Source organism: Achromobacter sp. 1012554356 (genome assembly GCF_059760815.1).
Genome location: NZ_JCBANC010000034.1, coordinates 1 through 56741, shown reverse-complemented (window position 1 = coordinate 56741; position 56741 = coordinate 1). Strand labels below are relative to the sequence as shown.

At 66.3% G+C, this 56741-nt stretch carries 50 protein-coding genes and 1 riboswitch (1 of these 51 running past the window's edge); of the genes, 29 read left to right on the top strand and 21 right to left on the bottom strand.

The features are described 5' to 3' along the window. The 5 genes in view from xerC to AC6LJW_RS18000 are tightly spaced (at most 39 nt apart) and all read right to left on the bottom strand, a layout consistent with a single transcriptional unit that may run on beyond the window. Positions 1-32 carry the beginning of a tyrosine recombinase XerC gene (gene xerC / locus AC6LJW_RS18020; protein ID WP_056571233.1) on the bottom strand. 952 nt of this gene lie to the left of the window's left edge, so the window shows 32 of its 984 coding nt (coding positions 1-32); it begins with the start codon at positions 30-32; the stop codon falls past the left edge of the window. Between the two features lie 28 nt (positions 33-60). Next, positions 61-738, bottom strand: coding sequence for a DUF484 family protein (locus AC6LJW_RS18015; RefSeq protein ID WP_056571235.1), 678 nt, complete (start codon positions 736-738; stop codon positions 61-63). 4 nt (positions 739-742) lie between these two features. Next, positions 743-1654: a diaminopimelate epimerase gene (gene dapF / locus AC6LJW_RS18010; protein ID WP_498087903.1), complete on the bottom strand. Its 912-nt coding sequence runs from the start codon at positions 1652-1654 to the stop codon at positions 743-745. 30 nt (positions 1655-1684) lie between these two features. Further along, the gene (locus AC6LJW_RS18005) at positions 1685-2575 is read right to left on the bottom strand and encodes a lysophospholipid acyltransferase family protein (protein WP_056571239.1); all 891 of its coding nucleotides are present in this window, start codon (positions 2573-2575) and stop codon (positions 1685-1687) included. A 39-nt stretch (positions 2576-2614) separates the two neighbouring features. Beyond that, entirely contained in the window at positions 2615-3481 is an 867-nt protein-coding gene (locus AC6LJW_RS18000; RefSeq protein ID WP_498087902.1) for a lysophospholipid acyltransferase family protein, read from the bottom strand. A gap of 275 nt (positions 3482-3756) precedes the next feature. On the opposite strand from AC6LJW_RS18000, the gene metK reads away from it, so the two are divergent. Beyond that, on the top strand, positions 3757-4920 hold the full coding sequence (metK, locus tag AC6LJW_RS17995) for a methionine adenosyltransferase (protein WP_056571243.1): 1164 nt from the start codon (positions 3757-3759) through the stop codon (positions 4918-4920). A gap of 82 nt (positions 4921-5002) precedes the next feature. Here the strand turns inward: metK and AC6LJW_RS17990 are convergent, their stop codons facing one another. Both AC6LJW_RS17990 and AC6LJW_RS17985 read right to left on the bottom strand, forming a co-directional pair. Next, positions 5003-6430 (bottom strand): amidase, encoded by a 1428-nt coding sequence (locus AC6LJW_RS17990; protein WP_498087901.1) that lies wholly within the window; start codon positions 6428-6430, stop codon positions 5003-5005. A 96-nt stretch (positions 6431-6526) separates the two neighbouring features. Beyond that, positions 6527-7831 carry an MFS transporter gene (locus tag AC6LJW_RS17985; protein ID WP_056571246.1) on the bottom strand — a complete coding sequence of 435 codons (1305 nt, stop codon included), beginning with the start codon at positions 7829-7831 and terminating at the stop codon, positions 6527-6529. Positions 7832-7913: 82 nt separating this feature from the next. Between AC6LJW_RS17985 and AC6LJW_RS17980 the strand changes: the two genes are divergently transcribed. After that, positions 7914-8918 (top strand): Lrp/AsnC family transcriptional regulator, encoded by a 1005-nt coding sequence (locus AC6LJW_RS17980; RefSeq protein ID WP_056571248.1) that lies wholly within the window; start codon positions 7914-7916, stop codon positions 8916-8918. A 19-nt stretch (positions 8919-8937) separates the two neighbouring features. Here the strand turns inward: AC6LJW_RS17980 and AC6LJW_RS17975 are convergent, their stop codons facing one another. The 3 genes from AC6LJW_RS17975 to AC6LJW_RS17965 are packed head-to-tail and all read right to left on the bottom strand — an operon-like array spanning position 8938 to position 13523. Next, the gene (locus AC6LJW_RS17975; RefSeq protein ID WP_498087900.1) at positions 8938-11427 is read right to left on the bottom strand and encodes a branched-chain amino acid ABC transporter ATP-binding protein/permease; all 2490 of its coding nucleotides are present in this window, start codon (positions 11425-11427) and stop codon (positions 8938-8940) included. After that, complete coding sequence (locus AC6LJW_RS17970) at positions 11427-12305, bottom strand: branched-chain amino acid ABC transporter permease (RefSeq protein WP_056571252.1); 879 nt, start codon at positions 12303-12305, stop codon at positions 11427-11429. Before AC6LJW_RS17970 ends, AC6LJW_RS17975 begins: the two co-directional genes overlap by 1 nt. Before the next feature lie 27 nt (positions 12306-12332). Continuing rightward, on the bottom strand, positions 12333-13523 hold the full coding sequence (locus tag AC6LJW_RS17965) for an ABC transporter substrate-binding protein (protein ID WP_056571254.1): 1191 nt from the start codon (positions 13521-13523) through the stop codon (positions 12333-12335). A 230-nt stretch (positions 13524-13753) separates the two neighbouring features. Here AC6LJW_RS17965 and AC6LJW_RS17960 point away from each other — a divergent pair, with 230 nt between their 5' ends. Genes AC6LJW_RS17960 through AC6LJW_RS17950 form a run of 3 tightly spaced genes read left to right on the top strand, consistent with a single transcriptional unit; the run spans position 13754 to position 16213 of the window. Continuing rightward, positions 13754-14710: a polysaccharide deacetylase family protein gene (locus tag AC6LJW_RS17960; RefSeq protein ID WP_498087899.1), complete on the top strand. Its 957-nt coding sequence runs from the start codon at positions 13754-13756 to the stop codon at positions 14708-14710. 59 nt (positions 14711-14769) lie between these two features. After that, entirely contained in the window at positions 14770-15579 is an 810-nt protein-coding gene (locus AC6LJW_RS17955; RefSeq protein ID WP_056571259.1) for a GntR family transcriptional regulator, read from the top strand. Position 15580: 1 nt separating this feature from the next. Then, a complete protein-coding gene (locus AC6LJW_RS17950) occupies positions 15581-16213 on the top strand; it encodes a flavin reductase family protein (protein ID WP_056571261.1) in 633 nt (210 codons plus the stop codon). Positions 16214-16217: 4 nt separating this feature from the next. Here the strand turns inward: AC6LJW_RS17950 and AC6LJW_RS17945 are convergent, their stop codons facing one another. Beyond that, positions 16218-17141 carry a LysR family transcriptional regulator gene (locus AC6LJW_RS17945; protein WP_056571263.1) on the bottom strand — a complete coding sequence of 308 codons (924 nt, stop codon included), beginning with the start codon at positions 17139-17141 and terminating at the stop codon, positions 16218-16220. Positions 17142-17265: 124 nt separating this feature from the next. Between AC6LJW_RS17945 and AC6LJW_RS17940 the strand changes: the two genes are divergently transcribed. The 12 genes from AC6LJW_RS17940 (at position 17266) to AC6LJW_RS17885 (ending at position 30991) form a co-directional block, all read left to right on the top strand. Further along, positions 17266-18246, top strand: a complete 981-nt coding sequence (locus tag AC6LJW_RS17940) for a tripartite tricarboxylate transporter substrate binding protein (RefSeq protein ID WP_056571265.1) — start codon at positions 17266-17268, stop codon at positions 18244-18246. Between the two features lie 122 nt (positions 18247-18368). Then, complete coding sequence (gene leuC / locus AC6LJW_RS17935; protein WP_498087898.1) at positions 18369-19790, top strand: 3-isopropylmalate dehydratase large subunit; 1422 nt, start codon at positions 18369-18371, stop codon at positions 19788-19790. Further along, positions 19787-20452 (top strand): 3-isopropylmalate dehydratase small subunit, encoded by a 666-nt coding sequence (gene leuD, locus AC6LJW_RS17930; RefSeq protein ID WP_427987370.1) that lies wholly within the window; start codon positions 19787-19789, stop codon positions 20450-20452. The genes leuC and leuD overlap by 4 nt, the downstream gene beginning before the upstream one ends. Positions 20453-20457: 5 nt before the next feature. Next, the gene (locus AC6LJW_RS17925; RefSeq protein WP_498087897.1) at positions 20458-21345 is read left to right on the top strand and encodes an alpha/beta fold hydrolase; all 888 of its coding nucleotides are present in this window, start codon (positions 20458-20460) and stop codon (positions 21343-21345) included. A 90-nt stretch (positions 21346-21435) separates the two neighbouring features. Beyond that, positions 21436-21672 carry a DUF1289 domain-containing protein gene (locus AC6LJW_RS17920; RefSeq protein ID WP_056571272.1) on the top strand — a complete coding sequence of 79 codons (237 nt, stop codon included), beginning with the start codon at positions 21436-21438 and terminating at the stop codon, positions 21670-21672. A 91-nt stretch (positions 21673-21763) separates the two neighbouring features. Continuing rightward, entirely contained in the window at positions 21764-22810 is a 1047-nt protein-coding gene (locus AC6LJW_RS17915; RefSeq protein WP_498087896.1) for a glycosyltransferase family 4 protein, read from the top strand. 61 nt (positions 22811-22871) lie between these two features. After that, positions 22872-23006, top strand: a riboswitch (S-adenosyl-L-homocysteine riboswitch). Positions 23007-23106: 100 nt separating this feature from the next. Continuing rightward, on the top strand, positions 23107-24525 hold the full coding sequence (ahcY, locus tag AC6LJW_RS17910; RefSeq protein WP_498087895.1) for an adenosylhomocysteinase: 1419 nt from the start codon (positions 23107-23109) through the stop codon (positions 24523-24525). 123 nt (positions 24526-24648) lie between these two features. Continuing rightward, positions 24649-24984 (top strand): phage holin family protein, encoded by a 336-nt coding sequence (locus AC6LJW_RS17905; protein WP_056327402.1) that lies wholly within the window; start codon positions 24649-24651, stop codon positions 24982-24984. Between the two features lie 143 nt (positions 24985-25127). Then, positions 25128-25970, top strand: a complete 843-nt coding sequence (gene metF, locus AC6LJW_RS17900) for a methylenetetrahydrofolate reductase [NAD(P)H] (RefSeq protein WP_498087894.1) — start codon at positions 25128-25130, stop codon at positions 25968-25970. 322 nt (positions 25971-26292) lie between these two features. Continuing rightward, positions 26293-27207, top strand: a complete 915-nt coding sequence (locus tag AC6LJW_RS17895) for a DUF4123 domain-containing protein (RefSeq protein ID WP_498087893.1) — start codon at positions 26293-26295, stop codon at positions 27205-27207. Positions 27208-27221: 14 nt separating this feature from the next. Continuing rightward, positions 27222-30047, top strand: coding sequence for a toxin VasX (locus AC6LJW_RS17890; RefSeq protein ID WP_498087892.1), 2826 nt, complete (start codon positions 27222-27224; stop codon positions 30045-30047). Further along, on the top strand, positions 30044-30991 hold the full coding sequence (locus tag AC6LJW_RS17885; RefSeq protein WP_498087891.1) for a DUF6708 domain-containing protein: 948 nt from the start codon (positions 30044-30046) through the stop codon (positions 30989-30991). The genes AC6LJW_RS17890 and AC6LJW_RS17885 overlap by 4 nt, the downstream gene beginning before the upstream one ends. Positions 30992-31205: 214 nt before the next feature. Here AC6LJW_RS17885 and AC6LJW_RS17880 read toward each other — a convergent pair whose 3' ends face one another. Continuing rightward, positions 31206-32204, bottom strand: a complete 999-nt coding sequence (locus tag AC6LJW_RS17880; RefSeq protein ID WP_056560474.1) for a tripartite tricarboxylate transporter substrate-binding protein — start codon at positions 32202-32204, stop codon at positions 31206-31208. 181 nt (positions 32205-32385) lie between these two features. After that, a complete protein-coding gene (locus tag AC6LJW_RS17875; RefSeq protein ID WP_498087890.1) occupies positions 32386-33438 on the bottom strand; it encodes a LacI family DNA-binding transcriptional regulator in 1053 nt (350 codons plus the stop codon). A gap of 223 nt (positions 33439-33661) precedes the next feature. Between AC6LJW_RS17875 and AC6LJW_RS17870 the strand changes: the two genes are divergently transcribed. The 7 genes from AC6LJW_RS17870 (at position 33662) to AC6LJW_RS17840 (ending at position 40916) form a co-directional block, all read left to right on the top strand. Continuing rightward, positions 33662-34753 (top strand): Gfo/Idh/MocA family protein, encoded by a 1092-nt coding sequence (locus AC6LJW_RS17870; protein ID WP_056560468.1) that lies wholly within the window; start codon positions 33662-33664, stop codon positions 34751-34753. A gap of 32 nt (positions 34754-34785) precedes the next feature. After that, on the top strand, positions 34786-35700 hold the full coding sequence (locus AC6LJW_RS17865; RefSeq protein ID WP_056560466.1) for a sugar phosphate isomerase/epimerase family protein: 915 nt from the start codon (positions 34786-34788) through the stop codon (positions 35698-35700). Positions 35701-35830: 130 nt separating this feature from the next. Beyond that, positions 35831-37009, top strand: a complete 1179-nt coding sequence (locus tag AC6LJW_RS17860; protein ID WP_056560463.1) for an aldose 1-epimerase family protein — start codon at positions 35831-35833, stop codon at positions 37007-37009. Continuing rightward, positions 37006-37767 carry an SDR family NAD(P)-dependent oxidoreductase gene (locus AC6LJW_RS17855; RefSeq protein WP_056560460.1) on the top strand — a complete coding sequence of 254 codons (762 nt, stop codon included), beginning with the start codon at positions 37006-37008 and terminating at the stop codon, positions 37765-37767. Before AC6LJW_RS17860 ends, AC6LJW_RS17855 begins: the two co-directional genes overlap by 4 nt. A 32-nt stretch (positions 37768-37799) precedes the next feature. Further along, the gene (locus tag AC6LJW_RS17850) at positions 37800-38993 is read left to right on the top strand and encodes a CaiB/BaiF CoA transferase family protein (RefSeq protein WP_498087889.1); all 1194 of its coding nucleotides are present in this window, start codon (positions 37800-37802) and stop codon (positions 38991-38993) included. Continuing rightward, complete coding sequence (locus tag AC6LJW_RS17845; RefSeq protein ID WP_056560454.1) at positions 38990-40135, top strand: type 2 periplasmic-binding domain-containing protein; 1146 nt, start codon at positions 38990-38992, stop codon at positions 40133-40135. The genes AC6LJW_RS17850 and AC6LJW_RS17845 overlap by 4 nt, the downstream gene beginning before the upstream one ends. A gap of 10 nt (positions 40136-40145) precedes the next feature. Further along, positions 40146-40916 (top strand): enoyl-CoA hydratase/isomerase family protein, encoded by a 771-nt coding sequence (locus AC6LJW_RS17840; protein ID WP_498087888.1) that lies wholly within the window; start codon positions 40146-40148, stop codon positions 40914-40916. A gap of 61 nt (positions 40917-40977) precedes the next feature. Here AC6LJW_RS17840 and AC6LJW_RS17835 read toward each other — a convergent pair whose 3' ends face one another. After that, entirely contained in the window at positions 40978-42534 is a 1557-nt protein-coding gene (locus tag AC6LJW_RS17835; protein WP_498087887.1) for an AMP-binding protein, read from the bottom strand. A gap of 268 nt (positions 42535-42802) precedes the next feature. On the opposite strand from AC6LJW_RS17835, the gene AC6LJW_RS17830 reads away from it, so the two are divergent. Beyond that, positions 42803-43771, top strand: a complete 969-nt coding sequence (locus AC6LJW_RS17830) for a Bug family tripartite tricarboxylate transporter substrate binding protein (RefSeq protein ID WP_427985410.1) — start codon at positions 42803-42805, stop codon at positions 43769-43771. A 25-nt stretch (positions 43772-43796) separates the two neighbouring features. Here AC6LJW_RS17830 and AC6LJW_RS17825 read toward each other — a convergent pair whose 3' ends face one another. Then, positions 43797-44708 (bottom strand): LysR family transcriptional regulator, encoded by a 912-nt coding sequence (locus tag AC6LJW_RS17825; RefSeq protein ID WP_498087886.1) that lies wholly within the window; start codon positions 44706-44708, stop codon positions 43797-43799. Between the two features lie 89 nt (positions 44709-44797). Here AC6LJW_RS17825 and AC6LJW_RS17820 point away from each other — a divergent pair, with 89 nt between their 5' ends. Together AC6LJW_RS17820 and AC6LJW_RS17815 are read left to right on the top strand one after the other, a co-directional pair. After that, the gene (locus AC6LJW_RS17820) at positions 44798-45958 is read left to right on the top strand and encodes an acyl-CoA dehydrogenase family protein (protein ID WP_427985414.1); all 1161 of its coding nucleotides are present in this window, start codon (positions 44798-44800) and stop codon (positions 45956-45958) included. Then, a complete protein-coding gene (locus tag AC6LJW_RS17815) occupies positions 45955-47082 on the top strand; it encodes a CaiB/BaiF CoA transferase family protein (RefSeq protein WP_498087885.1) in 1128 nt (375 codons plus the stop codon). The genes AC6LJW_RS17820 and AC6LJW_RS17815 overlap by 4 nt, the downstream gene beginning before the upstream one ends. A 42-nt stretch (positions 47083-47124) precedes the next feature. Here the strand turns inward: AC6LJW_RS17815 and AC6LJW_RS17810 are convergent, their stop codons facing one another. The 5 genes from AC6LJW_RS17810 to AC6LJW_RS17790 all read right to left on the bottom strand — a co-directional run bounded on the left by AC6LJW_RS17810 (position 47125) and on the right by AC6LJW_RS17790 (position 52163). Further along, on the bottom strand, positions 47125-47988 hold the full coding sequence (locus AC6LJW_RS17810) for a proteasome-type protease (RefSeq protein ID WP_056560432.1): 864 nt from the start codon (positions 47986-47988) through the stop codon (positions 47125-47127). A 63-nt stretch (positions 47989-48051) separates the two neighbouring features. Next, positions 48052-48855, bottom strand: coding sequence for a transglutaminase family protein (locus AC6LJW_RS17805; RefSeq protein ID WP_056560427.1), 804 nt, complete (start codon positions 48853-48855; stop codon positions 48052-48054). Positions 48856-48868: 13 nt separating this feature from the next. Continuing rightward, complete coding sequence (locus AC6LJW_RS17800) at positions 48869-49843, bottom strand: alpha-E domain-containing protein (protein ID WP_498087884.1); 975 nt, start codon at positions 49841-49843, stop codon at positions 48869-48871. A gap of 2 nt (positions 49844-49845) precedes the next feature. Next, on the bottom strand, positions 49846-51276 hold the full coding sequence (locus AC6LJW_RS17795; RefSeq protein ID WP_056560422.1) for a circularly permuted type 2 ATP-grasp protein: 1431 nt from the start codon (positions 51274-51276) through the stop codon (positions 49846-49848). A 212-nt stretch (positions 51277-51488) separates the two neighbouring features. Beyond that, complete coding sequence (locus AC6LJW_RS17790) at positions 51489-52163, bottom strand: 5-formyltetrahydrofolate cyclo-ligase (RefSeq protein WP_498087883.1); 675 nt, start codon at positions 52161-52163, stop codon at positions 51489-51491. Positions 52164-52316: 153 nt separating this feature from the next. Here AC6LJW_RS17790 and AC6LJW_RS17785 point away from each other — a divergent pair, with 153 nt between their 5' ends. After that, the gene (locus AC6LJW_RS17785; RefSeq protein ID WP_427987288.1) at positions 52317-54359 is read left to right on the top strand and encodes a lytic transglycosylase domain-containing protein; all 2043 of its coding nucleotides are present in this window, start codon (positions 52317-52319) and stop codon (positions 54357-54359) included. Next, positions 54356-55474 (top strand): tRNA nucleotidyltransferase/poly(A) polymerase-related protein, encoded by a 1119-nt coding sequence (locus AC6LJW_RS17780; RefSeq protein WP_498087882.1) that lies wholly within the window; start codon positions 54356-54358, stop codon positions 55472-55474. The genes AC6LJW_RS17785 and AC6LJW_RS17780 overlap by 4 nt, the downstream gene beginning before the upstream one ends. 98 nt (positions 55475-55572) lie before the next feature. On the opposite strand, the gene AC6LJW_RS17775 is transcribed toward AC6LJW_RS17780, so the two are convergent. Then, the coding region (locus AC6LJW_RS17775; RefSeq protein WP_498087881.1) for a class I SAM-dependent methyltransferase at positions 55573-56741 on the bottom strand (1169 nt) is incomplete at its 5' end.

Here is a 56741-nt window from a genome sequence, read left to right as displayed (position 1 = left end):
GGCGGATTGGCGTCTTGCTCGGCGTTGCGCATCGCGTTGTCCTTGTCCGCCCCGGCAGGCTTACGCCTTGGGCGAGGCCGGATTCAGCCGGTGCAGGGCTGCCGACGCAAGCTGGCCGACGGATTCCAGGAACGTCGTGCCCATTTCGGGCGTGAAACGCTCGGGGTCGTCGGAACCCAGCACCAGCAGGCCAACGGCGGCGCCGTCGGCTTCCAGGCGCAGCGGCACCAGCGCCAGCGACTTGGGCTTGGCGTCCAGCCAGTTCACCGCTTCGAAGGCGGTGTCGGCGCCGACATACGGCGTCTTCAGGCTGTCGGTGAAGGTGCGCACGTCGTCCGACACGGGCTCGCCGTAGCCGTGATCGGGCAGTTCAGACAGGTTCCAGAGCCGCAGCGCCACGTGGTTCAGTTCGAATTGCTCGGCCAGGCCCAGTGCGATTTCGCCGGGCACCAGTTGCGGATCGCATTCGGACAAGAGGCGGCAGCACCACTTGGCCACGTGCGAACCGATGGTCTCGTTGGCGGTGGCGTTGCGCACCAGTTCGTTCAGGCGCCATTCGAGTTCGCGGGTGCGCTCGCGCAGCGTGAGGATCTGGCGTTCGCCCAGCGAGATGGCGCGCGAACCGTGCGGATGCGGGATCTGCAGGGTGGAGAAGACTTCGGCGTGTTCGTCGAAGAAGCCGGGGTTATCTTGCAGGAAGGCGGCGATGTCCTGGGCGGTGAAAGCGGTATCAGTCATAGAGTTATCGGTTCAGCGCCATGGAGAAAACGAGCTTGTCGATGTCGACCTGGCCCGTGAAGACGGATTCGGCCGGGCCGGTCATGCGGAGTTGTTCGCCGTTCCAGGCGACGGTCAGCACGCCGCCGCGCGTTTGCACGCGCACGGGCGAATCGAGCCGGCCGCGGCGGATGCCGGCCGCGACCGCGGCGCAGGCGCCCGTGCCGCAGGCCAGGGTCTCGCCAGCGCCGCGCTCGAAGACGCGCAGGCGGATGTTGTGGCGGTCGACGACTTGCATGAAGCCGGCGTTGACGCGGCGCGCAAAGCGCGGATGGGTTTCGATCAGCGGGCCCAGCACGGCGACGGGCGCGGTGTCGACGTTGTCGACGACCTGCACGGCGTGCGGATTGCTGATCGCGACAGCCGACAGGACGACCGTGCGGGGCAGCCCGGCGGGGGCGTCGAGGTCCAGCTCCCAGAGGGTGTCCTGGCCTTGCGTGACGGCAGGCAGGCCGGCGGTGTCGAAGGGCAGCGCGGCCGGGTCGAAACGGGTGCTACCCATTTCCACGGTGACCTGTTCGTCGTCGCCTTCGTCCAGGACCAGGATGCCCGTGGCGATTTCGGCGCGCAGCGGATTGCGGTCGGACAGGCCTTGCTCGTGCACGAACCGCACGAAGCAGCGGGCGCCGTTGCCGCAGTGTTCGACCTCGGAGCCGTCGGAATTGAAAATGCGATAGCGGAAGTCGGCGTCCGGCCGGGTGGCGCGTTCGACCAGCAGGATCTGGTCGGCGCCGATGCCGAAGTGGCGGTCGCCGAGGGCGCGCGCGCGCTCGGGCGTCATCTCGATGGTCTGACGGACGCCGTCGAGCACAACGAAGTCGTTGCCCGCGCCGTGCATTTTGGTGAAGTTCCAGTTCATCTGCGGATTATCGCCCATTCTCGCGGTGCGGCGAGCGCGCGCCGCGGATCAGTACAGCTTGGGTTCGCCTTCGGGACGCGTCTTGAAGCGGCGATGGACCCAGTAATACTGGCTGGGGCAGCGGCGCACCCAGGATTCGAGTTCGCGGTTCAGGCGGGCGGTGGCCGCTTCCAGCGTGTCGTCGCCCGGAAAGTCTTCGAGCGGCGGCAGCACGTCGACGTGGTATTTGCCGGTGTCCGGATTCCAGAATCCCACGATCGGCAGGACAGCGGCGTTCCATTTCTGGGCCAGCTGGGCCGTGGCGACGAGCGTGGCGGCCGGCACGCCGAAGAACGGCACGAAGACCGAGCCCACGCGGCCGAAGTCCATGTCGGGCAGGTAGTAGACGGGGCGCGGGGCCCGAAGGTGCCGGATCAGGTCGCGCACCCCATCCTTGCGGCTGACCAGGAAGACTTCGTTGAAGCGCGCCCGGCCGGCGGCCACGACGGCGTCGATGTGCGGGTCGCTCTGCGGCGTGTACATGGTGGCCGCGCTGGGGATGACCAAGGTCAAGCTGGTGGCCGCGGCGTCCAGCGCAATGAAGTGCGGCGCAAGCAGGATCACGGGCCGCCCCTCGGCCGTCAGCGCATTGATCCGGTCGGCGCCCTGCAGCGTGACCATGTCCTTGATCGCTTCGGGCGTGCCGTACCAGAGCACGCCGCGGTCGACGATGGACTGCGCCAGCGCGCGGAAGTGGTCGGCCACCCATTGTTCGCGCACGGCCGCGGGCTGGTCGGGAAAGCACAGTTCGAGATTGCGGCGCACGATGTGCGCGCGCGACTTGGCCAGGCGGGGCGCAAGCCAGCCCAGGCAAGCGCCGATGCGCAGGCGCGTCGACGGCTTGATGCGGCTGAACCATTTCAGCAGGGAAACCAGCGTGCGCGTTTTTCTATCGATCATGGACGTGGAATGAGACCGGGCGGCGGGAGCGGCAAGGGATCAAGCGGCCGGCGGCGCCGGTTCTGCGCCGGGCGCCGGGGCGGCGCCGCGCGGAGTCTTGTAGCGGTTGTAGCTCCAGAGGTACTGGTCGGGGCAGCGGCGGATCAGCGTTTCCATCGCGGCGTTGATGAGGGCGGCCTGGGCCTCGGGCTCGGCGGGCAGCGGTTCGGGCACGCGCACGTAGTGGATGCGCCAGCCGCGGCCCTTGGGCAGGCGCTCGCCGGCCGTGAGGATGATGGGAACGTTGGTCTGCGACGCGAGCTTGCCGGGCAGCGTCATGGTGTAGGCCAGACGCCCGAAGAACGGCACCCATACGCCGTCGCCCACGCTGGGCGCCTGGTCGGGCAGCATGCCGACGGATTCACCGCGGCGCAGCGCCCGCACGAATTCCCGCACGCCCTGCATGTTGGCGGGCACCGCATTGACGGCCGAACTGTTGCGCGCCGTTTCCAGCAGGGGCGCCAGCGCTTCCTTGCGTGGGGGGCGGAACATCACCGTCATGGGCATCTGGCGGGCCAGATAGCGGGCGGTGATCTCGAAGCAGCCCAGGTGCGGGGTCAGAAACAGGATGCCGCGGTTTTCCGCGCGGGCGGCGGCGACCACGTCGTCATCGTCGGAGACCACCTGCGCCAGGCTTTCCTGGTTGCGGAACCAGACGCGCGGGTTCTCAAGAATCATTGCGCCGGCTTCGGCCGCCGCCCGCCGGGCGAACGCCGCGCCGGGGTAGCCGGCCTGCGCTGCATTGGCCTGCAGGCGCCGCCGGTATTTGCCCGGCAAGGCGTAGATGGCGCGTCCCGCGAACCGCCCGATCGCATGCGCGACGGGGAGCGGCAGGGCGGCAAAAAGTCGGAACAGGGGCAGCAGCATTCGTCAAAAGGATGAAAACGGGCAGGGTATTACCGCTGCTCGGGGTATATGGATACACCCCGGGCGCAAGCATAAGAACGGCATTTTCGCTTAAAATGCGCCCAGTCGCCGAGTTAACCGACAACTTGCGGGGCGACGGCAAGGGTACTGCGCTTTGCGCGGCCCATGCCAAATCCGCTAAAGCGTCGCGCCCAGTTGGCATTGCAGTGCAGACCGGGGTGCTACGCGTCTCAAGAACCTATGCGCCGGCAAGACCGGACACTAAGGACGCATCTGTGGCCAACAACGATTTTCTCTTCACTTCCGAATCCGTCTCCGAAGGGCACCCCGACAAGGTTGCCGATCAGATCTCCGATTCGATCCTCGACGCCATCTTCACGCAAGACCCGAACGCGCGTGTCGCAGCCGAAACGCTGTGCAACACCGGCCTGGTCGTGCTGGCTGGCGAAATCACCACCACCGCCAACGTCGACTACATCCAGGTCGCGCGCGACACGATCCGCCGCATCGGCTATGACAATACCGAATACGGCATCGACTACAAGGGTTGCGCGGTGCTCGTCGCCTACGACAAGCAGTCGCCCGACATCGCGCAGGGCGTGGACCGCAGCTCGGAAGACTACCTGAACCAGGGCGCCGGCGACCAAGGCCTGATGTTCGGCTACGCCTGCGACGAAACCCCCGACCTGATGCCCGCCCCGATCTGGTACGCGCACCGCCTGGTGCAGCGCCAGAGCGAACTGCGCAAGGACGGCCGCCTGGGCTGGCTGCGTCCGGACGCCAAGTCGCAGGTCACGTTCCGCTACGTCGACGGCCGTCCCGCCGAAGTCGACACCGTGGTGCTGTCGACCCAGCACGCGCCGGAAGTCTCGCAAGAGACCATCCGCGAAGCGGTCATCGAAGACATCATCAAGCCCAGCTTCCCCGAAGGCCTGATCACGCCCCAGACCAAGTTCCTGGTCAACCCGACCGGCCGCTTCGTCATCGGCGGTCCGCAAGGCGATTGCGGCCTGACCGGCCGCAAGATCATCGTCGACACCTACGGCGGCGCTTGCCCGCACGGCGGCGGCGCGTTCTCGGGCAAGGACCCGTCCAAGGTCGACCGTTCGGCCGCCTACGCCGCCCGCTACGTGGCCAAGAACATCGTGGCCGCCGGGCTGGCGCGCCAGTGCCAGGTGCAGGTCAGCTACGCCATCGGTGTGGCCGAACCCATCAACATCACCGTCTACACGGAAGGCACGGGCGTCATCCCCGATGACCAGATCGCCAAGCTGGTGCGCGAGCACTTCGACCTGCGTCCGAAGGGCATCGTGAACATGCTGGACCTGCTGCGCCCGATCTACACCAAGACCGCCGCCTACGGCCACTTCGGCCGCTCTGAGCCGGAGTTCTCGTGGGAAGCGACGGACAAGGTTCAGGAACTGAAGAAGTCCGTCTGACCCGATCCGCCATGCGGTTCATGGAAAAGCGCCCGTTGGGGCGCTTTTCTTTTTGTCGGGTCCGATCGCGGCAGGCGCGGCGTCAAAGCCCCCAGGCCGACAGATCCGGATGCAGCGGCGTCGGAGACAGCACGGTTTCCAAGGCCGCCGCGCAGTCCAGCAGTGCGGCGTCGCCGCCCGCGGGCGCCAGCAGTTGCACGGCGCAGGGCATGCCGTCCGCGTCCAGGCCGGCCGGCAGCGTGATCGCCGCCGCGCCCAGGAAGTTGGCCGGGCGCAGCAGCTTGCCCAGCCCGGCGTGCCGCGTGTCCTGCGGGTCCAGCGCCTGTGCGGCCTGATCGCTGGCGGGCATGAGCAGGGCATCCACGCCCTGCATGGCTTTTTCGAAAGCCGCCATGTCGGCCTGGCGGCGCAGCAGCGCGGCCTCGTAGCTGGACTGCGTGATCCGGCCGCCTGCAGCGATGCGCGCGCGCACGACATCCCACAAGGGCTGCGCAGGGTCTTCGGCTAGCGCGCCGAAGTAGCGGAAGGCTTCAAACGCCAGCACCAGCGAATTGTCATCCGCCATGCGGGCAAACGACAGCGACGCGGGCGGATGCCAGGCGGTGGGCGTGTAGCCGGCCGCTGCCAGGCGTCCCTGCGCCGCGCGCCAGGTTTGCAGCGCCTCGTCAGTCAGCGGGGCCGGCCAGGCTTGCGGCGCCAGCACGGCGACGGCGCCCGGCTGGCGCGCGGTGGCGTGACGCAGGCCGGTGAAGCGGGCGGCCGGCAGCGTCAGCGTGGCGGCGTCATCGACGTCCGGTGCGGCCAGCAGTTGCGTCAAGAGGCGCGCGTCGCCGACGCTGCGCGCGATCGGGCCCAGCACGTCCAGCGTGTCGGACAGCGGCAGGCAGCCGGCGCGGCTGATGAGGCCCGACGATGGCTTGAAGCCGACCACGCCGTTCAGTGCTGCGGGCGCGCGCACCGAGCCGCCGGTGTCGCCGCCCAGCGCCAGCGGCGCCAGACCCGCCGCGACCGCGACGCCCGCGCCGCTGGACGAGCCGCCCGGCGCGCGCGGGACCTTCGCGTCCCACGGATTGCGGGCGGTGCCCTGCGTGGGGTTCTGTCCCGACAGGCCGAACGCGAATTCCGTCATGCGCGTTTTGCCCAGGAGCACCATGCCTTGCGCCGCCAGCGCGCGCGCGGCGGTGGCGGTTTCCGTGCTGACGACGCCGGCGCGCGCCTGCGAGCCGCCGCTGCACGGTGTGCCTTCCCACTGCACGCTGTCCTTCACCGCGACCGGCACGCCATGCAGCGGGCCCAGATTGATGCCGGCTTCCAGCAACCGGTCCGCCGCCTCGGCCTGCGCGAGGGCGCGCTCGGCCGTGACCACGCTATACGCGGAGAGCGCCGCGCCGCGCTCGATGCGGTCAAGGAAATGCAGGGTGAGGTCGCGCGAACGGATCTTGCGCTCGCGGATGGCGCGGGCAAGCTGGTGTGCGTCCTGGAAATGCAGGGCAGTATCTTGGGCGGGCATGAGTCTCGTCGAAATGGAAAAAGCCTTCCGGTCCGCGGCGGGACCGGAAAGCGATCTGATCGGAAGGGCTGCGAAGGGGGGCCTACCGGGGCTGGCCTACTTCAGGACCTGGCCTTTGGTTTCGGGCATGCGGATGAAGGTGATCAGCGTGATCACGGCTCCGGCCAGCACGTAGTAGAAGAACCAGCGCTCCATGCCCTTGCTCTGCAGCCAGGTCAGCAGGTAGGGCGTGGTGCCGCCCAGCAGCGCGACGACCAGGTTGTACGGCGTGCCGATGCCGACGGCGCGCACGCTGGTGGGAAACTGCTCGGACATGATGGCCGGCGCAATCGCGGTGTACATGGCGTACAGCACCAGGCCGAACAGCTCCACCGCCAGGATCGAGCCGAACGACGGCCCCAGCGTGGTCATGATCGGATAAAAGAAGATCAGGTAGCCCGCGGCAAAGAAGATCAGCTGCGGCTTGCGGCCGATGCGGTCGGACAGCATGCCGAACAGCGGCTGCACCAGCATGAACACGATCAGCGCGACGGTGTTGGCCGCGAATGCGGTTTTGGGGTCGGCGCCGACCTGCCGGATGGCGTAGGTGGGCACGTAGGCCACGAAGATGTAGAACGCGAACGTGGTCAGGACCGAGAAGCCGACGATGCGCAGCACTTCTCGCGGATGGTCGCGCAGCAGCGTGCGCAGCGGCTGCTTTTCAACGCCGGCCTTCTTGGCGTGCGAGAAGGCTTCGGTTTCCGGGATGGCGCGGCGGATCCACATGCCGGCCAGGCCGCCCAGGGCGCCCAGCAGGAACGGAATGCGCCAGCCCCAGGCGGCCATGTCGGCCTTGGTGAGGACGGTGGTGAGGATCCAGCCCACGGCCGAGGCGGCCAGGATGCCGACGGCGGCGCTGAAGAAGACGAAGCTGGAATAGAACCCGCGCTTGTTGGGCGGCGCCATTTCCGCCAGGAAGGTCGTGGCCGAGGCATACTCTCCGCCCAGCGACAGGCCTTGCAGGAGGCGCGCGGCGGTCAGGAGCAGCGGCGCGGCGATGCCGATGGTGGCGTAGGTGGGCGTGATGGCGATGATGAGCGAGCCGCCCGCCATCATCAGGATCGTCAGACCCAAAGCGGCCTTGCGGCCATAGCGGTCGGAGAAGATGCCCAGCACCCATCCGCCCACGGGACGCATGAAAAACCCGACTGCGAAGATGCCGAACGTCGCGAGCAGGGCGGTGGTTTCGTTGCCGGGCGGGAAGAACTGGCTGGAAAAGAAGATGGCGAACGACGCGTAGATGGTCCAATCGAACCATTCCACCGCATTGCCTACACTACCGGCCAGAATCGTGCGGCCGCGCGAAACGGGCGGGGCGCTTGCGCCTTGCGCCGCGCGCAAGGTTGCGGATGTGCTGCTCATGACGTCCTCAAATTGTGTTTTGTTTTTTGGTCAAATAGACCAATAAATTTTGTGTTTTTATCAATGCGCGAACGTTAGATTAATGAATATGGTCACGTCAAGTAAGGGTAATTCCCTAATCGCCGCGTTGGACGACACGGATCTCGCGTGCCTCGTCGCGCTGCAGGCGCAGCCTCGCGCGTCCTGGCGCGAGCTGGGCGCGGCGACCGGCATCGCCGAGAGAACTGTCGCGCGGCGCATCAAGCGCCTGATGGACGCGGACGCGCTGCGCGTCATCGCGGAACCGGATCCGCTGGCCACCGGCCGCGGCGTGGTGCTGCACGCCTGGGTGCGCTGCCGGTCGGGCCGGGTGCCGGACGTGGCCGACCAACTTGCGCGGCTGGACATCAGCCAGCTCGTCGTGACGCTGGCCGGTTCCGCCGACCTGATGGCCGAGCTGACCCTGGCCGACGCGGCCGACATGCCGGACGTGGTGACCCACGTCCTGCCGTCCATCGACGGGGTGGAACACGTGGAGGCGCGCCTGGTGTTGCGGCCGTTCCGGCGCGCGGGCCAGTGGCGGATCCAGCCGGAGTCTGGTGGCGACGCGGACGCGCCGCTGCTGTCGCCACCGGCGGCGCTGACCGACCCCGAGCAGCGCATGGTGTCGCACCTGATGCGCGATGGCCGCGCCAGTCTGGCGGAATTGGCCGAACGATCCGGCGTCAGCGAACCGACCGCGAATCGCCTGCTGCAGAATCTGGTGGAGCGCCGCGCGCTGAGCTTTCGCGTGGAAGTCGAGCCGGCGCTGGTCGGCTTTCCGGTGGAAGCGGTGATTTCGGTGCAGGTACGCCCGCAAACGGTGGACGCGCTGGCCGCGCATCTGGCGTTGGACCCCAACACCCGCTGCCTGTTCGGCACCAGTGGCGCCTCGCAGCTCTTCTGGCACGTGCTGTGCCGCGACAGCCTGCATCTGTGGGACGTGGTGACGCGGCGGCTGGGCGAGCTGGACGGCGTGCTGAACAGCGAGGTCGGCGTGGTGATGCGCGCGCACAAGCGTTGCGGCATTGTGCGCGCGGGTGCGCGGCTGGGGACGGACGCCGCGTGATGGCGTCGCTACCCGCCCGTTAAGCCCCCAGGTAAGCGCGCGCCAGCGCACCGTCCTTCGCGATGTCTTCCGCGGCGCCGTGCGCGGCGACCCGGCCGGATTCCAGCACGTACGCGCGGTCGGCCAGCGACAGCGCCAGCGCCGCCATCTGGTCCACCAGCAGGATGGTCATCGACTCCTTGCGCAGCTGGTCCAGTGCGTCGAACAGCTCGTCGATGATCTTGGGCGCCAGGCCCAGCGAGGGCTCGTCCAGCAGCAGGATCACGGGCTTGGCCATCAGGCCGCGCGCGATCGCCAGCATCTGCTGTTCGCCGCCCGACAATAGCCCCGCGCGCTGGTGCAGCCGTTCGCGCAACCGCGGAAAGCGCGTCAGCATTTCCTCGACGCGCGCCTCGCGGTCCTGCGGATGCAGGAAGGCGCCCAGGCGGATGTTGTCCAGCACGCTCAGCCCCGGAAACACCTGACGGCCTTCGGGCACCAGCACCAGGCCGCGCGCCACGATGCGATCGGCGGGGAGATTGTGCAGCTCCTGCCCCTGCAGGTGCATGCCGCCCTGCGCTGGCCGGTGCAGCCCGGCCAGCGTGCGCATCAGCGTGGACTTGCCCGCGCCGTTTGCGCCCAGCAGCGCCACCATTTCGCCTTGCCTGACCTGCAGGTCGATGCCGTGCAGCACGGGATTGGCGCCATAGCCGGTCGTCAGGTTGCCCACGCCCAGCACCTCGGGCGGCAGCGCCTCGCCCGCCGGCCTGCGCCGCGTGGCCGGCGCCCGGCGTGCGGCCTCGTCGCCCAGATAAGCCTGCCGCACTTCCGGCGATTGCTGGATCTCGGCGACGCTACCCTGCGCCAGCTCGCGTCCGGCGTCGATCGCCACGATGTGGTCGGACACGCCCATCACCAGCGTCATGTCGTGCTCGACCAGCAGCACGCCGGCGCCCGCGTCGGCAATGCGCCTCAGCAGCCCGGCAAGCCGCGTCTTGTCTTCGCGCGACAGCCCGGCTGCGGGCTCGTCCATCAACAGCACGTCGGCGTCCGTGGCCAGCGCGCGCGCAATCTCCACCAGCCGCCGGTCCACGTGCGGCAGGTCGGCCGCGGGAATGTCGAGCGCGCCTTCGTAGCCGCAGAACGCCAGCAGGGCGCGCGCACGTTCGCGCACATCGGGCGCCAGGTAACGGCGCGACGCCAGCAGCCCTCCCAGGCGACCGCGCAGCATGCCGAGTGCGACGTTGTCCTCGACGCTCAACGTGTCAAAGAGCTGCGAGGTCTGGTAGGTGCGCGCAATGCCGCTGCGCGCCACGCGATGCGCGGGCAGCGCGGCGAGCGGCGCATCGCCCAGCGCGACGCGGCCATCGGTGGGCTGGTAGTAGCCGCTCAGCATGTTGATGACGGTGGACTTGCCCGCGCCGTTGGGGCCGATCAGTGCGGTCACCGCGCCGGGCGGCACGGTGAAGGACACCGCCTGCACGGCACGCACGCCGCCGAAGGTCATGGTGAGGGTGTCGGCATGCAGGGTGCGTCGCGTCCGCGCACTGGCCGGCAGGGCGCCGGGGCGCGGCGCAAGACCCTGCGTCTGCGCGCGCCACCGCCAGCGTGCCAAGAGCCCGGCGGCGCCCTCGGGCGCGGCCCACAGCACCACCAGCAGAAAGGCGCCGAAGAACAGCAGGCGGTACTCCTCCAGGCTGGACAGCACTTCCGGCAGCAGGCCCACCACCACCGCGCCCAGCAGCGGACCGGCCAGCGATCCCGCGCCGCCGATCGTCACGGCCAGCACGAACAGGATGGATTGCATGAAGTTGAAGTTGTGCGGCGTGATCATGCCCGTCAGCGGCGCGTACAGCCCGCCCGCCAGACCGACCACGGCAGCGGACACCATGAAGGCCGCCGCCTTGACCGCGAGCGGATTGATGCCGATGGATTCGCTGGCCGTCTCGCTGTCCTTGACCGCGCGCATGGCGGCGCCCCAGGTGCCGCGCGACAGCAGCGCATAACCGCCCAGCGCCGCGAATACGGCCACGATGGCCAGCATCGCCACGCCGCGGTCTCCGCCCAGGCTGCCGATGGCGGGCTGCACGATCCCCATCAGGCCGTTCTGCCCGCCCGTGACCGAGCCGCCTTCAATCAGCGCGTGTTCCACGATAAAGCCGAACGCGATGGTGATCATCGCCAGATAAGGGCCTTTCACGCGCAGCGCCGGCACGGCCAGCAGCAGGCCGAACGCGCCGCACACCAGCGCGGCCGCCGGCCACGCCAGCCAGAAGCTCCACCCGGCCTGGCCGGTCAGGATCGCAACCGTGTAGGCGCCGATGGCGTAAAAGCCCGCGTGGCCGAACGACATCTGGCCCGTCAGGCCCAGCAGCACATTCAGGCCGATGCCGGCCAGCGCCAGCAGCGCCACATTGCCCAGAACGAAGACGTAGTAGCCGTTGACGGTGGCGGCAAGCATCAGGGCCACCGCCGCCAGCAGGGCATATAGCGCCGGCGGCAGCCAGCGCATGGGGGATTGCTTGTTCATCAGACCTTCCTCACATCGGCGCGCCCGAACAGGCCATTGGGCAGCACGGCCAACATGACGATCACCAGCGTGAAGCTGATGATCTGCGTATACCCGGAACCCAGCGCCACGGTGATCAGCGCTTCGACCACGCCAAACAGCAGGCCCGCGATCATCACGCCCCACGCGCTGGTGATGCCGCCCAGGATGGCGACCACGTAGGCCTTCAAGCCGAACAGCGTGCCCATGTCCGCCTGCACGTTAAAGAGCGGCGCAACCAACGCGCCGGCCACGCCCGCGAACAGCGTGGACACCGCGAAGGCGGCCATGATCGCGCGGCGCACGGGGATGCCCATCAGCCGCGCGGCGTTCGGGTTCTGCACCACGGCCAGCAGCGCCACGCCCCAGCGCGTGCGGCGCGACAATGTGTGCAGCGCGGCCGCCAGCGCCAGTCCCACCACGGGTATCAGCAGTTGCAGCGGATAGATGCCCAGGCCCAGCCCGCCGATCTCCAGCGGCGACTGCGCCAGCGGAGAGGGCAGGCTGCGCGGCTCCTTGCCGAACGTGAACATGACCACGTTGTCCAGCACGATGCCCAGTGCCACCGTGGACATGAGCCAGGCGTTGGAACCGCGGCTGGCAAATGGCCGCACCGCCAGCCGCTCCACGACCAGGCCGTAAAGCGCGCATAGCGCCAGCGCAAACAGCAGCGCCACGGCGAGCGGCCAGCCCAGCGTCTGAGCGAACGTGTAGGTCAGCACGGCGCCCAGCATCATGGAACTGCCCTGGGCGAAGTTCACCGTGCCGGACACGGCATAGGTCAGGTAAAAGCCCAGGGCCATCAGCCCGTACATGCTTCCCAGCCCCAGGCCGCTGACGATGGCGGACATCAACAACATGCGCGTCTCCCGCGGCGTCTGGCCGCTTTACTGCACGCCCTTGACGGGCAGGATGCGGTTGTCGATGAACTGCGTCCACACGTAGTCGTCCTCGCGCAGCGCGTCGTGCGAAGCCGGCGTGAAGGGCTGCTCATACGTCTTGATCAGGCCCTCGTATTTGCCGATCTTGTAGAAGCCTTGGCGCACCGCGTCGCCGTCGGTGGAGCCGGCCTGCGCGATGGCCAGCGCGGCAAGCTGCATGCCGTCGTACGCGTTGGCCACGCCCACGGCCGGCGTGATGTCCTGCGGTCCCTTGATGTCGGAATACTTGGTCTTGAGCGCCTGCATCACCTTGTCGCCCACCGGCCCCTGCTTGCCGAAGAAGCTGTACGTCTGCACGAAGTGCACGTTCTTGGCGTTGGGACCGGCCAGTTCCGTGAAGCGGCCGCCGGCCGGACCCCAGTGCGACACGATCGGCACCTTCCAGCCCATGCGGTCCAGCGACTTCACCACCTGCGCCGACGGGCCCACGTTGCCGACCAGGAACAGCGTGTCGGCGCCCGCGGCCTTCAGGCGGCTCAACTGCGGCACGATGTCCAGGTCATTGGGCTGGAATTTCTCGATGCCGGCCGGCGTGATCTTGGCAGTCGCCAGCGCGGCGTTCAGGCCTTTTTCGTTGGACTCGCCCCAGGGGTTGTTCACCAGGATCATGCCGGGCTTGGCGCTCTGGAACGTCTTTTGCGCGTACTGGACCATCGCGCTGTCCACGATCTCGTCCATCGCCGACACGCGGAAGACGAAGTTGGGATTGCCCTTGTTCTGCGTGATGGCGGTGCCCGCGGCCCATGGGCCCATGAACGGCACCTTCTCCTGGTTCACGATCGGCACGATGGCCATGGACACGGGCGTGTCCAGCCCGCCGAACAGCACGGCAACCTTTTCCTTGAAGATCAGCTCGCGCGCCGCGGCCATGCCCTTGGCGGGATTGCCTTCGTCGTCGCGCCGCACCAGCACGACCTGGCGGCCGTCCAACAGGCCGCCGCGCGCGTTGATCTCGTCGATGGCGACAGTGATGCCGCGCGTCAGCGCTTCACCCGCGCGCGCCGACTCCCCGGACAACGCGGTGATCAGGCCGATCTTGATCGGGTCCGCTGCCAGCGCCGGCTGCGAGACGAGGCCCGCGGCGAAAAGGGCGGCGGCGGCCGCGTGGCGCATGAAGGAACGACGGGTCGGGGTCATCGGGACACTCCTGAAAAAGTGGAATGAATCTTGCATGGGGTTAAGTGCTGCTTCGTTTCCTTATGCAAGATCCATGCCACCTGATCCGCGCCCACTGCCACTTGCCGTCTCCGCCCAGCCGCTGCGGGGCGCGGCGGCAACAGACCGGATATGTATGCACCGGTCTACAGATTTTGTCGCCAAAACTTCCGCGATTTTGTTCACAATCATGCTTCAGGATTTGCACCAAAATGAATCCATCCTCGCTTCCAAGCACTAAACCGGGGCGTGACGGCGACGCCGCCTGGACGCCGCAACCCCTGGCCTGCCACGGCCGGTTCCCGTACCGCCCCATCGCCGGCAGGGCCGACTATTCATGGCCGAACGGCGCGCGCCTGGCCGTGTACCTGGGCTTCAACATCGAGCACTTTGCGTTCGGAGAAGGACTAGGCGCGGAACTTGGCCCGGCGTCGCCGCATCCGGATGTGCTGAACTACGCCTGGCGCGAATACGGCAACCGCGTGGGCGCGTGGCGCTGCCTGGAGCTCTTTGACGAGCTGCGCCTGCCGGCCGGCGTACTGATCAACACTGCGCTCTACGAGCATTGCCCCGATCTGGTGGATGCCTTCCTGGCGCGCGGCGACGAGCTCATCGGACACGGCTACAGCAACGCGCACCGGCAGGGAGGCCTGCCCGAAGCCGAGGAACGCGCGCTGCTGGCGCACTGTCGCGATCGCATCCTGCAGCATGCAGGCAGCGAGCCGGCGGGGTGGCTGTCGCCGTGGATCTCGGAAAGCCACGCCACGCCCGACCTGCTGGCCGAGGCCGGCTACTGCTACACGTTGAATTGGTGCCACGACGACCAGCCCATGCGCATGCGCACCCGCGCGGGCGACCTGTGGGCGATTCCCTACCCGCAGGAGCTCAACGACATTCCGATGATCATGGGCCGCAAGATGGACGCGCGCGATTTTGCCGATATGATCCTTGACCAGTACGAGGAGATGCGCGCGCAGGCGGTGCGCCAGCCGCTGGTCATGGGCATTGCGCTACATCCCTACATCGTCGGCCAGCCGTACCGGTTGCGTCACCTGCGGCGCGCGCTGGCGCCGCTGGCCGCCGCCCGCGACCGCGGCGAGATCTGGTTCACCACGCCGGGCGAGATCTGCCGCCATGTGGACGGCCTGCCGCCGGGTGTGATCGATTAAGGGTCCGTCAGAACGACCCGCCCACGTCATGTTGTTTTTCTTGTTGAACCGAGCTCCACATGTCCACCCAAAGCGCCGCCAAGTCCCGCAATCCCGCCACCGTCCGGTCCAAGTCCGCCAAGCCCGCCGCTTCCCGGACGCGCAGGTCCGCGGCGGCGGCTGATGTCATGCCCGAGGCCGGATCGCCGTCCGCTACCCCCGACGCCGACATGGAACGCCGCATCTGCGAGGCGGTCTACGAAAGCGTGATGAGCCAGCGCCTCACGCCGGGCACCAAGCTGCCCGAGGCAGCGATCTGCGATCTGTTCGGCGTGTCGCGGTCGGTGGCGCGCAAGGCGTTGCAGCGGCTGGCGCACGAGCACGTCGTGGACCTGCACCACAACCGCGGGGCGGTAGTGGCCGAACCCACGCCGGAAGACACGCGCCAGATATTCCAGGCGCGCCGCGCGCTGGAGGCCGCGCTGCTCCCGCTGGCGGCGGCCCGCGCCACGCGCGCCGATTACGCTTCGCTGCGCCGGCAACTGCGCGACGAACATGCGCTGCTGCATCGCGCCGGGCAGCCGGCCTGGGCGCGGCAGGCAAGCGCGTTTCACGTGCGGCTGGGCGAACTGTCCGGCAACACCATCCTGCATGGCTACCTGGCCGAACTGGTGTCGCGCTGCTCGCTCATCGTGGCGCTGTACGAGCCGCCCGGCAATGCCGCTTGCGAACACGGCGAGCACGTGCTGATCGTGGACATGATGGAGCGCGGCGACGTGGCCGAAGCCGTGCGGACCAACGACAACCACCTTGCGGACCTGGAGCGGCGCATCAGCCTGGAGCGCCCGCAGCCCGCGCAAACCCTTGCCCAGATGCTGGGACTGGCCTGACATGGAAATCGACTTCGACGCTATCACCGAATATCAGCGCTACAAGCTGATGGCCAGCCTGATCGTGCCCCGTCCGATCGCGCTGATCACCACGCTGTCCGAGACAGGCGTGGTCAACGCCGCGCCGTTCAGCATGTTCAACATGCTGGGCGAGGATCCGCCCATCGTGATGGTCAGCATCAACCGCCTGGAAGACGGCGGGCTGAAGGACACCGCGGTCAACATCAAGCGCGACCGCGAGTTCGTCGTGCACCTGACCGACGAGGCCATGGCCGAAAAGATGCACCGCTGCGGCGACCGCCTGCCGGCCGATGTCAGCGAGCTGGCGCACGCGGGCCTGGATGCCGCGCCCAGCCACCGCGTCGCGCCGCCGCGCATCGTGCAGGCGCCCGTCGCGTTTGAATGCACGCTATTCGAAACCATGGAAACCGCCAGCCGCCAGATCTTCATCGGCCAGGTGCGCTGGCTGCATGCGCGCGACGGCTTGATCGACACGGAAACCTGGCGCGTGCGCCTGCAGGATTACTTTCCGGTGGGCCGGTTTGGCGCCAGCTTCTACGTGCGGACGCGCGACCGCTACGCCATCGGCGCGGAAAAGAACGCGCCGGCCAGCACGCCCATCGACGAGATCTGAAGCCTCACCACACGGCGGCGTCCGAGCCGGGCGCCCGCAGGCGGCGCGCGAAGCGGCGCGACAGGAAGTCCACGAACGCCAGCGTCTTGGCCGGCAGGTTCAGCCGTTCGGGGTACAGCGCGTGGATATCCGCGGGCGGCGTGCGCCAATCGGTCAACACTTCGCGCAGGCGGCCCGCGCGCAGGTGCGCCGCGGTTTCCCATTCGGACCGCATCACGATGCCGTGGCCGTCCAGCGCCCATTCCAGCGCGCTCTGGCCATCATTTGAACTGACCGGGCCGCGCACCTTCACGGTCTCCGCGCGCGCCCCGGATTCCAGCCGCCAGGTGCCGTAGGCCACGTCGTTCTCGCGCACCACGATGCAGCGGTGGCGCTGCAGGTCGCTGGGCGCGCGCGGCTCGCCATGAATCTCCAGATAGCGCGGCGACGCGCAGAGCAGGCGCCGGTTCGAGGCGATTCTGCGCGCCGTGAGCCGCGCGTCGGGCAGGTCGCCAAAGCGCACCGCCACGTCGACGCCTTCCTCGATCAGATTGAGCGGCCTGTCGGTCAGGCGCATCTGCACTTCCACGTCGGGATACTGGCGGCAGAAGTCCGAGACGGCGGGCACGATGTGGGCGCGTCCGAAGCCGAACGTGGCGTTCAGGCGCAGGAGCCCCTGCGGCTGGGCGCGGGCGCTGGACACGGAGCGTTCCAGCGCCTGCAGGTCGGCCAGGATGCGCGTGCCCTCGGCCAGGTACAGCTCGCCTTCCTGCGTGACGCTGACGCGGCGCGTGGTGCGGTTCAAGAGCCGCACGCCCAGGCGCTGCTCTAGCTTGGCCAGCCGGGTGCTGACCGCGGGCGGCGTCAGCCCCAGTTCCCGCGCCGTGGCCGACAGGTTGCCGTGCTTGACCACAAGCGAAAAGAAGGCGAGATCGGAGAGCGCGTCCATGGCTATTTATAAATTGGATTTAACAAAGATTTATAAATCCAGCGAATTATAAGAACGAAACCGGCCTATACACTGGGTTCACCGATACAGAGCCGCGCCACGCGGCCACACGAGGAGACCCGAAATGAAGATAGCCAGATTGGCCGGCGCATTGTGCGCGGCCGTTGCCGCATCCTGTTGGGCCCATGCGGCCGGGGCCAGCAACGCCTTCCCCGAACGCGCGGTGACGCTGATCGTGCCGTTCGCGCCGGGCGGCAGCGTGGACATCGCGGCCCGCCTGATCTCCGACGCCTGGGCGAAGGAATTGGGGCAGAGCGTCATCGTGGAAAACCGCGCCGGCGCGTCCGGCAACATCGGCATGACGGCCGTGGCGCGTGCCGAGCCCAACGGCTACACGCTCGGCATCAACACCATGTCGCTCGCGATCAATCCGGCGCTCTTCAAGACCATGCCGTTCGATACCGCGAAGGACCTGCGTTCGGTGGGCACGGTGGGGACGTCGCAGCATGTGCTGACGGTCACCAACAGTTTGCCCGTGGCGTCGGTCAGCGAGCTGCTCACGTATGTGCGCGCCCGTCCCGCCAACGACCTGAGCTTTGGCTCGGCCGGCACCGGCAGCACGTTCCACATGGCGGCAGAGCTGTTCAAGTCCGTGTCCAAGACGCAGATCATGCACGTCCCGTACAAGGGCGGCGGCCCCGCGATGCTGGACACGATCAGCGGGCAGGTGCAGATGAGCTTTCCCGTGCTGTCCGCGGCCAAGCCGCAGGTTGACGGCAAGAAGCTGCGCGCGCTCGGGGTGACCGGCACGACGCGCTCGCCGCTCTTGCCCGACGTGCCGACGATTGCCGAGTCGGGCCTGCCGGGCTACGAATTCAACACCTGGTTCGTCATCAGCGCGCCGGCAGGCACGCCGCAGCCGGTGATCGACACGCTGAACGCGAAGCTGGCGCAGGCGCTGAAGTCGGCCGCGCTGACGCAACGCATGCAGAGAGAAGGGTTTGAACCCCTGATCACCGCGCCGGACAAGACCGACGCCATGGTGGCCACCGAGATGACGCGCTGGTCCGGCATCGTCAAGGAAGCCGGGATCCAGGCGAACTGATCGGCGGCCAAGCGCGCAAAGGCTGCACGCAAAAGCCGCACGCAAAGGCCGCGAGCAACTCCGGCCCGCAATACCCGCCCGCGCGCGCCGCGGGCGCCTCTTTCAAGCAAGGAAGCCCTGACATGCCCGGCATGACGCTATACGACAAACTGGTGGCCAGCCATGAGGTGGCCCGGATCGACGCCGAGCACGTGCTGCTCTACGTCGACCTGCACATCATGAACGAATACACCAGCCCGCAGGCCTTCAGCGGCCTGGCCGCGCGGGGCCGCGACGTGCTGCGCCCGGGTCAGCAGATGGCGGTGGTGGACCACATCATCCCCACGCATCCCGTGCCGTCCGCGCTGCGCGTGATTGCGGACGACGCCTCGTCGCGCCAGGCGCTGAACCTGAAGCGCAATTGCGATACGCAGCACATCGCGCTCTTTGATACCACCGATCCGCTGCAGGGCATCGAGCACGTCATCGCGCCGGAGCACGGCATGATCCTGCCCGGCATGGTGGTGCTGTGCGGCGACAGCCACACCACCACGTACGGCGCGCTGGGCGCCTTGGGTTTTGGCATCGGCACCAGCGAAGTCGAACACATTCTGGCGACGCAGACGCTGGTGTACCGCGTGGCGCGCAACATGCGGATCCGCATCGGCGGTGCGCTGCCGGCGCACGTGTCGGCCAAGGATCTGGTGATCTACCTCGTGCATCGCATTGGCGCGCAGGGCGCGCGCGGCCATGCCGTGGAGTTCTGCGGCGAGGCGGTGGCCGCGCTGTCGGCCGAAGCGCGCATGACCCTGTGCAACATGACGGTCGAAGCCGGCGCGCGCGCCGCGCTGATCGCGCCGGACGCTGTCACCGACGCGTACGTCACGGCGCACGCGCCGCAACTGCGCGGCGCGTTGCTGGACGAAGCGCGCGCGTGGTGGGCTACGCTGCGTTCGGACGACGACGCGCGCTTCGATGTGGAACACGCGTTCGACGCGAGCCCCATCGCGCCCTTCGTGACGTGGGGCACCAGCCCCGATCAGGCGATGCCCGTCGATGGCGCGGTGCCGGATCCGCGGGACGAACCGGACGCGCTGGCCCGGCTGGCGCTGGAAAAGGCCATGGACTATATCGGTCTGGCGGCGGGCGCGCCCATCGCGGGGGTGCCGATCGACCGCGTGTTCATCGGCTCCTGTACCAACGGCCGCATCGAAGACCTGCGCGTCGTGGCGGATCTGGCGCGCGGCAAGCAGGTGGCCGCGGGGGTGCGTGCGATGGTGGTGCCCGGTTCCGGCGCGGTGCGCGCGCAGGCCGAAGCCGAAGGGCTGGCCGCCGACCTGATCGCGGCGGGCTTTGAATGGCGCCAGCCCGGCTGCTCGATGTGCCTGGCCATGAACGATGACGTGCTGCGCCCCGGCGAACGCTGTGCGTCCACCACGAACCGTAATTTCGAGGGACGCCAGGGGCGGGCAGGGCGCACGCACCTGATGAGTCCCGCGATGGCCGCAGCGGCCGCGCTGGCGGGCCGTATCGTCGATGTGCGCACCTGGGGAGACGCCAAATGAATGTCATGACCGAAGGCGTGGCCGCGCCGCTGCCGTACTCCAATCTGGACACCGACCAGATCATGCCCAAGCAGTTCTTGCGCATCATCGACAAGGCCGGGCTGGACAAGGGCCTGCTGTACGACCTGCGCTTTGATGAAGCGGGCGCGCCGCGGCCGGACTGTGTGCTGAACCAGCCCGCCTACGCGGGCGCCAGCATCCTGGTGGCCGGTCCCAATTTTGGCTGCGGCTCCAGCCGCGAGCACGCCGTCTGGGGACTGCAGCAGTTCGGCATCCGGGCGGTCATCGCGTCCAGCTTCGGCGAGATCTTCTACTTCAACGCGCTCAATAATGGCCTCTTGCTGGTGACGTTGCCGCCCGCCGAGGTCGACGCCTTGCTCGCGAAGGTGTCCAATACGGCGGCAGCCGGCGCAAACCGCGTCGGCATCGACGTGATGGCCGGGCAGGTGCGCGCGGCCGACGGCTGGATCGCACACTTTGAACTGCCGGCGCGGCATCGCAGCATGTTCGCGCAAGGGCAGGACATGGTGGGCGCGACGCTGCAGCAACTGCCCGAGGTGGAGCGATTTGAAGCACGCCATTGGGCCCGCTTTCCGTGGATGAAGGATGTGGCGCGGCAGGTGCGCGACCGGCTGGACGCGCATGACAACGAAAGGAGATGACGCAGATGACCGCCTTTTTCGACCTGCCGGTGCGGCGCTTTCCGGCCAACGGCGTGGAGATCGCCGCCCGCATCGACGGCTCGGGTCCGCCCCTGCTGCTGTTGCACGGGCATCCGCAGACCCACGCCATCTGGCACCGCGTCTGGCCCGAACTGACGCGCTATCGCACCTGCGTGGCCGCCGATCTGCGCGGTTACGGCGACAGCAGCAAGCCGGCCGCCAGCGCCGATCACGCCGCGCATTCCAAGCGCACCATGGCGGCGGACATGGTGGCGCTGATGCGCGGACTGGGCCACGACCGTTTCGAGATCCTGGCGCATGACCGCGGCGCGCGTGTCGCACATCGCCTTGCGCTGGACCATCCCGACACCGTGAGCCGGATGCTGCTGCTGGATATCGCGCCCACGCTGGATATGTACGAAGGCACGACGCGCGCCTTCGCGCAGGCCTATTTCCACTGGTTCTGGCTGATCCAGCCGGCGCCCGTGCCGGAAACGATGATCGAGCACGATCCCATTTTCTATCTGCGATCCGTGATGGGCGGGCGGCCGGGCGGACTGGCGCATTTTTCGGCCGAGGCCATGGCCGAGTACGAACGCGCCGCGCGCCAACCCGGCTGGGCGACCGGCCTTTGCGAGGACTACCGCGCGTCCGCGACGATCGACCTGGACCACGACAAGGCCGGCCGCGCTGCTGGCGAGCGCCTGCGCATGCCGGTGCGCGCGATGTGGGGCGAACGCGGCGCCGTGGGCCGCAACTTCGACGTGCTGGCCCTGTGGCGCGCGGTGGCTGACGACGTGACCGGCGGCCCGCTGCCCGGCGCGCACTATCTGGCCGAGGAAACGCCAGACGCGGTGCTGGGCGAAGCAGGCGCATTCTTCGGCTGGCGTTGAACAACCGGGCGGCGCCCGCTGTCAATCAAGCCTCGGCAGGCGATAGGGCTATCCAAAAAGGGACACACCCCTGGTGTTAACCTTCGGCCCATGAATCGTTACTTCGCCGATCTTTCCGAATTGCCCGACGCCGAGGACGCCCAGCGCGCCTTCAAGGCGTCGGATTCACCCTGCGTGGCGGTGTGTTCCACGCTGTTCGACGACATCTGCCGCGGGTGCGGGCGCACGGCCATGGAAGTTGCCAACTGGGTGTTCATGTCGGAAGCCGAAAAGCGCGAAGTCTGGATCCGCATCAAGTCGCAAGGGTATCCGCGGCGCAACAACTGACGCCGCTGCGCACTGACGCGCTTGCGTCCCCGTCTTGGGCTTGTCACATGGCGCAGGCTGAATAGCGCCATTGCCCACTTCCGGCTCCATCATGCGCATCGTCCTGGTCACGGATGCCTGGCATCCGCAAGTCAACGGCGTCGTCCGCACCTGGTCGACCATGCGGCAGATCCTCAGCGACTGGGGCCACGAGCTGATCGTGGTCAGTCCCGAGGGCAGCCGAACCATTCCCGCGCCCTCCGAACCCGATCTGCGGCTGTGCCTGCAACCCGGCCGGCAATTGCGCCGCATCCTGGGCGACACCATCCCCCACGCGCTGCACATCGCCACGGAAGGCCCGCTGGGCCTGGCTGCCCGGCGCATGGCGCTGCGGCGGGGCTGGCGCTTCACCACTTCGTTCCACACGATGTTTCCGGATTACCTGGAGGCGCGCATGGGCATCCCCGCGGCGCTGCCGTGGCGCTACCTGCGCTGGTTCCACCGGCCGTCGCAATGCGTGCTGGTGCCCACGCCCACAGTGCGCGACATCCTGGTGCGGCGCGGCCTGGCGAATCTGCGCGTGTGGTCGCGCGGGGTCGATCCGCGCAAGTTCCAGCCCTCGGCCAGCCAGGCGTTCCATGATCTGCCCCGGCCCGTCTGGCTGAGCGTGGGCCGCGTGGCCAAGGAAAAGAACCTGGATGCCTTCCTGTCCCTGGATTTGCCGGGCAGCAAGGTCGTGGTGGGCGCGGGACCCGATGAGGCCCGCCTGAAAAAGCGCTTCCCGGACGCGATCTTCCTGGGCATGCAACAGGACGGCGCGCTGCCCGGCTTTTACGCGGCCGCCGACGTGTTCGTGTTTCCCAGCCTGACCGATACCTTCGGGCTGGTGATGCTCGAGGCCATGGCCTGCGGAACCCCGGTGGCCGCCTTTCGCAGCGAGGCGCCGCTTGCCGTGGTGCAGGAAGGCGTGACGGGCCGGCTGGACGACGACCTGAAGCGGGCCTGCCTGGCCGCGCTGCCGCTGCACCGCGACGAGGTGCGGGCGCAGGCGCTGACCCGCAGCTGGGATTCGGTTGCGTCGGATCTGCTGGACGCACTGGTGCCGCTGACACAGGGCGATTCGCGCGGGGCGGCCAACGATTGGGCGACCACAAGCTGATACAGACGCGCCGCCCGGATTTGCTAGCCGTCTGGCGCGCCAACCTTGTACAATGCCCGGCAATCCTGAGGAGCGTTGCGACGACCCTGCGGTCCCCCATGTGTCTTACCCATGCGGACCCCGGCTCGCCAGGCTCAGGAATCCTTGTTCAAGCGCCGCGCCCCGCGCGTCGCTACAGCAACGGCGCTCACCTTTGTCGCGTATGGCGGGAAAGGCGAGCACTCGACTGTCGTGGTGTATTCGCGTTGTCCGGCCATCTCGTGCGCCGTTCGTCATTTACGTGGAGCCTACACACCATGAACGCTGTGACTGATAAATCCTTATCCGACTACCTCGTCGCCGACATGTCGCTGGCCGGCTGGGGCCGCCGCGAACTCGCCATCGCCGAAACCGAAATGCCCGGCCTGATGGCCATCCGCGAGGAATTCGCCGCGTCGCAGCCGCTCAAGGGCGCGCGCATCGCCGGCAGCCTGCACATGACCATCCAGACCGGCGTGCTGATCGAAACGCTGGTGGCCCTGGGCGCCGAAGTGCGCTGGGCCTCGTGCAACATCTTCTCCACGCAAGACCACGCCGCAGCCGCCATCGCCGCGTCGGGCACGCCGGTCTTCGCCGTCAAGGGTGAGACGCTGGAAGAGTATTGGCAGTACACCCACAAGATCTTCGAATGGCCCAATGGCCAGAACGCCAACATGATCCTCGACGACGGCGGCGACGCCACGTTGATGCTGCACCTGGGCACCAAGGCTGAAAAGGACCTCTCGGTCCTGGCCAACCCGGGCAGCGACGAAGAGCGCATCCTGTTCGCCGCCATCAAGGAAACCCTGAAGCGCGATCCCAAGTGGTACTCGACCCGCCTGGCGCTGATCAAGGGCGTGACCGAAGAAACCACCACCGGCGTCCATCGCCTGTACCAGATGTCGCAAAAGGGCGAGCTGGCCTTTGCCGCCATCAACGTCAACGACTCGGTCACCAAGTCCAAGTTCGACAACCTGTACGGCTGCCGCGAATCGCTGGTTGACGGCATCAAGCGTGCCACCGACGTCATGGTCGCCGGCAAGATCGCGGTTGTGGCCGGCTACGGCGACGTAGGCAAGGGTTGCGCCCAGGCGCTGGTCGCGCTGCGCGCGCAAGTGTGGGTCACCGAAATCGACCCGATCTGCGCCCTGCAAGCCGCCATGGAAGGCTTCAAGGTCGTGACGATGGAAGAAGCCGCCGCCCACGGCGACATCTTCGTAACCGCCACCGGCAACTACCAGGTCATCACGCGCGACCACATGAACGCGATGAAGGATCAGGCCATCGTCTGCAACATCGGCCACTTCGACAACGAAATCGATGTCGCCGGTCTGGCCGATTGCAAGTGGGAAGAGATCAAGCCGCAAGTCGACCACGTCATCTTCCCGGACGGCAAGCGCATCATCCTGCTGGCTCAGGGCCGTCTCGTGAACCTGGGCTGCGCCACCGGCCACCCCTCGTTCGTGATGTCGTCCTCGTTCGCCAACCAGACGATCGCCCAGATCGAACTGTTCACGCGCAACGAAGCCTACAAGTCCGGCGAAGTCTACGTGCTGCCCAAGCACCTGGACGAGAAGGTCGCCCGCCTGCACCTGAAGAAGCTGGGCGTCAAGCTCACGACGCTGCGTCAGGACCAGGCCGACTACATCAGCGTGCCGGTCGAAGGCCCCTACAAGCCCAACCACTATCGCTATTGATGGATGTAGCACAATAGGAAAATTCCGCGCCATGTCGGCGCGGGTTTTCCGGTCTGCGGGTCACGCCCGTCGCCGCCCGGCGCCGACGGGTCCGCGGAGCGTCAATACAGGAGTTCGAACATGGTGACACTGATACTCGTCTGGATCCTGAACGCAGTGGCCTTGCTGGCCGTTGCCTACCTGCTGCCCGGCATCACGGTGGCCAGTTTCGGCTCGGCGCTTATCGCCGCACTGGTGCTGGGCTTGGTGAACATGCTGGTCAAGCCGGTCCTGGTGCTGCTGACGCTGCCCATCACGATCGTTACCCTCGGGCTCTTCCTCATCGTCATCAACGCCTTGTTGTTCTGGTTCGTGGGCTCCGTGCTCAAGGGTTTCCAGGTCAACGGGTTCTGGTGGGCCGTGGGCGGCGCCATCCTGTACAGCATCATCTCCGGTCTGCTGACCAAGCTGATCCCGTAGAGAAAGCCCCCCCGACGGTAGAGTCCCCCCGAGCGCTGCGCGCTTCCCCCAGGGGCGTGCCTGCGGACCGGCGGAGCCCGGATCCGCGGCACCTCGCGGGGTCACTCCGGCCGAATGCGGCGCTTAGCCATAAAAAGATTGATATGTCCGAATCGAACTCTCCTGCTTTTAGTCTGGAATTCTTTCCTCCCCGCGACCTGGCCGGCCAGGAGCGGCTGGTGCGCGCGGCCAAGCAGATGCTGGCCATCCAGCCCAAGTACGTCAGCGTGACGTTCGGCGCGGGCGGTTCCACGCGCGCCGGCACGGCCGACGCGGTGCGTACGCTGCGCAATCTGGGCTGCGATGCGGCGCCTCACTTGTCTTGCGTGGGCGCGTCGCGGCAGGATCTGCGGGACATCCTGCAGGCCTACAAGAGCGAAGGCGTGCGGCGCGTGGTGGCCCTGCGCGGCGACCTGCCGTCCGGCATGGGCGGCGACGCGGGCGAGCTGCGCTACGCCAACGAACTGGTGTCGTTCATCCGCGAGGAGACCGGCGACTGGTTCCACATCGAAGTGGCCGCCTATCCCGAGATGCACCCCCAGGCCGCCAATCCCTCGGCCGACCTGGACCATTTCGTGACCAAGGTGAAGGCCGGCGCCGATGCCGCCATCACGCAGTATTTCTTCAATGCCGACGCCTATTTCGACTTCGTCGACCGGGCCCGCGCCAAGGGCGTGAACGTGCCGATCGTGCCGGGCATCATGCCCATCACGAACCACACGCAGCTCCTGCGGTTCTCGGAAATGTGCGGGGCTGAAGTCCCGCGCTGGATCCGCCTGCGCCTGGCCGAGTTCGGCGACGACAAGGCCTCCATCCGCGCCTTCGGCGTGGACGTCGTGACCGAGCTGTGCCAGACCCTGCTGGACAACGGCGCGCCGGGCGTGCACTTCTACACGCTGAACAGTTCCGAAGCGCCGCTGGCGATCTGGAAGGAATTGACGGTGTAAGCGGTCGGCGGCGCGGCTGCAGGCTTGCCGCCCGCCGCCATGGCAAAAGGCCGGCGGTTCCGGCGGCCATACTAGGACGGTCAGCCCGATCCCCACGAAGCGATATGCCGAGTGGGGATTTTTCTTTTTGGGAGCCCGCCACTAGCAACCTCGCTAATGGTCGGCAATTTTTTAGCCGGTTCCCGCCTTCTGACAAATCAGCCCCCCTTTGCCGAGCTTTCGAACTATTCATATGTCCATGGCGAAGGTCCCGCCTTAGATTGAACGACTTTTCGTTCAATTGACGAGTGACACGCACATGGCGGGCGCAGCGACAGATTTGATGGACGAGGCGTCCCAGTGGACACGTCGCGTAGTAAAAGCGTTGCCATGCCCCGACTGGGCGACGCTTGAACAGGAAACCCGCCCCTGGATTCTTCTGGACGGCGCGCACAGCGACACGCTCGAGAACGACCTTCTGCAAATCAGGCGTGGATTCGAGTATCGCTGGGTCTGGCGCGATACGCCTCGGGAATATCGAAATCCAGGCTATCGCCATGGCCCCCTGCTAGTTCCGCTCGACGAGGCATTATTCACCCACGCCGTCGAACATTGGCTCCGCCAGCAAGCAGGAATCATCTTGGTGGCTCCCGACGATATCCACCTCCTCGTCGCCCACCTCCAACAGTTGCACCAATTGACGGGTACAGACGGATTTCCGCTCAGGTTCAGCCTTAATGGCGCGCGGGCGCTCGAAGAGTTCTGCGAAGGCTTGACGGCGCAGTCCCTGTCCAGGCTGTTCGGCCCCATCCAACGCTTCATCTGGTATGCGGGCGACGAGCGTCAGGGCGAGTGGTTGGGTGCCGGCTCTTCCGTACAGGGACAAGCCGCGCCTGCGCTGGACGAGCCCATCGCCCTGACGAAAGCCGACGAGATTTCACTCGATCAGGCCAGCCTCGCGTGGTTCGTGCGCGACTGCGTGCGCAGTATTCGCCCACAAACGCCGGCGTACGACGACCCCAAGAATGAAACGGCCTTGTGGCGGCGCACCGACCTGTTCGTTCGCGAGGCCGCGGATCAGCTTGCGCTCACCTTGGAACGCGACGTTCGGCATTACGTCGATCTGCGGTTTCGGTACTCGCAAGATTATTTCGCGAAGGATGGCGTGCTTCGCAAAATTCTGATCGAACGGCACATTCCGGGAAAGCAGCGCTTGGTGGACGCCGAAGCACGACTCTCGGCGCTCGCGACGCGGTAAAGGAAACCCATCCCGTGAACTTCAAAAAGGCACTAGGCTCTATTCGCCCGAACGAGAAACGCCTCGGCAAAGCCATCTCCCCACCGCCCTGTGAACGCGGTGTGCCTCTATATCCGCTGCGCTATGGCATTGCCGATTATGTGTGGGATGCGGAAGTGTTTCCCCGTCTGAACACGGCGGGCTACCCCACGCTCACCGCGGGCAAAGCGTACGGTTTGCGCACGTTGCGCCCGGGCACCTACGTCTATCTCTGCTACTTCGAGAATGGGCGTATGTGGACGCAACACTACCAAGTTACTGAAGACGTCAAGTTCGCTCGCATCTGGTGGAGTGACGCCGACGAACAAGACGCAACGCCGGGCAGGCTAAGCCCGCCCAATACCGTGGGCGCCACGACATATCTTTTCGCTCCTGACACAGAGACGGCCGAAACCGTCCACATTCTGGTGAGCGACACGCTGCTGTCCCACCGCACCCTCTGGGCTATCGAGACCAACGATGGAGGGCTTCGAGATGCGTTGAGCACGCAATGCAGACCTGCCGGCAATGCCTATCAAAACCACGTCTTCGACGCGACGCTGCTGGGACAGGCGGCGCCTGAACTCGTCTCGCCATCCGGACACGGCGCGCCCAAGCCTTTCGCATGGAGCGAGATCCAGTTCCCAGAAGAAGCGCCAAACCACCACAACATCCTGGCCAACATGTACCTCGCGTTGCTGCCACGCAAGGACTTCACGCCCCTGGTGGTTGCGTTGCAGGATCCGATCGGGATCGCCAGCGAGCTTCATTATCGGATTACCCATTCCGTGACCCGCAAGACGGAATACGCCGGACGCAACGCGCACAAATTGCAGAGCGCAACGCTCATCCGCAATTACTTCGAGGCGATGAAGAAAGAGGCAGGTAGAAACCCAGACGTCGCCAACACGATCACGCGGCAGCAAAACTTGGTGAACTACAGCGGCGCCATGTTATTCCCCGGCGTCTACGCCAAGGAAATCGAAGCGTTCGACCGCACTATCGCAGCAGCGGTAGCGGATTCCGTTGCGTGGGTTCGCCTTATCGATCCCTCGCGGCTACTCGGCAAGACGCTGCGTTGCTTTGATCGCGGCGTAATCCACAACGCCCACGACTATGAGGACGCCGTTCTGCACTGCATTGGCGGCCTGGTGCACGCGAAAGATGGAATACAAGTACTGAACGACCTGATCAATCTGCCCGTCGACAAAAGCCCTTATTGGCTCGCACTGGCCAATGGCAGTGAGCTGCTTCTTGCTCGTCTGAAGTCGAGCTCCGGCGAGATTGCCAAGAATCTTTTCAGCGTCTTGGACAGATTTCTGGAAGAGCACAAGCTAACGGCAGCCTCCAACGCGCTCATCGGGCTGCTGCAGGCTGTGCCGGAATCCAAAGTGGCGGATGCATTTGTGCCTCGTCTGCGGCACGTGATGGAGATCAGAGCCGGCATCACCATTGTGCGATATGACTTCGGAATTGCGGATTTGCAGCGTGCAGCTTACGAATTTCAAGGGTATCAAGCCCTAGGCGAAGAGAAATTTCGTGAGTGGAAGATGCCGCCACCGAAGATCAATCCCGCAGACTCCGCAAAAAGGGCGTCAGTCTTTGACTGGGTGCAGGTTGACGAAGCGACTTCCCGAACAACTGATCCGATCCGAGGCGATCGATCAGCACTCCCGGCACCACGTTCAATTCAGATGACTGGCAATCCGTTCATCAATATGTTGAACCGTGTGCGAGGGCCCCTAGGACATTTGTTTTCCGGTCTGGGTGGGCTCTTAGCTTTAAAAGGCTTGGCTAGTGCCTGGAAGAATCAGAAAGACAATAGCGCTCCGGTTGCCAACTATGTGGGTCTTTTTGGAGCCATGAGTACGGTCGTCGCTGCCAGCATAGAACTTGGCACATCCATGGTTTCCAGCACGACCACAGGACGTGCGAGCAAACTTGCCGAAAGGGGAATGAAAATCCTTTCAGCAAAATATGGAATGGCAGTTTTTGGAGCATTGGGATCCGGACTTTTGTCCGCGTCTGACTCCATCAGATCGATCAGCGCTTTTAAAGACAGTAACCCTGCGCTTGGGGGAATGCTGATGGGTTCAGCGTTAGCAGGGGGCGTGCTGACCGCAGCCACGTGGGGAGGCGGCATGGCAGCAGCCGCGACTATCAGCAATGGCGGGGCAGCCGTTGCCGCCCTCGGGCTCACTCCGTTGGGCTGGACAATCGTCGCGGGCGTCGCAATTATTTTCATTGTGGGGTTTGCATTCGGTGCCGACCTGGCCAAACACGGTCCGGTCGAAATCTGGCTTAAACACAGTGCGTGGGGTGTTCACGAACGTCATTACTCCAACCATGAAGAACTCGACGCTGTCCACAGTTTGTACTACCGACCGCGATTGACACCCGCCTGGAATAATGCGCCTGATCATTCAGTGGGCAACCTCCGGATCAGTTGCCAAATCCCTGGAATATGCGACATGCCGGCAGAAAGATTCCAGACAAAGCTGGTCTTCTCCTTAAGCGGCATCAAGCTTTCTCCCGTGCATGGACCAATCATCCTCGCCCGCGGGTCGAGCGCGATCGACTACCGCCGAGAATGCCTCGTTACCTCATTAGGCAGCACTGGCAATGAGTGCGGCTGGGCGATTCAAATGCATAAGGACACAAAAGTAGAACTGCAATATCTCTACTTCCCCGACCCCGATGAACATCCTGATCTCACGCTGCGACAACCTGATGCGCCTGCGCCAATGGTATTCACTTCGAGTGGTTGGTTCCATAACTCAATCGATCTGGCAAAACTCGAACCCATAGGTGCGCCGAGATGACCGGCACAATAAAGCGCCTCCCAAAGAGCTTTCGCTTTGGAGGCACGCCTCTATCTGAAAGGGACGCCCTGTCTGCAAGTCCGGAACCGGATGGTGTACGAAGGGTCAACGCGAACTGCATTGAGCTCGATACCTATGCCAACTATGCACAACGCGGTGCCGCAGCATCAATCGGCATGTCCATAAACATCGCCATCGCAACATTTATCGTCGGCGTCCTTGCGGTTGGCCTCGAAAATATGACCCTGGAGCGGACCATGATGATGATTGCCCTGTCGCCTGCTCTGACCGTCATGGCGTTTATCTTTTATCTCGCCAGCGGCGCCCACAGAAGTCGTGGCGCGTTCGTACGCATCCATCGAGGCACTCGTAAACTGTATTTCGTCTATCCAAGCCGGAAGCTCCTTCACGTTCTCGACTGGGACGAACTTGAAGCGATGGCCGGCTACATCCCTATCGTCTCAGCGAGCGGCTATACCAGCCGACACCCGCTTTACCTGATCGGCGTCGACTATGCGATGGATCCGCCAGCTGAAATCTGTGCGGCGTGCGGCAACCTCGGCCTGTTGGACGGAGACCGATCCGCCAAGTCGCTGTGGTCTTATCTCCAAGCCTTTATGGCTCATGGACCCGAAGGTTTGCCCCAGCCTGCGCCGTTACCCCCTCGACTTAGCCGCAAACAAGAAACCCTTCAACCTTACCGAGACTGGTATGCCGGATTGCGCGGCAGACTCGCTCGACCCTATGGCGTGTTGAAAGCGCCGATCACCATTCCGCTGTGGATCGGCTGGCTCTTGATCATTGTTTTCCCCGACAGCGTGGAGGCCTTCATTCAGTACAACGTGCCTTACGCTCGGTTTCCCAAGGAAATTGACCAGCTGTGCGGATTCGACGATATCCAGCCAGGGGCCATTGGCATCAACGGCGACCGCATTCCCCCGTAGAACAGGCTCAAGCGATGACGTCATAAGCCTGCGTCATCGTGAACCAGCGCGGGTCTACCGCCTAGAACGAAGCCTCCGAACGCCAACGTCCCTGGCTGCATCAAGTGTTTTCCGACAAGGCCACCGCTTTGGAGACGCATCCCTTCACACGGGCGTTGCCGAGATGGCCTTGTTTTGTTCCGCCGCGGCGCCCAGCCGGGCGCCGCAACATGCCTCAATCCGCGTAAACGCCCGCCTTGCGGATCACCCCGCCCCACTTGTCCACTTCAGACTTCAACCACGTCTGCAGGCCCTCAGGCGTCTGCTTGGCCTCGGGCACGATCTCGGCGCCCAGTTCGGCCATCTTCTGCGTGAAGACCGGGTCCTTCAGCGCGGCGCGCAGCGCGGCGTTGAACTTGTCGATCGCCTCGGGCGGCGTGCCCTTGGGCGCGTAGACACCGTGCCACACCTTGACCTCGAAATCCTTCAGGCCGCCTTCCTGCAGGGTGGGCGCGTCGGGCAGCGTCTTGATGCGTTCCTGGGTCGTGACGCCGTACAGCTTGACGCGTTCACCCTTGATCTGCGGAATGGTTTGCGTGGTCTGGTCGCACAGCACGTCCACCTGGCCGCCCAGCAGCGCGGTCATGGCGGGCGCGGTGCCCGCGTACGGCACTGTCGTGAACTGCACGCCCAGCGACTCCTGCAGCAGCATGCCGCACAGCTGCGACACGGCGCCCAGGCCGGCATTGGCCAGGTTGATCTTGTTGCCGTTTTCCTTGGCGTACTTGATGAAGTTGGCCATGCCGTCGGCCGGCAGATCCTTGCGGCCCAGCAGGGTCATGGGCACGTCGGCGACCTGGCCAACATAGGCGAAGTCAGTCAGCGGATTGAACGACAGCTTGCGGTACAGCGCCGGCGCCGTGGCCATGCCGTTGTGGTGGATCAGAAAGGTGTAGCCGTCTGGCGCGGCGCGCGCCACGTGTTGCGAGGCCAGCGTGCCGCCGGCGCCGGTGCGGTTTTCGATGACGACGCTCTGTCCCAGCGTCTTGGCCATCGAGGCGCCCAGGCTGCGCGCCACGACGTCGGTGGGACCGCCCGCGGCAAACGGCACGACCAGCGAAATCGGGTGATTCGGGTAGGTTCCCTGCGCGCCGGCGTTGCCAAACGCCAGGCAGGACAGGGCCAGCATGGGCCAGGCTGCGCGCTTGATCGCGCGCGCGTATCGGTGGGACATGTCTCGCTCCTTGTAGTCTCTTGGGCCCGCGATGCCGCGCATGGCGGGCAGGCATCGGCAGTGTGGCGCGAGCAGGGCGAGGTTGGGAATTCGCGGATTCGCAAGCCGGGTTTCGGCGTGCGGAAAGGAGGGTTTACGCGGACTTGCCCACAGAAGCGTTAAAAAGCGTGCGTGTAGCGCATTACGGTTCCGGTATGTTTTCCCGGAAGATCACCTGCAGCCGCGGCAGGTAGCTGGGTTCGGGCGCGCCCTTCACGGCCGCCACCAGCAGCTTGACGATCTCGCGCGCCTCGACGCGCGGGTTCTGGTCGATCACGGCGTCCATGGTGCGATCGAGCAACAGGCGGCGCGTGGCTTCGGTAAGGTCATGGCCGACGAAGACAATGCGAGGGGCGGCGGCCGCCTTGCCTGAGCGAGCCTCGTTCGGCCACGCCTCAGCCGGCCGCGCCTCCTTCAGCGCCCGCGCGATGCCCTGATTGCCCGCGCCGATGTTGTAGATCGCGTGCGGCGGGTCTTTGCGCAGCAGATCCTGCGTGACGGCAAAGGCGCGGTCACGGTCGTCGCCGATCTCGAGCGTGTGCGCGATGCGCAGGTGCGGAAACTCCTCGCTCAGCAGCGAGCGAAAGCCCATCTCGCGCTCTTCGTGGCCGCGATAGGCCAATGACCCCACGAACACCGCGACCTTCCGTTCGGTGTGCTGGGGCAGAAACCGGCCCAGCAACAGCGCGGCCAGGCGGCCCGCGGCGCGGTTGTCGATGCCCACGTAACCCAGGCGCGCCGAGATCGGGATGTCAGATACCAGGGTGCTCACATGCACGCCGCTGTCGCGCAGGGCCATGATGGCGTCGCGCACTTGAGGATGGTCCAGCCCGACCAGGCCAACGGCCTGCGTCTGCTCACGCAGCTCGTAGAGCTTTTTCGCGAGCTTGTTGGCATCGAATCCCTCGATCAGATGCAGGCGGGCCTCCACATCGGGGCGGGTGGCGGCTTCTTCGAGCAGATGCCGGCCCAACGCGGTCATGAAGCTGTTGGTGCCGGCGGGCAAGACGAAATCGACCCGCACGTCCTGCTTGGCGGCATCGGCGCCCGGGACGAAGTAGCCGAGGCGATTGGCAATCGCCAGCACGCGGTCGCGCGTCTTGCCGCGCACGCCGTCGCGGTCGTTCAGCACCCGGTCCACGGTGGCGGTGGACATGCCGGCTTCACGGGCAATGAGGGAAATGGTGGGGCGCATCCGGACCAGGCTCTCAAGACACCATCAGTCGATGGCAACCGGGCCATCATAATCCATCATTTGCAATCATTCAGGATCAAAAAGGTAACGCTGCTGCCCTATGTGAGCAAACCGCCTTTACCCCTGATTGTTTTGATGTGAATATCGCGGCTCAATACATCAAATACCGCACGGCAGGATGCCAGGCAGTCGACAGTGCATACCGGGCCGGCAGGAGGAGCACATGTCGCACCCAACCTTGGTGCCCGACCCCCCCGTTCGGGAACGGCGCTTTCGCATCGGCTGCATCGGCGCCGGCATGATCATGGCCGAGTGCCATCTGGCGGCCTATCAGCAGGCCGGCTTCACGGTGGCGGCGATCGCGTCGCGTACCCGCAGCAAGGCGGCCGCGGTCGCCGAACGCTACGGCATCCCGCGTGTGCATGACGATCCCCTGGCCCTGATCGCCGATCCGCAGATCGAGATCGTGGACATCGCGTATCCGCCCGACCAGCAGCCCGCGCTGATTCGCGCCGCATTGCGCGCCCCGCACGTGCGCGGCGTGCTGGCGCAGAAGCCTCTTGCCCTGTCGCTGGATGAAGCCCGCGCCCTGCGCGACGAGGCCCGGGCCGCCGGCAAGATCCTGTCGGTGAACCAGAACATGCGCTACGACCAGTCGATGCGCACGCTCAAACAGCTGCTCGACCAGGGCGTGCTGGGCACGCCGGTGTTCGCGCAGATCGACATGCACGCGATCCCGCACTGGCAGGATTTCCTGCGCGGCTATGACCGACTGACGCTTTCGAACATGAGCGTGCATCACCTCGATGCCCTGCGCTATCTGTTCGGCGAGCCCACCGAGATCACCAGCATCACCCGCCCCGATCCGCGCACCGAGTTCGCGCATCAGGATGGGCTGGTGACCACCATGCTGCGCTTTGGCAACGGGCTGCTCGCGCTGTCGCTCGAAGACGTGTGGTCCGGCCCGCGGGCCGAGGGATACCCCGACGACCAGCACATCCGCTGGCGCGTGGAAGGCACCGAGGGCGTCGCGCGCGGCACCATCGGCTGGCCCACCGGCGAGCCGTCGACCCTGAGCTACGCCTCGCGCGCGGCCGAGGGCCATACCGACGGGCGTTGGGTGACGCCCACGTGGGACACGATGTGGTTTCCGCATGCCTTCATCGGCGTGATGGAGCAGTTGCAGTACGCGCTGGCCAGCGGCACCGAGCCTGCGTTGAGCGTGACCGACAACGTACGCACGATGGCGCTGGTCGAGGCCGCGTATACGTCCATCGCCGAAGGCCGCACAGTACGGCTGCCGGCTGTTGAATAACCAGACAGAAAAAACAGACGGAGACAACCATCATGATCCAGACCGGAATCTTCTCGGGCTACTTTCCCTATGAACTGGAGCGCACCGCCAAGGTGATCCGCTCGCACGGCTTCAATACCGTGCAGCTGGACCTGCATTTCAAGGACATGGAGCTCGGCCCGGGGCAGCTGACCGCGCAGAAATGCACGCAGATCCGCGACACCTTCCGCCACTACAACCTGCCGGTGTCCTGCATCTCGGCCTACACCAATATCGTCCACCCCGATCCCGCCGAGCGCCAACGCCGCAATGGCTATCTCAAAGAGATCCTCACGCACGCGCGCCAGTTGGGTTCGCCTTACGTGATCTCGGAAACCGGCACGTTCGACACCGAAAGCGACTGGGTGCATCACCCCAAGAACAAGACCGAGGAAGGCTGGGACCAGTGCCGCGCGGTGATCGCCGAGCTGTCGCAACATGCCTATGACCATGGCGCGGTGTTCCTGCTGGAGACCTACGTGAACAACGTGGTGGGATCGGTCGAGGAAACGCTGCGCATGTTCGCCGAAGTGGACCACCCTGGCCTGGGCCTCCTGATGGATCCGACGAACTTCTTCGAAGCGCACAACATCGACCACATGGACCGCACGCTCAATCAGGTGTTCGACGCGCTCTCCGACAAGATCTGCATCGCGCATGCCAAGGACGTGAAGCGTTCGGGCGATGACAAGTCTGAAAAGCACAGCGACATCGGTGACGAGGGCGCGGCCGAAAGCCATACCTTCCGCGGGGTGGGCGAAATCGAACTGCCGGCGCCGGGCCTGGGCGCGCTCAATTACGACCTGTATCTGCAGCGCCTGGCAAAGAAGCACCCCAACATTCCCATCATCATCGAACACCTGACCGAAGACGACGTGCCGCGCGCCAAGACCTTCCTTGACGAGCGGTTGCGCGCGAACGGCCTGTAGGCCGGCGCCGCAAGCAACACCGGCGCACCGCGAAGCCATCATCGAACAAGGCTGGCGGCGCGCCGCTCGAACACGATTCTGAACACCGACACCGGTGGACGCGCGCCCGCGCATCCGCCAGGGAGAACTCATGCCTGACATTTACGGGACCTGGATGACGCGCCGCGACGTAGAGGCGCGCACCGGGCAGCTTGCGCAGTTTGCCGGCGTACGCCTGATGACGCTGGACGATGGGCTGGAGCGTGGCATCCGCATGCTGGAGTTCCGCAGCGGCACGGGCCTGCGTTTCACGGTGCTGGTGGATCGCGCGATGGACATCGCCGACTGCGAATATCGCGGCATGGCCATGGGATGGCAATCGCCGTCTGGCTTTCGCCATCCCGGACTGCATGACTACGAAGGCGAGGGCGGACTGGGCTGGATGCGCTCGTTCTCGGGCCTCATGATCACCTGCGGGCTGGACCACATCCTGTTCATGTACGACGCGCCGGCCGACAACTATGTGTACGGCCCACGCAAGACGGCCAGGCAATCCATCCATGGCCGCGTCGGCACCATACCCGCGCGGCTGACCGGCTACGGCGAACGCTGGGACGGCGACCGCTGCGTGCTATGGGCCGAAGGCGTGGTGACCCAGGGCACCGTGTTCGGCGAGCATCTCGAGCTGCACCGCCGCATCGAGATCGAGGTGGGCACCAACGACATCAAGTTGTCGGATCGTGTCGTGAACCGCGGCTTCTACCGCACGCCGCACATGCTCTGCTATCACATCAACCTGGGCTATCCGGTGCTGGACGCCGATTCGCGCTATCTGGCGCCGATCCGCGATGTGGTGTGGGCCGCGCACGAGCAGGATTACCGCAAGCAGGGCGTGGGCTACCGCCGCATGCCGGCGCCGCAGCTGGGCTTTCATGAGCAGGTGTGGCAGCACGAGATGGCGGCCGCGGCCGACGGCAGCGTGCCGGTCGCCCTGGTGAACGATGCGCTGGGTCTGGGCATGCAGGTCAGCACCTACAAGCATCAATTCCCCTGCCAGTACCAATGGCAGAATCTGCAATCGGGCCAGTATGCGATGGGCATCGAGCCCTCCACCAACCATGTGCTGGGCCAGGGCGCGGCGCGCGAGCGCAACGAGCTCATCTGGCTGGAGCATGGCGACGAGCGCCGCTACGACACCACGTTCAGCGTGCTGGGCTCGGCCGCCGACATCGCGGCCTGCGAAGCCCGCATCCGCGCGATCGCGGAGCAGCCCGAGACCGACTATCCGCCGCTGTCGGGGCGCTTTGCGCCCATTGCGGGGCGCTCATGAGCGCGCGCTTCTCGTTGCAAGGCCGCCGCGTGCTGTACACGGGTGCGGCGGGCGGCTTTGGCGTGGGCACCACGCTTGCGCTGCTGGAGGCGGGCGCAAGCGTGATTGCGCTGGACAACCACGCCGGGCATATCGATCACTTGCGCAGCACCGTGCCGGCGCAGTTTGCCGATCAGCTTCAGATCCTGCAGGCCGACCTCGCCGATGCCGGCGCACTGCAATCGCACCTTGAGCAGCTGACCGCCGAGGGCACGATCGATGTGGTCATCAACAACGCGGCGATCTATCCCTCGCGCCCGTTCGAGGAGTACAGCGATGCCGAGCTGGCGCGCGTGCACCGCGTCAACGTGGAGGCGGCCGTGCAGATCGTGCGCGCGGCGCTGCCGGGCATGCGCGAGCAGCAGTGGGGCCGCGTGATCAACATCTCGTCGATCACGCTGTCGGGCGGCTGGGAAAACCTGTTGCCCTACGTGCAGTCCAAAGGCGCGATGGTGGGCGCCACGCGCGCCTTCGCGCGCGAGTTTGGCAAGTGGGGCATCACGGTCAACGCCATCTCGCCGGGCGCGTTTCCGACCGATGCCGAGAAGATCCATCCCGATCCCGAGGGCTACAACCGCATGGTGCTCGAACGCCAGTCGGTGAAGCGCCGCGGGCACGCCGGCGACATCGCCGCGGCCATCGTGTTCCTCGCCTCGGACGAGGCGGGTTTCATTTCCGGACAGACGCTGGCAGTGGACGGCGGCTGGGTCATGCATTAAGGCGCATCGGCGCCACGCAAAGGGTAGAAGCAATGAGCATTCTTTCTGGCTACAAGGTTCTGGACTGCTCCATCGCCATGGCGGGGCCGTTCGCGGCGCAGCGCCTGGGCGACCTGGGCGCCGACGTGATCAAGATCGAGCCGCCCACCGGCGAATGGCAGCGGCACGCGCCCGCCGGCGGCATCACGGGCAACAAGATCAACGTGTCCTTTCTCTCGCTGAACCGCAACAAGCGTTCGCTCGCGATCGATCTGAAGAGCGCCGGCGGCAAGGAGATCATCCAGAAGCTCGCGGCGCAGGCCGATGTGTTCATCCAGAACTACCGGCCGGGTGTCGCCGGCCGCCTGGGGGTGGACTACGAGACCCTGTCGGCCCTGAACCCGCGCCTCATCTATGTATCGATGTCGGGCTTCGGCGAAGACGGGCCCTATGCCACGCGCCCCGGGCAGGATCTGCTGCTGCAGGCGATGTCGGGCGCGATGCTGTCGTCGGGCCGGGCCGGCGAAGCACCTCGCGCGGCGGGCCAGTATGTGGTCGACGCCGTCACCGCGTATTGCGCCTTCGAAGGCGTGCTGGCCGCGCTGCTGCACCGCGAGCGCACCGGCGAGGGCCAGAAGGTCGAGGTCAACATGCTGGATGCGATCACCACGATCCAGATGCAGGAGCTCTCGGTGTACACGGTGGGGCACAAGCCGCAGGTACGCAGTGCCGAGCCGCATGCCCACGTGTATATCCGTGCGCCCTACGGCACCTTTGCGACAAGCGACGGCTATCTGGCGCTGGCCATGCCCGACATGAACGTGCTGGCGCGCGTGACCGAAGAGCCGCGCCTGGCGGCGTACACCGAGCGCGACGGTTGGGAAAAGCGCGACGAGATCTATGCGCTCGTGCGCGATACGCTGGCCAAAGCCTCGACCGCCGACTGGTTCGCCAAACTGGATGCCGCCGGCATCTGGTGCAGCCCCGTTTACGGCTACGCCGATCTGGTCGAAGACCCGCAGATCGCGCATAACGGCACGTTCGTCGAATACGACCATCCGACCGAAGGCCGGATCAAGACGCCGGGCTTTCCGATCCGCTTTTCCAAGACCCCGAGCCAGGTGTTGCGCGGCGCGCCGCTCACCGGTCAGCACACCGACGAAGTGCTGCGCGATTTCGGCTTCAGCGACAACGAGATCGCCGCGCACGCGACCTCGGGCGCGGTGCTGCGCGGGGCCTCGGAATGAGCGAGCGCGCGCTGCCGTATCGCGGCCTGACCTGGGATCATCCGCGCGGATTCAACGCCCTGCACGCGGCTGCCGCCCACACGCCGCTGGTGCACTGGGACAAGCAATCGCTCGAAGGTTTCGAGTCGGCGCCCATTGCCGAACTCTGCGCCCGTTATGACCTGGTGGTGCTGGATCATCCTCATCTGGGCGAAGCCCTGGCGCACGATTGCCTGCAAGCGCTGGACACGGTGTTCGCGCCCGACGAGCTGGCGCGGATTGCACGTGACAGCATCGGGCTGTCGTACGACAGCTATCGCATGGCCGATCGCCAATGGGCGCTGCCGCTGGACGCCGCCACGCAGGTGATGGCGACGCGCGCCGATCGCTTGGGTGACCCCGTGCCGCGCACCTGGCACGAGGTGCTGACGCTGTCGCAACGCAGCGGCTCGGTCGCGCTCAGCTGGGGCGGACCGCACCCGTTTCTGTCGCTGCTGTCGATCGCCGCTGCCATCGCGCCCGATACCGACCTGCGGCCGCACGGCGCCTGGCATGACGCCGCGACGCTTGCGGGCGCGTGCGACGTGCTCTCCGAATTGGCGCGGCTCACGCCCGCGCAAGCGCTGGCCTACAACCCGATCGCGCTGCTCGGCCACATGAGCGCGCGCGATGACATCACGCTATGCCCGCTGGTCTATGGCTACGTGAACTACGCCACGTCCGCGGTCGCCAAGCCGCTTACGTTCCGCGACGCGCCCCAAGCCGATGCCGGACGTCCCGGCTCGATCCTCGGCGGCACCGGCATCGCGATCTCGCGGCGCTGCATCGTGGGGCCCGAGTTGCGCGCGCATCTATTGTGGTTGCTGGCAGCCGATACCCAAAGCCGTTTCATCCCGCAGCACGAAGGACAGCCCAGCCATCGCGGCAGCTGGGCCGATGCAAACGTGAATGCGGCGAGCGGCAACTTCTATGCCAATACGGCCCGCACGCTGGAAGCCGCCTCGATCCGGCCGCGGCACGACGGCTACATCGCGTTCCAGAGCGAGGCCTCGCAGTTCCTGCGCGACGGCGTCGCCGCCCGCGCATCGTCCCATGCATTGGCGCGCGGCCTGACCGAGCGTTTCGAGGCCAGCCTGGCCGTCACCCCAAGCACTCCGCAATAAGGATGTCGACGTGAGCGCACTCGTCAATCTCAGTATCGATGGCCATGTCGCCATCATCGAACTCAATCGTCCCGAGAAGCTGAACGCAATGACGCCCGAGATGGCCGACTTGCTGATCGCGGCGGTGGAGCAATGCAATTCCGACGCGCAGGTGCGTGCGGTGATCCTGACCGGCGCGGGCCCCAAGGCCTTCTGCGCCGGCTCGGACATCACCGAGCTTGACCGCTACGCCACGCCCTGGGATTTTCGCAATCGGCTCGACTACTGCGACTGCGTGCGCATGTTGAAAAAGCCCACGGTGGCGGCGATCAACGGCTATACGTTCGGCGGCGGCCTGGAGATGGCATTGGCCTGCGATATCCGCATCGCGTCCGATAACGCGCGTCTGGGCGCGCCCGAGATCAAGCTGGGCTGGATTGGCGGCGGCGGCATGACGGCACAGCTCGTCCATGCGATCGGCCCGAGCAACGCCGCCCTGATGGTGCTGACCGGCGATCCCATTCGCGCCGATCTGGCGCTGGCCTGGGGCCTGGTGAGCGAAGTGGTGCCGCAGGAACAGTTGCGCGAGCGCGCGCAGGCGCTTGCCGCCACCATCGCCTCGCGCGCGCCGATCGCGGCCGAGACGGCACGCGTCAATCTGCGCGCCGCGCTGTCGATGCCGCTGGAGAAGGCCGTGGAGTACGAGCGCGATCTGCAGGCGATCTGCTTTGCCACGGCGGACGCCAAGGAAGGCCGCAAGGCATTTGAAGAAAAGCGCGCGCCGAAGTTCGAGCGGCGCTGACGCGTCAGGTGCCGCTTTGGGCGGCACCTAACCGCTCCGCCATGCCCGCATGCCGTTGCGATCACCCCACCTTGCGGTCCTCATCAATCCAGAATGCATCCCGCATCTGCTTTCTTGCGACCTTGCCATTGGCGTTCTTCGGCAGTTCCGCCAACAGTTCGACGCTCCGCGGCTTCTTGAAGTCGGCCAGTTGCTTGCGGCAATGCTCGATCAAGTCGGCCGGGGTCGCCGCTTCGCCCGGCTTGAGGACGATCATCGCCTTTACTGACTCGCCCCACAGTTTGTCGGGCACGCCGAACACGCAGGCTTCGTAAACGGCGGGGTGCTGGTAGAGCGCCTGCTCGACTTCCGTCGGGTAGATGTTGAAGCCCCCCGAGATGATCATGTCCTTCTTCCGGTCGACGATGTACATGAAACCTTCGTCGTCGGTGCGCGCCAGGTCGCCCGTATGCAGCCAGCCGTCGCGCAGCGCCTGCGCCGACAGTTCCGGTTCTTGCCAGTAGCCGGCAAAGACGTCAGGACCGCTGACGGTGATTTCGCCAATTTCGCCGGGAGGCACTTCCTGCCCGTCTTCATCGACCAGCCGGACTTCGCTTTCGCCGAAAGGCCGGCCGCAGGACAGAAGGCGCTCCGGATGGCCCGCCATCGCATCGGCGTGATCCAACGCGCTTAGCAGAACGAGGCCGCCTGTCGTCTCGCCGGCGCCATATCCCTGGCTGAGCTTCGGTCCCAATGCTTCCCAGGCCTCGCGGATGCGTGCGGGTGCCATCGGCGCGCCGCCATAGGAGATCTGCCGCAGGGCAGACAGATCATGGCGATGCAGGTTCGGATGAGCGATCAGCATGTTGACCATCGTGGGCACCATGAAGCTGAAGGCGGCGCGGTGGCGGGCGGCCGACGCGAGAAAGGCCTCGGGCTCGAAGCGGTCGTGCAGCAGGATCGTGCCGCCCTGAAACAGGAACGGTTGCATGAACATGCCGCTGGCGTGCGTGATCGGCCCGGCCAACGCCAGCACTTCACCCGGATTCGCGCGCATTCGGCCCATGACCACCTTGCGCAGCGACGCCAGGCGGTTGCCGACCGTCTGCATGGCGGCCTTCAGCTTGCCGGTTGAACCCGACGTGAAATGCAGCACCGCCAGGTCTTGCGGCTGCATGGGGACATCCGGATTACGGTCGGCGGCAGCCTCCAGCAGGCGTTCGTAGGACCGCCAGTCGCCAGCGTCCCGGCTTCCGGTCACGACGAGGTGGCGAACGGTTTCGAAGGCGTTGCGACGCGACTCGGCGTCCTCCAGATGCGCCGGATCCACGATAAATACGGCGGCCTGCGCGTTGTTGACCGAGTCCACCATCTCCTGCGCAGACAAGCGGGCATTCAATGCCACCTTGACCAGTCCCGCCTTGTACAGGGCGCACTCCAGCTCGATGATTTCAGGGCAATTCCAGGCCTGGACGGCGACGCGGTCGCCTTTGGTCAGGCCCAGCGCGAGAAGCGCATTGGCCAGTCGATTGGACCGGGTTTCCAGCTGACCAAAGCTTATGCTGCGGTCGCCGAAAATGATGGCGGGACGGTCGCGCCAGTAGCGCGCATTGCGGGTGGTGTATCGGCCTTGGTTCATGACGGCTCCATTTCGAATTTGGCTTGCCGCTATGCTGCGCGGCGCAGCACACGGCCGCATAACCGGGACGCTAAACATCATGCCGCCGCGTTATCGCGTAGGGCCGATTCCTGTGCGTTATGAAGATCATCGGGTATGGCATGACGCGGCGCCCGGCGCCGGGTTACCTCTATTGCCAAAGGGGAGGCGACGGTCCAACCCCGACAAGAAACAGGAGACAGGTGTGGACAAACGAGATGTTCGGTGGGTTGCAAAGGCGGTTCGTCGCTTGGCCGAGGCGACCCTCACCCTGGCAGGCCTGAGCGCCATCGCTCCGGCTCAGGCGGCGGACGTCGCGGCCAGATATCCCGAAAAGCCCATCCGCCTGATCGTTCCATTCACGGCGGGCGGGCAGTTCGACTACATCGCCCGGCTGGTGTCGGTGCCGCTGGGCAAGGAGCTGGGGCAGACCATCATCGTTGAGAACGTCGGGGGAGGAGGAGGCAATCTGGGCGGCGGCAAAGTCGCCAGCGCGCCGGCCGATGGCTATACCCTGCTTGAATATGGCGGCAACTTTGCGATCGCGAAACACTTGTCGCCCAAGTTGACATTTGATCCGATCGCCGACCTTGCGCCGGTGTCGGGCTTGAGCATTGCCCCCCACGTCGTACTGGTCAACAGCGCGTTGCCGATCAGGACGTTCGCTGAACTGCAGGCGTACGCCAAGGCGCATCCGGGCAAGCTCAGCTACGGCAGCCCTGGCGTGGGTTCGTCCATGCACCTGACGTTCGAAACCATCAAGCAGCACTTTGGCCTGGACGCCGTCCACGTGCCGTACCGCGGCGGCAGCAACGCGTTGAATGACCTGGCGGGCGGACAGATAGACGTTGGCATCGTGGCCGTCGCGCCCGCCATGCCGTTTATTACGTCGGGCAAGATCCGCGCGGTGGCCGTCACCAGCGAGCAGCGCGCGGCGTCCCTGCCTGACGTGCCGTCAGTTGCCGAACTGGGTTACGCAGGCTTCGACAGCGGAAGCTGGGCGGGCATTGCCGTGCCGAAGGGGACGCCGTCCGCCGTGGTAGACCGCCTGAACGCGGCAATCCGCCGCGTCATGGCCGACCCGCAAGTCGTGCAGGCGCTTGAGTCGCAGTCATTCAAATCCATCGCCGGCTCGCCGGCCGACATGGGCAAGCTCATCGACCAGGAGTCGGCTCGCTATGGACCGCTGATCCAGCGCCTGGGCCTGACGGCGGAATAGCGGACGCCATGGGACGGGGCGGGGGTTACTTCGCCTGCGCGCGCCGCTGCGCGTGCTGGCGCAGGATCTCCAGCAGCCGCTCGGTCAGTGGCGACTGGTAGCTGTTGCGCCGCGTCAGAACGCCGATCTGGCGATGCCAGGTCAGGTCATCCAGCGGCACGATGGCAAGGTCATGGCCGGCGTGCGCCGACAGGGTCATTTCGCTGACCAGCGTCAACAGGTCGGTGCCGTGCAGGATGCTCAGCAGGTTCGATACGGACGCGTTGGATTCGATGGTCACTTCGGGCGGGGGTGAGCCGTGCTGCTCGAATCTGGTCTCCAGCCAGCGGCGCGAGGCGGCTTGCGGGCCGGGCAGCATCCACTTGTAGGGAGCAAGGTCTGTGAAGCGGATCTTGCGGCCGTTCAGCAAGGGATGGCCCGGCCGCGCCGCGGCATATAGCCGGTCGGCAAACAACGGTTCGCAATCGAATTCGGCCGCCGTGGCGGATTCAAACAGCGAGCTGATCGCAAAGTCCAGGTCTCCCTGGCGCAGGGCAGGAATCAAGGCATCGTTCAGGCTGACCATGACCTGCACCTTGGCGGCGGGCCGCTGCGACAGCAATTCGATGCAGGCGGGATTGAAGAACGGCTCGGCCAATAGCGGCGTGACGCCCGCGCGCAATTGCCCGATGCTGCCGCGATGCAGATCACCGGCCTCCTGCATCGCGTCGTCAAGCTCGCGCCGGGCCTGGACCGACCGTTGATAGAACGCGCGTCCGGGAATCGTCAGTTCCATGCCTTTGGGCGTGCGCAGGAACAACTGCAGCTTCAGCTCTTCCTCCAGCCGGCGGATCCCCTTGGTCAGCGCGGGTTGGCTGATGCCGATGCTGTCCGCGGCACGGCCCACGTGCCTCAGGCGGGCAACGGCCAGGAAATAGTCCAGATCTTCCAGTCTCATGATTCCGCGCGGTTATCAAGATCGAAGAAAAGATAATCATGAGGATGGCTAGCGCTGTCAAGCTGGGCATTACCGAGACAGGAGACATCATGCCCAACGACACACCGCTTACCTTGGCCGAGCTGCGCGAGCGGCTGCGGCAGTATCTGCAGGATGAACTGCTACCGCTGGAGCGATCGCTCGGCCTGGGGTACGAAGACAAGTTCGAGCGCAGCTTGGTGCAATCCGTATGGAAACGGTGCCGGACCCTGGGGCTGTACGGTCCGCAGCTGCCGGTCGAACTGGGCGGGCAGGGCCTGCCCTATCGTGATCTGTGCGTGCTGAAGGATGACGTCGCCGCTTCCGGCGCCATTCTGTTTCCGCACGTGCTGGGCGACTGGGGCGGGCCATCGCGTATCGGCAATCTGGTGCGCCATGCCACGCCGTATCAGCTGGAGCGCTACATCATGCCCGTGATTCATGCCGAGCGCGGGGCCTGCTTTGCCATGACGGAACCGCAGTCGGGTTCTGACGCGACCCGGCTGCAGACCACTGCGGTCGAGGACGGCGACGACTACATCGTCACGGGCACCAAGCACTACATCACGGCGTCCATGTTTGCGGACTTCGCCATCACGATGTGCGTCACCGACCCGGAGGCAGGGACCGACGGCATCTCGGCGATATTGATCGACCTGGACAGCCCCGGCGTGCGGCTTGTGCACGACTGCGTGCCGATGACGGGCCAGTACGTGGACGCGGACATCGTGTTCGATCAGGTCCGCGTGCCGAAGAAGAATCTGATCGGCGCGCCGGGGCAGGGCTTCAAGATCGCCATGAATCGCATCAGCGTGAACCGGCTGCTGCATTGTCCGACGATGATAGGCCTGGCGCGCCAGGCCTTCAGGCTGGCGGTGGACTACGCCAGGCACCGCCAGCAGTTCGGCGGCCCGATCAGCCGCTTCCAGGCCATCCAGCACATGCTGGCCGACATGGCGACGGCGTTGTATGCCTGCGAACACATGGTGCTTGCCACGGCGGCAAAGGCCGACGCCGGCGCAGACGTGCGGGACGAGGCCGCCATGTGCAAGCTGTTCGTGTCCGAACGCTGCTTCGACATTGCCGACAAGGCCATGCAGATCCACGGAAACGTGGGCGTGACGAAGAACCATCCCGTGGAGTTCATATTCCGCCGCCTGCGCCTTTACCGCATTGTCACCGGCACCAGCGAAATCCAGCGCAATACGATCGCCAAGGGGATCCTGGCATGACCCGAGGCGGCGGCTATCTCAGCGGGCTGACCGTGCTGGACCTGGGCCAGCTTCACCCGGGCCCATATACGGCGATGCTGCTCGGCCAGCTTGGCGCCACCGTGATCAAGGTGGAAAAGCCGCAGGGCGACACGGCGCGTCAGCTCGGCGCGGAAACGTTTGCCAAGTACAACCGCGGCAAGCGATCCATCAGCCTGGACTTCACGCGCGAGGAAGACCGGAGCACCCTCCTGCAGCTGGCCGCGCGCAGCGACGTGCTGATCGAAGGCTTCCGGCCCGGTGTCATGGCCAGGATGGGGTTGGACTACACCCGTCTGGCGCGAGCCAATCCACGCATCGTGACGTGTTCGATTTCGGGCTTTGGTCAGACAGGCCCTTACGCGCAGCGTCCCGGCCACGATTTGAACTACCTGGCCCTGTCCGGCTATTGGGCCGTTCCATCGCAGGTGCGCGACGTGATGGGGCGCCCGCGTTTGCGGCTGTCGGACTATTGCGCGGCCATGCACGCCGCCTTGGCGATCCTGGCCGCTGTCGATGACGCGCGTGTCTCTGGCGTGGGCCAGCATCTGGATGTGTCCATCCATGATGCGCTGACCGCGTGGATGGCGCCGGCCCTGCAGGCGATGACCCGGTCCCACGGCGCGGGCCTCGACAACCTGCCGCATATCATGCCCGACAACGACGTGTTCGAGACGGCCGATGGACGGCATCTTGCGCTCGGCATACTGGAGGAGGCCTTCTGGCAAAACCTGTGCGAGGCACTCGCGCCGGACTGTCCCGAACTGACCACGGAGATTTACCGGACGCGGGCAGGAAGGCTGGGCGACAAGCGGGCGCTGAACGACCGGCTGCGCACGTTGTTTGCCAGCCGCAGCCTGGCCTATTGGGAAGGCGTGTTCCGCGGCCGTGATATTCCCTGGGCGCCCGTGCTTCTACATGACGAGGTCTTCGACGACCCGCACGTACGGCATCGTGGCGTGGTTGCCGAGACGGCGGACGGGCCCCGCGTGGCGTTTCCGGTCAAGTTTTCCAAGCCGCTACCGGTGCAGCCGGCAGCGGTGCCCGAGCTGGATGGAAATCGGGACGAGATCCTGGCCTGGGCAAGCGGACGCGGGCCGCGATAGACGGTGGGCTGTGGCCCCATCCTTCTGCGACCGTCACGCGCCTTAGTTGGGCTGGTCCTTGCCGGGGTCTTCGGCGAGCACCTGGGGCGTCACGTAGGGGGCGTGGGCCGTGTTGACGGGCTCCATGCGCAGCGGCTGGTGCACGCGCGATGGCGGCACCAGCGAGCCGGGCGCGTCGGGATTGGTCCACGACGGATCCGGGATCTCCGCGAAGACCTGGCGCAGGCGTTCACCCCAGGAGCCGCGGATCATGCGGAAGTATTCGTTGTGCTCGTCGATGCTGGCAAAGTGCGTCACGCGCAACGAATTGGCGCTGTACACCAACAGGTCCAGCGGCACGCCCACCGAGATATTGGAGCGCAGCGTGGAGTCCATGGAGATCAGCGCGCACTTGGCGGCCTCGTCCAGCGAGGTGTCCGGTTGCAGCACGCGGTCCAGGATGGGTTTGCCGTACTTGGCCTCGCCGATCTGGAAATACGGGCATTCCTGGCCGGCCTCGATGAAGTTGCCCGCCGAATACAGCTGGAACAGGCGGCATTGCTCGGTGCCGATCTGGCCGCCGAAGATCATGCTGACGTTGAAATCCACGCCCTGCTCGTGCAGGGCCGCGGCCTCGCTGCGGTAGACCTCGCGCACCGCCGCGCCCACCAGCCGCGTGGCCGCGAACATGTCGGGCGCGTTCCAGAGGGTGTCGGCGCCTTCTTCGCGCTGACGGGTCAGCACGTTCAGCACGGCCTGGCTGACCGCCAGGTTGCCGGAGGTCATCAGGACCATGACGCGCTCGCCCGGCAGTTCGAACACGGTCATCTTGCGAAAGACGCTGATCTGGTCGACGCCCGCGTTGGTACGGGAGTCGGAGAGAAACACCAGGCCGGCGTCGAGGCGGGCGGCTACGCAGTAGGTCATGATCGGAAAGAGGGAAAAACCACCACGCATTGTATTGCGGCGCGGCGGGGCAGATGTTACGGCTTACCGCTGCGCCCCGGCCTGGACCTGGACGCTGATTTCCATGGATTCCTCGCCGCCGCCGGTGCGCACGCCCCGCACGGGCGAGGCCGAGTCGTAATCCCGGCCCACCGCCAGCCGGCAATGGCACTCCGAGGCGAACTGGTTGTTGGTGATGTCCACGCTGGTCCAGCCCACGTCGGGCAGCCAGACGTCCGCCCACGCGTGGCTGGCCGCATGCTCGGCGGTGGTGTACAGGTAGCCGCTGACGTAGCGCGCAGGCACGGCCAGGCCGCGCACGCAGGCCAGGAACAGGTGGGCGTGGTCCTGGCACACACCCAGGCCCAGGGCCAGCACCTGATCGGCGGCGGTTGTGACATCCGTGGTGCCGGGCACGTAGGCCACGCGGGCGTGGATCGCCGCGGCCAGATTCAGGATGTCGTCGGAGGTCGACAGCCCGTTCGGCAGCACCGAGCGCGCAAACGCCAGAATGGTCTCGTCCGCTTGGGTCAGCTGCGTGGGCACGCAATAGGCATGCACCGGCAGGCGGCTGTCTTCGCTGCCCAGCACGCCCCGCGTCAGTGGCGCCACCAGCACCTGGCCGGACACGCGCAGTTCGATGTCGCTGTGCGGCTGGTTCAGCGTCAGGGTGTGCGTGATGTTGCCGTAGGCGTCGACCTGCTTGTCCAGTTGGCCGGGCGCCTCGATGTTCCACCGCAGCACGCGCTGGTGCTCGTCGTCGCGCGGCGTCAGACGCAGGGTCTGGATGCTGTAGTTGACCGGCGCCGTGTAGCGGTAATGCGTGACGTGCGTGATGATCTGCTTCATTGCCTGCTCCGAGTTAGGCCGACAGCGGCACCAGGAAATCCTGACTGATCCGGTTGCCCAGGTCGTTGATGCGGTCCAGGAAGCGGTCCAGGTAGCGGTGCAGTCCGCTCGCCAGAATGTCTTCGACGCGCCCGTACTGCAGTTCAGCACACAGCATGCCCGCACGCCGCTCGGTTTCGGTCGAGCGCTGATTCGAGACGCGCGCCAGGTCGTCGGCCATCGCCCGCATCGAGGCCAGCAGCGATCGCGGCATGTCGCCATGCAGAATCAGCAGCTCGGCCACGCGGTCGGGCGTGATGACATCACGGTACACCTTCCGGTAGATCTCCAGGCCGGACACCGAACTGAGCAGCGCCGACCAGCGGTAGAACTCGCTTTGCACGGCGGCTGCGCCGGCCGCTTCCGCGCGGCTGTCCTGCGTGCCCGCGCCGCCGCGTTCGTGAAACTTCACGTCCAGCATGCGCGCGGTGTTGTCCGCGCGTTCCAGGTGCATGCCAATGCGCATGAAGTACAGCGCCTCGTCTTCCAGCATGGTGGCGATCGTGACACCGCGCGCCAGGTGCGAGCGGAATTTCACCCATTCGAAGAACTCGCCCGGATTGCGCTCCAGCAGTCCGGTGTGCAGATGCTTGAGCAGTTCGAGCCACGTGGTGTTGTAGGTTTCCCAGACCTCCGTCGTGAGGCTGCCGCGCACGGCGCGCGCGTTTTCCCGGGCGGCGCGCATGCAGGAATAGATCGACGAGGAATTCGCCGGGTCGCGCACCATGTACTGCAGCACATCGTGCGGCGAGATCGATGCGTACTTGCTTTGATACAGCCCCTGCAGCTCGGAGATGCGCAGCACGCCCAGCCACGAGCCCTCGCGCGTCTGCGTATCCTGCGGCAGCAGCGACATCTGCAGGTTCACGTCCAGCATGCGGGCGGTGTTTTCGGCACGCTCGGTGTAGCGGCACATCCAGAACAGGTTGTCGGCGGTTCGGCTCAGCATGGTCAGTCCTCCAGCACCCAGGTGTCCTTCGTGCCGCCGCCCTGGCTGCTGTTGACCACCAGCGATCCTTCTGTCAACGCCACGCGGCACAGGCCGCCCGGCACGGTGCGGATCTCCTTGCCGCACAGCACGTACGGACGCAGGTCCACGTGGCGCGGCGCGATGCCCGATTCCACGTAGGTGGGGGTGGTCGACAGGGCCAGCGTAGGCTGCGCGATGTAGTTGGCGGGATTGGCGCGCACGCGGTCCTTGAATGCTTCCACGTCGGCACGCGAGGCGGACGGCCCGACCAGCATGCCGTAGCCGCCCGCGCCATGCACTTCCTTGACCACCAGCTCGTGCATGTTGGCCAGCACGTGGGACAGCTCGTCCGGCCGGCCGCAGCGCCAGGTGGGCACGTTCGACAGGAGGGGTTCTTCGCCCAGGTAGAAGCGGATCATGTCGGGCACGTACAGATACGTGGACTTGTCGTCGGCGATGCCGGTGCCGATGGCGTTGGCCAGCGTGACGCGACCGGCGCGATACACCGACAAGAGGCCGGGCACGCCCAGCGCGGAATCGGCGCGAAACGCCAGCGGATCCAGAAAATCGTCGTCCAGCCTGCGGTAGATCACGTCCACCTTGCGCGGCCCGCGCGTGGTGCGCATGTAGACGGTGTTCTGCTCGACGAACAGGTCCTGCCCTTCGACCAGCTCCACGCCCATCTGCTGCGCCAGAAATGCGTGCTCGAAGTAGGCAGAGTTGTACATGCCCGGCGTCAGCACCACCACGGTGGGATCGTCGCCGCCATGCGGCGCGACCTCGCGCAGGTTGTCCAGCAGCAGGTCGGGATAGTGCGCCACCGGTTCGACCTTGATGCGGCCGAAGGCATCGGGCATGAGCCGCATCGACATCTTGCGGTTCTCCAGCATGTACGACACGCCCGACGGCACGCGCAGGTTGTCCTCCAGCACGTAGAACTCGCCCGCGCCCGCCCGCACGATGTCCACGCCGGCGATGTGGCAGTAGATGTCCTCGGCCACGGCAACGTCCTGCATCTCGGGGCGGTATTGCGCGTTCAGGAAGACCTGCTCGGCCGGCACGATGCCGGCGCGCACGATGTCGTGGCCGTGATAGATGTCGCGGATGAACAGGTTCAGCGCGCGCACGCGCTGCTTCAGGCCGGCTTCCAGAAGCCGCCATTCGTCGGCGGGGATGATGCGGGGGATCAGGTCGAACGGGATGAGGCGTTCGGTGCCGGCGGCGTCGCCTGCAACCGAGAACGTGATGCCGACGCGGCGAAAGCTCAGGTCGGCCTCCAGCCGGCGCACGGACATGGCTTCGTCCGACTGCTCGGTGTGCCAGCGCTCGAACGCCTGGTAGTGGGCGCGGATGCGGTTCTCGCCATCGCGCATTTCGTCATAGGCGGATGGACGGGCGGGTGGGTGCTTCATGGCTCCTCCGGTGCAGATGCATATCTACAAGCAACCCGCATGCCAGCTTTGGCGGCAGGCGGGCGCCACTGCGTCAATATGCGCTGGGGACGGGGGAATTGCCATCCCCATGGCGGACGAAGAAGAAATCGGGGGACGGGCCGCGCCGCGGCGGGCGCCGGGGCGTTGGCGGGCGCACCACGCTGGTGCGCCCGCCGGACGAAACTGGTGCGTCAGTTCATCCGATACGAGTGCAGGACCGATCCGCCGGTCTTGCCTTCTTCAAGCGGGGCGTGCGGCACCCAGCCGTCCTGGGTCAGCACCGCGTCCAGCCGGACGTCGTGCGGGGCGGGGACATATCCCGGATACAGCTCGCCGCAGCTCCACGCGATGCCGATGGCGGTGAAGGCGTGGCCGCGTTCACGCAGGGCGGCCAGCGTGCGGTCGTAGTAGCCGCCGCCATAACCCAGGCGGTCGCCCTGTTCCGAGTAACCGAGGGTGGGCACCAGGACCACGTCGGGCAGCAATTCGGGGCCGGCCACGGGTTCCTGGATGCCGTACGGGCCGGCGCGCAGTTCGGCCTCGGGCGTCCAGGGCAGGAACGCGAGCGGCGCGTTGCGCTCGCGCACCACGGGCAGGGCGACGGTCATGCCGGCTTCGGCCCATTGCGTCAGAAGGGGGCGCAGATCGGGTTCGTCGGCCATGGGCCAGAACGCGGCGACGGTTGTGGGGGCCGGATGGCCCGCCTGCACGGCCTGGTCGCGGGCGACATTCAGCCACGTGAAAAGGCGCGCGCGCATGAGCAAAGCGCCTCGGCTGCGCTGGTCGTCAGGCAGGTCGGCGCGCAATTTTCGCAATCGCGTGCGCTCCTGGACTGCGGTATCCTCTTGAGTATTTTGCGTAGTCATGCTGTGGCTGTAACCGGGGGGTTGAAGATGAAGGCAAACATGCTGAAGACGAATTTGCGTAGGCTCAGCATGCGGGTGCGTCGAGAGACAGGCGCCCAGCAGCCCCCACGGTATCAGAATTCGTCGTCGCCAGCGGCTGGCGCCCGCTCCGGGCTGCACCGCTGGCTCCCGCTGGTGGCGCTATTCACGGCAGCCTGTGCGCCTGTCGATGCGCAGCAGCGCAGCGCCGCCGTCAATCCCCAGCCTCAGCCTGCCGTGCAGGCCGCCCAGCCGATGATCGCGGTGCCGCCCGTGGCGCTGGCGGGCTTGCCGCCCACCGCCGAGACCCCCGCGCTGGCCGCCGTGGTTGCCGCGCGCGAGGCCATGAACCGCAAGCAGTGGTCCGTCCTGGGCGTGCTCGTGCCGCAGGCCAAGGGCGATCCGCTGGGCATGTACCCCGAATACTGGTTGCTGCGATACCAGCTCTGGACGCCGCCCGCCTCGGGCCGTCCCGTCGCGGCCCTGCAGCAGTTCATCAACAGCAACGGCGACGCCTACCTGGCCGACCGCCTGCGCGGCGACTGGCTGCTGGCCGCCGCCCGCAGCGGCGACTTCGAAACGGTGCGCAAGCTCGCGCCCGTGAGGAACAGCAACGCGCAGATCGAATGCGCCATTCTGGACGGCAAGCACATGACCGGCCAGCGCGCCACGGCCGCGCAAGCGATGGCCGTCTTCGCGCCTGGCGGCGCATGCTGGGCGCTCTACGACCAGCTCGTGGCCGATGGCATCTTGGGTTGGGAGCAGCTCGAACCGCAGTTGCGTGACGCCATCGAGGCCAACAAGACCACTGACGCGCGAAAGTTCGTGCAGTACATGTTCGAGCCGCGCGACGTGAAGACCTACGACGTCCTGATGAAGGACCCCATGAAGTGGCTCACGCGGCAGGACCGCATGCCCGTTGGCCGCAACGAAAAGGAACTGGTCACGCTGGCGCTTGCCCGCCTGGCGCGATCGGACGTCAGCGTCGCCGATTCCTACCTGCGCCGCGAGTGGGCCAAGTCGATGTCCAAGTCGAACCTGGCCTGGGTGCGCGGCCAGTACGCGCTGGCCGCCGCGCTGGGCTTGGACAGCCGCGCCAACGACTGGTACCGCGAAGCCGGCCACATCCGCATGACGGAATACAACGCGGGCTGGAAGGTGCGTGCGGCGCTCCGCCAGCCCAAGATCGACTGGAAGTGGGTCATCGAATCCATCGATGAAATGCCGGCCTCGCAGCAGGCAGAGACCGCATGGGTGTACTGGAAGGCGCGCGGCCAGGCCGCGCTGGGCCACAAGGAAAAAGCTCACGCCGCCTACGTCAGCATCGCCGACCGCTTCGACTTCTACGGCCAGCTTGCGGCTGAAGAACTTGGCCGCCGCATCAACGTGCCGCCGCGCCCCGCGCCCATCAGCGACCGCGAGATCGCCGAGGCGCGCGCCAATCCGGGCCTGCAGCGCGCCGTGCTGCTGTTCCGCCTGGGCTGGCGTGCCGAAGCCGTGCCCGAGTGGAACTTCACCCTGCGCGGCATGAACGACCGTCAGCTCATGGCCGCCGCCGAGCTGGCCCGCGCCGAAAACATCTACGACCGCGTGGTCAACACGTCGGACCGCACCGAGAAGGAATTCGACTTCAGCCAGCGCTTCATCGCGCCGTTCGAGGGCCGCGTCACGGCCAAGGCCAACGCCATCGCCCTGGATCCGGCGTGGGTGTACGGGCTGATCCGCCAGGAATCGCGCTTCATCATGGATGCGCGTTCGCACGTGGGCGCCTCGGGTCTGATGCAGCTCATGCCCGCCACGGCCAAGTGGGTCGCCGGCAAGATCGGCATGAGCGACTTCACGCCGGGCAGTGTCAACGATTTCGACACCAATACCGAACTGGGCACCAACTATCTGAACATCGTGCTGCGCGACCTGAACGGCTCGCAGATGCTGGCCAGCGCGGGCTACAACGCCGGGCCGGGCCGGCCCCGCAACTGGCGCTCGACGTTCACGCATCCGGTCGAAGGCGCCATCTTTGCCGAGACCATTCCGTTCACGGAAACCCGCACGTACGTCAAGAACGTGATGTCCAACGCCACGTACTACGCGGCGATGTTCACCGGCCAGCCGCAATCGCTGAAGGAGCGCCTGGGCAGCATCGTGCCGGTGGGCACCGAAACCGCCGCGGCGCAATGACGCGCGATCCGGCCACCGAGGGCCTGCGCGCCTATATCGTCGGCGGCGCCGTGCGCGATGCGCTGCTGGGCCTGCCGGCCGGCGATCACGATTGGGTCGTGGTGGGAGCCACGCCCGAGGACATGACGCGCCGCGGCTTCATTCCGGTCGGTGGCGATTTTCCCGTCTTCCTGCATCCCCGCACCAAAGAGGAATACGCGCTGGCGCGCACCGAACGCAAGTCCGGGCGCGGCTACAAGGGCTTCACCTTTTATACGGGCACGGACGTTACGTTGGAAGAAGACCTGCGTCGCCGCGACCTCACGGTCAACGCCATTGCGCAGGACGAAAACGGCCAGCTCGTGGACCCGTTGAATGGCGCGGTCGACCTGCGCGCCCGTGTATTCCGGCACGTGGGCGAGGCATTCGAGGAAGATCCCGTGCGCATTCTGCGCCTCGCCCGCTTTGCGGCGCGGTTTGGCGATTTCAGCGTGGCCCCGGAAACCCTGGAACTGTGCCGCCGTATGGTGGCGGCCGGGGAGGCCGATGCGCTGGTGGCCGAGCGCGTCTGGAAGGAACTGTCGCGCGGGTTGATGGCGCATACGCCTTCGCGCATGCTGGGCGTGCTGGCCGAATCCGGTGCGCTGGCGCGCGTGATGCCCGAATTGCAGGGCGTGGAGGAAGTCGGTCCGCAGGTGGACCGCGCCGCGCAACAGGGCTTGCCGCTGGCCAGCCGCTACGCGCTGATGTGCCGCCTGACACCCGAGCGCGAGGCGCTTGGCCGCCGGATGCGTGTGCCCACGGAATGCAACGACTATGCGCGCCTCTTGCCTGACATGCTCGATGCGCTTGATGCCCTTGATGCGGTGGACGGCAAGCCGGAAGGCCCGGATGCCGAACTTGCGCTGATGGAGCGCGCGGACGCCTTGCGCAAGCCCGAACGCTTTTTTGAACTGCTGGATGCCGCGGCGGTCTTGCGCGCGGTGGATGTGCCCGCCTGGCAGGCGCGGGCGGCGGCGGTGCGCGGCGTGGACGCGGGCGCCATCTCCAAGGCATGCGCGGGCGAGCCGGCACGCATCAAGGAAAGTGTGCGCCAGGCGCGTCTGGCGCGTTTGGTGGATATGCAGGCAGGCTGATCCGGCCGGCCGCTGTGGCGCTCGCCGCAGCTACTTCGCAGCCGCTTGCCGCAGATACGCGCCGCGGCCGCTTACCGCGGTTGTCCGCTATTCGTCGTTTACAGCTTGCCCAGCCGGTCGCCGCGCGAGAACCCGGACAACGGCGCCGTCATGCCGCGGCCGATGGCCAGCACCTTGAACAATTCGCCCATCTCGGCCTCGGACAGCAGCTTCTGCACCGGCGCCACGGCTTGCGCGTAGGCCTGGGCATCGGACGGATCCAGCCCGGCCAGCAGATCCATCAATCCGGCGTTCATCAAGAAGCGGGCCTGCGACGTATAGCCCAGCACCTGCAGGCCCGCCGTCAGCGCGGCGTCCGCCATGGCCGTGAAATCCACGTGCGCGGTGATGTCCTGCAGGCCCGGCGCGGTGAAGGGGTCGCCATGCGCATGGTGGCGCAGGTGGCACATCAGCGTGCCGCCCGCGCGCTGCGGATGGTAATACTCGCTGCGCGGAAAACCGTAGTCCACCAGCAGGGCCGCGCCACGCTCGAGCCAGCTGCCCATGGCGGCAATCCAGGCTTCGCCCTGCAGATTGATTTCGGACACGTAGCCCGGCAGCGCGGGCATGCGCGCCGCGACCGCGGCAGCCAGGGCCGCGGGGGCCGGCCGGTCTTCCCACTTGAACCCGCCGTCCGCATCCAGGGCCACGCCGCGTTCCTGCACCTGGCCCGCATCGCTCCAGGCAAAGAGCGAGACGGGCATTGCGTCCAGCACTTCGTTGGCCAGCACGCAGCCCGAAAACGCGTGGGGCAACGAGTCCAGCCACTCCACCCGGTCGCCGAAGGGCGCCAGCCTTTCGGCTTGGCGCGAGCGCAAGTCCGCCGACACCTCCAGGATCCGGTAGCGCGTGCCGGGCAGGCCCAGCGCATCCAGTTCGCGCAGCACGCCTTCGGCCAGTGCGCCGGTGCCGGCGCCGAACTCCAACACGTCGTGCGTGCCCGTCTGGCGTAGCACCTCGGCCGTCTGGCGCGCGAGGGTGCGTGCAAACAGCGGCGTGAGCTGGGGGGCGGTCACAAAGTCGCCCGCGGGCGTCTTGCCGTCGTCGGCCGCGTCGGCCAGCTTGACGTTGCCCGCCGCGTAATAGCCTAGCCCGGGCGCATACAGGGCTTCCGCCATCCAGTGATCGAAGGGCAGCCAGCCGCCGTTGGTGGCGATCGCCGCGCGCAGATGCGCGGCAGCGGCCTCGCTGTGTTCAAGCGCGGCGGGGGGGAGCGTGGGCAGATTGG

What these genes read in the sequence shown, in the direction of transcription:
- AC6LJW_RS17790 (WP_498087883.1), bottom strand. Translation starts at nt 52,163, where the DNA reads ATGACTACGCAAAATACTCAAGAGGATACCGCAGTCCAGGAGCGCACG.
- AC6LJW_RS17780 (WP_498087882.1), top strand. Translation starts at nt 54,356, where the DNA reads ATGACGCGCGATCCGGCCACCGAGGGCCTGCGCGCCTATATCGTCGGC.
- AC6LJW_RS17870 (WP_056560468.1), top strand. Translation starts at nt 33,662, where the DNA reads ATGTCGCACCCAACCTTGGTGCCCGACCCCCCCGTTCGGGAACGGCGC.
- AC6LJW_RS17960 (WP_498087899.1), top strand. Translation starts at nt 13,754, where the DNA reads ATGAATCCATCCTCGCTTCCAAGCACTAAACCGGGGCGTGACGGCGAC.
- AC6LJW_RS18000 (WP_498087902.1), bottom strand. Translation starts at nt 3,481, where the DNA reads ATGCTGCTGCCCCTGTTCCGACTTTTTGCCGCCCTGCCGCTCCCCGTC.
- leuC (WP_498087898.1), top strand. Translation starts at nt 18,369, where the DNA reads ATGCCCGGCATGACGCTATACGACAAACTGGTGGCCAGCCATGAGGTG.
- AC6LJW_RS17795 (WP_056560422.1), bottom strand. Translation starts at nt 51,276, where the DNA reads ATGAAGCACCCACCCGCCCGTCCATCCGCCTATGACGAAATGCGCGAT.
- AC6LJW_RS17825 (WP_498087886.1), bottom strand. Translation starts at nt 44,708, where the DNA reads ATGAGACTGGAAGATCTGGACTATTTCCTGGCCGTTGCCCGCCTGAGG.
- AC6LJW_RS17925 (WP_498087897.1), top strand. Translation starts at nt 20,458, where the DNA reads ATGACCGCCTTTTTCGACCTGCCGGTGCGGCGCTTTCCGGCCAACGGC.
- AC6LJW_RS17860 (WP_056560463.1), top strand. Translation starts at nt 35,831, where the DNA reads ATGCCTGACATTTACGGGACCTGGATGACGCGCCGCGACGTAGAGGCG.
- AC6LJW_RS17855 (WP_056560460.1), top strand. Translation starts at nt 37,006, where the DNA reads ATGAGCGCGCGCTTCTCGTTGCAAGGCCGCCGCGTGCTGTACACGGGT.
- AC6LJW_RS18005 (WP_056571239.1), bottom strand. Translation starts at nt 2,575, where the DNA reads ATGATCGATAGAAAAACGCGCACGCTGGTTTCCCTGCTGAAATGGTTC.
- AC6LJW_RS17965 (WP_056571254.1), bottom strand. Translation starts at nt 13,523, where the DNA reads ATGACCCCGACCCGTCGTTCCTTCATGCGCCACGCGGCCGCCGCCGCC.
- AC6LJW_RS17845 (WP_056560454.1), top strand. Translation starts at nt 38,990, where the DNA reads ATGAGCGAGCGCGCGCTGCCGTATCGCGGCCTGACCTGGGATCATCCG.
- AC6LJW_RS17820 (WP_427985414.1), top strand. Translation starts at nt 44,798, where the DNA reads ATGCCCAACGACACACCGCTTACCTTGGCCGAGCTGCGCGAGCGGCTG.
- AC6LJW_RS17915 (WP_498087896.1), top strand. Translation starts at nt 21,764, where the DNA reads ATGCGCATCGTCCTGGTCACGGATGCCTGGCATCCGCAAGTCAACGGC.
- AC6LJW_RS17975 (WP_498087900.1), bottom strand. Translation starts at nt 11,427, where the DNA reads ATGAACAAGCAATCCCCCATGCGCTGGCTGCCGCCGGCGCTATATGCC.
- AC6LJW_RS17800 (WP_498087884.1), bottom strand. Translation starts at nt 49,843, where the DNA reads ATGCTGAGCCGAACCGCCGACAACCTGTTCTGGATGTGCCGCTACACC.
- AC6LJW_RS17810 (WP_056560432.1), bottom strand. Translation starts at nt 47,988, where the DNA reads ATGACCTACTGCGTAGCCGCCCGCCTCGACGCCGGCCTGGTGTTTCTC.
- AC6LJW_RS17865 (WP_056560466.1), top strand. Translation starts at nt 34,786, where the DNA reads ATGATCCAGACCGGAATCTTCTCGGGCTACTTTCCCTATGAACTGGAG.
- AC6LJW_RS17835 (WP_498087887.1), bottom strand. Translation starts at nt 42,534, where the DNA reads ATGAACCAAGGCCGATACACCACCCGCAATGCGCGCTACTGGCGCGAC.
- metF (WP_498087894.1), top strand. Translation starts at nt 25,128, where the DNA reads ATGTCCGAATCGAACTCTCCTGCTTTTAGTCTGGAATTCTTTCCTCCC.
- AC6LJW_RS17980 (WP_056571248.1), top strand. Translation starts at nt 7,914, where the DNA reads ATGAATATGGTCACGTCAAGTAAGGGTAATTCCCTAATCGCCGCGTTG.
- AC6LJW_RS17985 (WP_056571246.1), bottom strand. Translation starts at nt 7,831, where the DNA reads ATGAGCAGCACATCCGCAACCTTGCGCGCGGCGCAAGGCGCAAGCGCC.
- AC6LJW_RS17955 (WP_056571259.1), top strand. Translation starts at nt 14,770, where the DNA reads ATGTCCACCCAAAGCGCCGCCAAGTCCCGCAATCCCGCCACCGTCCGG.
- AC6LJW_RS17850 (WP_498087889.1), top strand. Translation starts at nt 37,800, where the DNA reads ATGAGCATTCTTTCTGGCTACAAGGTTCTGGACTGCTCCATCGCCATG.
- AC6LJW_RS17970 (WP_056571252.1), bottom strand. Translation starts at nt 12,305, where the DNA reads ATGTTGTTGATGTCCGCCATCGTCAGCGGCCTGGGGCTGGGAAGCATG.
- AC6LJW_RS17945 (WP_056571263.1), bottom strand. Translation starts at nt 17,141, where the DNA reads ATGGACGCGCTCTCCGATCTCGCCTTCTTTTCGCTTGTGGTCAAGCAC.
- dapF (WP_498087903.1), bottom strand. Translation starts at nt 1,654, where the DNA reads ATGGGCGATAATCCGCAGATGAACTGGAACTTCACCAAAATGCACGGC.
- AC6LJW_RS17875 (WP_498087890.1), bottom strand. Translation starts at nt 33,438, where the DNA reads ATGCGCCCCACCATTTCCCTCATTGCCCGTGAAGCCGGCATGTCCACC.
- leuD (WP_427987370.1), top strand. Translation starts at nt 19,787, where the DNA reads ATGAATGTCATGACCGAAGGCGTGGCCGCGCCGCTGCCGTACTCCAAT.
- AC6LJW_RS17885 (WP_498087891.1), top strand. Translation starts at nt 30,044, where the DNA reads ATGACCGGCACAATAAAGCGCCTCCCAAAGAGCTTTCGCTTTGGAGGC.
- AC6LJW_RS18015 (WP_056571235.1), bottom strand. Translation starts at nt 738, where the DNA reads ATGACTGATACCGCTTTCACCGCCCAGGACATCGCCGCCTTCCTGCAA.
- AC6LJW_RS17805 (WP_056560427.1), bottom strand. Translation starts at nt 48,855, where the DNA reads ATGAAGCAGATCATCACGCACGTCACGCATTACCGCTACACGGCGCCG.
- AC6LJW_RS17920 (WP_056571272.1), top strand. Translation starts at nt 21,436, where the DNA reads ATGAATCGTTACTTCGCCGATCTTTCCGAATTGCCCGACGCCGAGGAC.
- AC6LJW_RS17880 (WP_056560474.1), bottom strand. Translation starts at nt 32,204, where the DNA reads ATGTCCCACCGATACGCGCGCGCGATCAAGCGCGCAGCCTGGCCCATG.
- AC6LJW_RS17990 (WP_498087901.1), bottom strand. Translation starts at nt 6,430, where the DNA reads ATGCCCGCCCAAGATACTGCCCTGCATTTCCAGGACGCACACCAGCTT.
- AC6LJW_RS17895 (WP_498087893.1), top strand. Translation starts at nt 26,293, where the DNA reads ATGGACGAGGCGTCCCAGTGGACACGTCGCGTAGTAAAAGCGTTGCCA.
- ahcY (WP_498087895.1), top strand. Translation starts at nt 23,107, where the DNA reads ATGAACGCTGTGACTGATAAATCCTTATCCGACTACCTCGTCGCCGAC.
- AC6LJW_RS17815 (WP_498087885.1), top strand. Translation starts at nt 45,955, where the DNA reads ATGACCCGAGGCGGCGGCTATCTCAGCGGGCTGACCGTGCTGGACCTG.
- AC6LJW_RS17940 (WP_056571265.1), top strand. Translation starts at nt 17,266, where the DNA reads ATGAAGATAGCCAGATTGGCCGGCGCATTGTGCGCGGCCGTTGCCGCA.
- AC6LJW_RS17950 (WP_056571261.1), top strand. Translation starts at nt 15,581, where the DNA reads ATGGAAATCGACTTCGACGCTATCACCGAATATCAGCGCTACAAGCTG.